Source organism: Mesorhizobium sp. WSM4848, assembly GCF_055811375.1.
The window spans coordinates 57,672-113,247 of record NZ_JBVVPX010000015.1 but is presented as its reverse complement, the minus strand read 5'-3'; the positions used below and the strand labels follow the sequence as shown (position 1 = coordinate 113,247).

At 63.1% G+C, this 55,576-nt stretch carries 55 protein-coding genes and 1 riboswitch (2 of these 56 only partly in view); of the genes, 26 read left to right on the top strand and 29 right to left on the bottom strand.

Annotated elements, in window-relative coordinates; genetic code table 11:
• On the top strand, nt 1-595 hold the 3' portion of the coding sequence (locus tag AC0L16_RS16160; RefSeq protein ID WP_473621888.1) for an esterase-like activity of phytase family protein. Its footprint begins 437 nt before the window's first position; the window shows 595 of its 1,032 coding nt (coding positions 438-1,032); its start codon lies off the left edge, out of view; the stop codon is at nt 593-595.
• Between the two features lie 33 nt (nt 596-628).
• Here AC0L16_RS16160 and AC0L16_RS16155 read toward each other — a convergent pair whose 3' ends face one another.
• From AC0L16_RS16155 to rpmB, 3 genes are all read right to left on the bottom strand, one after another.
• Nucleotides 629-1,330: a polyamine aminopropyltransferase gene (locus AC0L16_RS16155; RefSeq protein WP_473621887.1), complete on the bottom strand. Its 702-nt coding sequence runs from the start codon at nt 1,328-1,330 to the stop codon at nt 629-631.
• Nucleotides 1,331-1,413: 83 nt separating this feature from the next.
• Nucleotides 1,414-2,094 (bottom strand): queuosine precursor transporter, encoded by a 681-nt coding sequence (locus tag AC0L16_RS16150; RefSeq protein WP_473621885.1) that lies wholly within the window; start codon nt 2,092-2,094, stop codon nt 1,414-1,416.
• Nucleotides 2,095-2,174: 80 nt separating this feature from the next.
• Complete coding sequence (rpmB, locus tag AC0L16_RS16145) at nt 2,175-2,471, bottom strand: 50S ribosomal protein L28 (RefSeq protein ID WP_473621884.1); 297 nt, start codon at nt 2,469-2,471, stop codon at nt 2,175-2,177.
• Between the two features lie 256 nt (nt 2,472-2,727).
• Between rpmB and AC0L16_RS16140 the strand changes: the two genes are divergently transcribed.
• From AC0L16_RS16140 to AC0L16_RS16130, 3 genes are read left to right on the top strand one after another with little or no spacing between them, the layout of a single operon-like run.
• Nucleotides 2,728-3,516 (top strand): DUF3108 domain-containing protein, encoded by a 789-nt coding sequence (locus AC0L16_RS16140; protein ID WP_473621883.1) that lies wholly within the window; start codon nt 2,728-2,730, stop codon nt 3,514-3,516.
• A 28-nt stretch (nt 3,517-3,544) separates the two neighbouring features.
• Nucleotides 3,545-4,432: an aromatic amino acid exporter YddG gene (gene yddG, locus AC0L16_RS16135; protein WP_473621881.1), complete on the top strand. Its 888-nt coding sequence runs from the start codon at nt 3,545-3,547 to the stop codon at nt 4,430-4,432.
• Nucleotides 4,432-5,100: a lysoplasmalogenase family protein gene (locus AC0L16_RS16130; protein ID WP_473621880.1), complete on the top strand. Its 669-nt coding sequence runs from the start codon at nt 4,432-4,434 to the stop codon at nt 5,098-5,100. The genes yddG and AC0L16_RS16130 overlap by 1 nt, the downstream gene beginning before the upstream one ends.
• Nucleotides 5,101-5,244: 144 nt before the next feature.
• Here the strand turns inward: AC0L16_RS16130 and AC0L16_RS16125 are convergent, their stop codons facing one another.
• The gene (locus AC0L16_RS16125; RefSeq protein ID WP_473621879.1) at nt 5,245-5,673 is read right to left on the bottom strand and encodes a cupin domain-containing protein; all 429 of its coding nucleotides are present in this window, start codon (nt 5,671-5,673) and stop codon (nt 5,245-5,247) included.
• A gap of 22 nt (nt 5,674-5,695) precedes the next feature.
• Nucleotides 5,696-6,463 (bottom strand): hydroxyacylglutathione hydrolase, encoded by a 768-nt coding sequence (gene gloB, locus AC0L16_RS16120; RefSeq protein WP_077372950.1) that lies wholly within the window; start codon nt 6,461-6,463, stop codon nt 5,696-5,698.
• 302 nt (nt 6,464-6,765) lie between these two features.
• Here gloB and AC0L16_RS16115 point away from each other — a divergent pair, with 302 nt between their 5' ends.
• The 3 genes from AC0L16_RS16115 to AC0L16_RS16105 all read left to right on the top strand — a co-directional run bounded on the left by AC0L16_RS16115 (nt 6,766) and on the right by AC0L16_RS16105 (nt 10,495).
• Complete coding sequence (locus AC0L16_RS16115) at nt 6,766-7,542, top strand: class I SAM-dependent methyltransferase (protein WP_473621927.1); 777 nt, start codon at nt 6,766-6,768, stop codon at nt 7,540-7,542.
• 115 nt (nt 7,543-7,657) lie between these two features.
• A complete protein-coding gene (locus tag AC0L16_RS16110) occupies nt 7,658-9,484 on the top strand; it encodes an ABC transporter ATP-binding protein/permease (RefSeq protein WP_473621878.1) in 1,827 nt (608 codons plus the stop codon).
• Nucleotides 9,485-9,607: 123 nt separating this feature from the next.
• The gene (locus AC0L16_RS16105) at nt 9,608-10,495 is read left to right on the top strand and encodes a DUF1194 domain-containing protein (RefSeq protein WP_473621877.1); all 888 of its coding nucleotides are present in this window, start codon (nt 9,608-9,610) and stop codon (nt 10,493-10,495) included.
• Between the two features lie 82 nt (nt 10,496-10,577).
• Here AC0L16_RS16105 and metW read toward each other — a convergent pair whose 3' ends face one another.
• Together metW and metX are read right to left on the bottom strand one after the other, a co-directional pair.
• Nucleotides 10,578-11,192, bottom strand: a complete 615-nt coding sequence (gene metW / locus AC0L16_RS16100) for a methionine biosynthesis protein MetW (protein WP_292403596.1) — start codon at nt 11,190-11,192, stop codon at nt 10,578-10,580.
• 58 nt (nt 11,193-11,250) lie between these two features.
• Entirely contained in the window at nt 11,251-12,420 is a 1,170-nt protein-coding gene (gene metX, locus AC0L16_RS16095) for a homoserine O-acetyltransferase MetX (protein WP_473621875.1), read from the bottom strand.
• Nucleotides 12,421-12,539: 119 nt separating this feature from the next.
• Nucleotides 12,540-12,617: riboswitch (SAM riboswitch) on the bottom strand.
• A 171-nt stretch (nt 12,618-12,788) separates the two neighbouring features.
• Here metX and hisC point away from each other — a divergent pair.
• Both hisC and AC0L16_RS16085 read left to right on the top strand, forming a co-directional pair.
• Nucleotides 12,789-13,898: a histidinol-phosphate transaminase gene (gene hisC, locus AC0L16_RS16090; RefSeq protein ID WP_473621874.1), complete on the top strand. Its 1,110-nt coding sequence runs from the start codon at nt 12,789-12,791 to the stop codon at nt 13,896-13,898.
• 6 nt (nt 13,899-13,904) lie between these two features.
• Nucleotides 13,905-14,840, top strand: coding sequence for a prephenate/arogenate dehydrogenase family protein (locus AC0L16_RS16085; RefSeq protein WP_473621872.1), 936 nt, complete (start codon nt 13,905-13,907; stop codon nt 14,838-14,840).
• A 45-nt stretch (nt 14,841-14,885) separates the two neighbouring features.
• On the opposite strand, the gene AC0L16_RS16080 is transcribed toward AC0L16_RS16085, so the two are convergent.
• On the bottom strand, nt 14,886-15,809 hold the full coding sequence (locus AC0L16_RS16080) for a sugar kinase (protein ID WP_473621871.1): 924 nt from the start codon (nt 15,807-15,809) through the stop codon (nt 14,886-14,888).
• 53 nt (nt 15,810-15,862) lie between these two features.
• Nucleotides 15,863-16,861, bottom strand: coding sequence for a DUF2125 domain-containing protein (locus AC0L16_RS16075; RefSeq protein ID WP_473621870.1), 999 nt, complete (start codon nt 16,859-16,861; stop codon nt 15,863-15,865).
• 117 nt (nt 16,862-16,978) lie between these two features.
• On the opposite strand from AC0L16_RS16075, the gene AC0L16_RS16070 reads away from it, so the two are divergent.
• The 3 genes from AC0L16_RS16070 (at nt 16,979) to AC0L16_RS16060 (ending at nt 19,340) form a co-directional block, all read left to right on the top strand.
• Nucleotides 16,979-17,512: a gamma-glutamylcyclotransferase gene (locus AC0L16_RS16070; protein WP_473621869.1), complete on the top strand. Its 534-nt coding sequence runs from the start codon at nt 16,979-16,981 to the stop codon at nt 17,510-17,512.
• Nucleotides 17,513-17,626: 114 nt separating this feature from the next.
• Nucleotides 17,627-18,574: an aldo/keto reductase gene (locus AC0L16_RS16065; RefSeq protein WP_473621868.1), complete on the top strand. Its 948-nt coding sequence runs from the start codon at nt 17,627-17,629 to the stop codon at nt 18,572-18,574.
• 148 nt (nt 18,575-18,722) lie between these two features.
• Nucleotides 18,723-19,340, top strand: coding sequence for a LysE family translocator (locus AC0L16_RS16060; protein WP_473621867.1), 618 nt, complete (start codon nt 18,723-18,725; stop codon nt 19,338-19,340).
• A 26-nt stretch (nt 19,341-19,366) separates the two neighbouring features.
• Here AC0L16_RS16060 and AC0L16_RS16055 read toward each other — a convergent pair whose 3' ends face one another.
• Both AC0L16_RS16055 and AC0L16_RS16050 read right to left on the bottom strand, forming a co-directional pair.
• Nucleotides 19,367-20,161 (bottom strand): lysophospholipid acyltransferase family protein, encoded by a 795-nt coding sequence (locus AC0L16_RS16055; RefSeq protein ID WP_473621866.1) that lies wholly within the window; start codon nt 20,159-20,161, stop codon nt 19,367-19,369.
• 80 nt (nt 20,162-20,241) lie between these two features.
• Nucleotides 20,242-21,153, bottom strand: a complete 912-nt coding sequence (locus AC0L16_RS16050) for a LysR family transcriptional regulator (protein WP_473621864.1) — start codon at nt 21,151-21,153, stop codon at nt 20,242-20,244.
• Between the two features lie 118 nt (nt 21,154-21,271).
• Between AC0L16_RS16050 and AC0L16_RS16045 the strand changes: the two genes are divergently transcribed.
• On the top strand, nt 21,272-21,904 hold the full coding sequence (locus tag AC0L16_RS16045) for a pyridoxamine 5'-phosphate oxidase family protein (RefSeq protein ID WP_473621862.1): 633 nt from the start codon (nt 21,272-21,274) through the stop codon (nt 21,902-21,904).
• Nucleotides 21,905-21,928: 24 nt separating this feature from the next.
• Here AC0L16_RS16045 and AC0L16_RS16040 read toward each other — a convergent pair whose 3' ends face one another.
• From AC0L16_RS16040 to ftsE, 3 genes are all read right to left on the bottom strand, one after another.
• Nucleotides 21,929-22,648, bottom strand: a complete 720-nt coding sequence (locus AC0L16_RS16040; RefSeq protein WP_473621860.1) for a YdcF family protein — start codon at nt 22,646-22,648, stop codon at nt 21,929-21,931.
• 81 nt (nt 22,649-22,729) lie between these two features.
• Nucleotides 22,730-23,716, bottom strand: coding sequence for a cell division protein FtsX (locus AC0L16_RS16035; RefSeq protein ID WP_473621859.1), 987 nt, complete (start codon nt 23,714-23,716; stop codon nt 22,730-22,732).
• Entirely contained in the window at nt 23,709-24,368 is a 660-nt protein-coding gene (gene ftsE, locus AC0L16_RS16030; protein WP_473621858.1) for a cell division ATP-binding protein FtsE, read from the bottom strand. The genes AC0L16_RS16035 and ftsE overlap by 8 nt, the downstream gene beginning before the upstream one ends.
• A gap of 195 nt (nt 24,369-24,563) precedes the next feature.
• Between ftsE and AC0L16_RS16025 the strand changes: the two genes are divergently transcribed.
• The 3 genes from AC0L16_RS16025 to AC0L16_RS16015 all read left to right on the top strand — a co-directional run bounded on the left by AC0L16_RS16025 (nt 24,564) and on the right by AC0L16_RS16015 (nt 26,210).
• On the top strand, nt 24,564-25,205 hold the full coding sequence (locus AC0L16_RS16025) for a hypothetical protein (protein ID WP_473621856.1): 642 nt from the start codon (nt 24,564-24,566) through the stop codon (nt 25,203-25,205).
• A gap of 27 nt (nt 25,206-25,232) precedes the next feature.
• Nucleotides 25,233-25,775, top strand: coding sequence for a hypoxanthine phosphoribosyltransferase (hpt, locus tag AC0L16_RS16020; RefSeq protein ID WP_128181711.1), 543 nt, complete (start codon nt 25,233-25,235; stop codon nt 25,773-25,775).
• A gap of 63 nt (nt 25,776-25,838) precedes the next feature.
• Nucleotides 25,839-26,210 (top strand): response regulator, encoded by a 372-nt coding sequence (locus AC0L16_RS16015; protein ID WP_236385137.1) that lies wholly within the window; start codon nt 25,839-25,841, stop codon nt 26,208-26,210.
• Nucleotides 26,211-26,222: 12 nt separating this feature from the next.
• On the opposite strand, the gene AC0L16_RS16010 is transcribed toward AC0L16_RS16015, so the two are convergent.
• Nucleotides 26,223-27,173, bottom strand: coding sequence for a DMT family transporter (locus AC0L16_RS16010; protein WP_473621855.1), 951 nt, complete (start codon nt 27,171-27,173; stop codon nt 26,223-26,225).
• A 274-nt stretch (nt 27,174-27,447) separates the two neighbouring features.
• On the opposite strand from AC0L16_RS16010, the gene AC0L16_RS16005 reads away from it, so the two are divergent.
• Nucleotides 27,448-28,305 (top strand): LysR family transcriptional regulator, encoded by an 858-nt coding sequence (locus AC0L16_RS16005; protein ID WP_473621854.1) that lies wholly within the window; start codon nt 27,448-27,450, stop codon nt 28,303-28,305.
• Between the two features lie 12 nt (nt 28,306-28,317).
• Here the strand turns inward: AC0L16_RS16005 and AC0L16_RS16000 are convergent, their stop codons facing one another.
• Nucleotides 28,318-31,011 (bottom strand): TIGR02302 family protein, encoded by a 2,694-nt coding sequence (locus tag AC0L16_RS16000; RefSeq protein WP_473621852.1) that lies wholly within the window; start codon nt 31,009-31,011, stop codon nt 28,318-28,320.
• Between the two features lie 191 nt (nt 31,012-31,202).
• Nucleotides 31,203-32,144 (bottom strand): threonine/serine dehydratase, encoded by a 942-nt coding sequence (locus tag AC0L16_RS15995; RefSeq protein WP_473621851.1) that lies wholly within the window; start codon nt 32,142-32,144, stop codon nt 31,203-31,205.
• Between the two features lie 49 nt (nt 32,145-32,193).
• Here AC0L16_RS15995 and AC0L16_RS15990 point away from each other — a divergent pair, with 49 nt between their 5' ends.
• Nucleotides 32,194-32,496, top strand: coding sequence for an ArsR/SmtB family transcription factor (locus AC0L16_RS15990; RefSeq protein WP_077372890.1), 303 nt, complete (start codon nt 32,194-32,196; stop codon nt 32,494-32,496).
• Between the two features lie 32 nt (nt 32,497-32,528).
• Here the strand turns inward: AC0L16_RS15990 and lysA are convergent, their stop codons facing one another.
• The 3 genes from lysA to argH form a co-directional block, all read right to left on the bottom strand.
• Nucleotides 32,529-33,797: a diaminopimelate decarboxylase gene (gene lysA, locus AC0L16_RS15985; protein WP_473621850.1), complete on the bottom strand. Its 1,269-nt coding sequence runs from the start codon at nt 33,795-33,797 to the stop codon at nt 32,529-32,531.
• Nucleotides 33,798-33,849: 52 nt separating this feature from the next.
• Nucleotides 33,850-34,056, bottom strand: a complete 207-nt coding sequence (locus AC0L16_RS15980; RefSeq protein WP_192356009.1) for a lipoprotein — start codon at nt 34,054-34,056, stop codon at nt 33,850-33,852.
• 228 nt (nt 34,057-34,284) lie between these two features.
• On the bottom strand, nt 34,285-35,685 hold the full coding sequence (gene argH / locus AC0L16_RS15975) for an argininosuccinate lyase (RefSeq protein ID WP_473621849.1): 1,401 nt from the start codon (nt 35,683-35,685) through the stop codon (nt 34,285-34,287).
• A 34-nt stretch (nt 35,686-35,719) separates the two neighbouring features.
• Here argH and tlpA point away from each other — a divergent pair, with 34 nt between their 5' ends.
• The 5 genes from tlpA (at nt 35,720) to AC0L16_RS15950 (ending at nt 40,930) form a co-directional block, all read left to right on the top strand.
• Nucleotides 35,720-36,406 carry a thiol:disulfide interchange protein TlpA gene (gene tlpA, locus AC0L16_RS15970; protein ID WP_473621848.1) on the top strand — a complete coding sequence of 229 codons (687 nt, stop codon included), beginning with the start codon at nt 35,720-35,722 and terminating at the stop codon, nt 36,404-36,406.
• A gap of 316 nt (nt 36,407-36,722) precedes the next feature.
• Entirely contained in the window at nt 36,723-38,033 is a 1,311-nt protein-coding gene (ugpB, locus tag AC0L16_RS15965; protein ID WP_473621847.1) for a sn-glycerol-3-phosphate ABC transporter substrate-binding protein UgpB, read from the top strand.
• Between the two features lie 81 nt (nt 38,034-38,114).
• Nucleotides 38,115-38,999 carry a sn-glycerol-3-phosphate ABC transporter permease UgpA gene (ugpA, locus tag AC0L16_RS15960; RefSeq protein ID WP_473621925.1) on the top strand — a complete coding sequence of 295 codons (885 nt, stop codon included), beginning with the start codon at nt 38,115-38,117 and terminating at the stop codon, nt 38,997-38,999.
• Nucleotides 39,000-39,006: 7 nt separating this feature from the next.
• Nucleotides 39,007-39,855, top strand: coding sequence for a sn-glycerol-3-phosphate ABC transporter permease UgpE (ugpE, locus tag AC0L16_RS15955; RefSeq protein ID WP_023797226.1), 849 nt, complete (start codon nt 39,007-39,009; stop codon nt 39,853-39,855).
• 7 nt (nt 39,856-39,862) lie between these two features.
• Nucleotides 39,863-40,930, top strand: coding sequence for a sn-glycerol-3-phosphate import ATP-binding protein UgpC (locus tag AC0L16_RS15950; protein ID WP_473621846.1), 1,068 nt, complete (start codon nt 39,863-39,865; stop codon nt 40,928-40,930).
• A 47-nt stretch (nt 40,931-40,977) separates the two neighbouring features.
• On the opposite strand, the gene AC0L16_RS15945 is transcribed toward AC0L16_RS15950, so the two are convergent.
• From AC0L16_RS15945 to AC0L16_RS15935, 3 genes are all read right to left on the bottom strand, one after another.
• A complete protein-coding gene (locus AC0L16_RS15945; protein ID WP_473621844.1) occupies nt 40,978-42,060 on the bottom strand; it encodes an ABC transporter ATP-binding protein in 1,083 nt (360 codons plus the stop codon).
• Nucleotides 42,057-43,634 (bottom strand): ABC transporter permease, encoded by a 1,578-nt coding sequence (locus tag AC0L16_RS15940; RefSeq protein WP_473621843.1) that lies wholly within the window; start codon nt 43,632-43,634, stop codon nt 42,057-42,059. The genes AC0L16_RS15945 and AC0L16_RS15940 overlap by 4 nt, the downstream gene beginning before the upstream one ends.
• A gap of 176 nt (nt 43,635-43,810) precedes the next feature.
• Nucleotides 43,811-44,818: an iron ABC transporter substrate-binding protein gene (locus AC0L16_RS15935; protein WP_473621841.1), complete on the bottom strand. Its 1,008-nt coding sequence runs from the start codon at nt 44,816-44,818 to the stop codon at nt 43,811-43,813.
• A 206-nt stretch (nt 44,819-45,024) separates the two neighbouring features.
• Between AC0L16_RS15935 and AC0L16_RS15930 the strand changes: the two genes are divergently transcribed.
• Nucleotides 45,025-45,576 carry a sigma-70 family RNA polymerase sigma factor gene (locus AC0L16_RS15930; RefSeq protein ID WP_473621840.1) on the top strand — a complete coding sequence of 184 codons (552 nt, stop codon included), beginning with the start codon at nt 45,025-45,027 and terminating at the stop codon, nt 45,574-45,576.
• Nucleotide 45,577: 1 nt separating this feature from the next.
• Nucleotides 45,578-46,216, top strand: a complete 639-nt coding sequence (locus tag AC0L16_RS15925) for an NrsF family protein (RefSeq protein ID WP_473621838.1) — start codon at nt 45,578-45,580, stop codon at nt 46,214-46,216.
• 283 nt (nt 46,217-46,499) lie between these two features.
• Here AC0L16_RS15925 and AC0L16_RS15920 read toward each other — a convergent pair whose 3' ends face one another.
• The 4 genes from AC0L16_RS15920 to AC0L16_RS15905 all read right to left on the bottom strand — a co-directional run bounded on the left by AC0L16_RS15920 (nt 46,500) and on the right by AC0L16_RS15905 (nt 50,632).
• Nucleotides 46,500-47,276 carry a transporter substrate-binding domain-containing protein gene (locus AC0L16_RS15920; protein ID WP_473621837.1) on the bottom strand — a complete coding sequence of 259 codons (777 nt, stop codon included), beginning with the start codon at nt 47,274-47,276 and terminating at the stop codon, nt 46,500-46,502.
• An 80-nt stretch (nt 47,277-47,356) separates the two neighbouring features.
• A complete protein-coding gene (locus AC0L16_RS15915) occupies nt 47,357-48,445 on the bottom strand; it encodes a YcaO-like family protein (protein WP_473621835.1) in 1,089 nt (362 codons plus the stop codon).
• A gap of 239 nt (nt 48,446-48,684) precedes the next feature.
• Nucleotides 48,685-49,104, bottom strand: a complete 420-nt coding sequence (locus AC0L16_RS15910) for a hypothetical protein (protein WP_473621834.1) — start codon at nt 49,102-49,104, stop codon at nt 48,685-48,687.
• Nucleotides 49,091-50,632 carry a peroxidase family protein gene (locus AC0L16_RS15905; protein WP_473621833.1) on the bottom strand — a complete coding sequence of 514 codons (1,542 nt, stop codon included), beginning with the start codon at nt 50,630-50,632 and terminating at the stop codon, nt 49,091-49,093. Before AC0L16_RS15905 ends, AC0L16_RS15910 begins: the two co-directional genes overlap by 14 nt.
• A 272-nt stretch (nt 50,633-50,904) precedes the next feature.
• Between AC0L16_RS15905 and AC0L16_RS15900 the strand changes: the two genes are divergently transcribed.
• Complete coding sequence (locus AC0L16_RS15900) at nt 50,905-53,433, top strand: adenylate/guanylate cyclase domain-containing protein (protein ID WP_473621831.1); 2,529 nt, start codon at nt 50,905-50,907, stop codon at nt 53,431-53,433.
• Nucleotides 53,434-53,716: 283 nt separating this feature from the next.
• Here the strand turns inward: AC0L16_RS15900 and AC0L16_RS15895 are convergent, their stop codons facing one another.
• The gene (locus AC0L16_RS15895; protein ID WP_473621830.1) at nt 53,717-54,595 is read right to left on the bottom strand and encodes a 3-hydroxybutyryl-CoA dehydrogenase; all 879 of its coding nucleotides are present in this window, start codon (nt 54,593-54,595) and stop codon (nt 53,717-53,719) included.
• A 117-nt stretch (nt 54,596-54,712) separates the two neighbouring features.
• A protein-coding gene (locus AC0L16_RS15890; RefSeq protein WP_473621828.1) for an electron transfer flavoprotein subunit alpha/FixB family protein crosses the window boundary here: on the bottom strand, nt 54,713-55,576 show its 3' portion. Its footprint extends 66 nt past the window's final position; the window shows 864 of its 930 coding nt (coding positions 67-930); its start codon lies beyond the right edge, outside the window; the stop codon is at nt 54,713-54,715.

Below are 55,576 nucleotides of genomic sequence, written 5' to 3'. Positions count from 1 at the left end.
GGACGGCATTGCCACAGTCGGCTTCGAGCGCGATCACCGCATTGCACAGTTCAAGATCGAACCGGGCGACATGAAGCCGCCGTTCAAGCAATTGGATTTCCTGATTCCAGCCTGGGAGCTCCGCCAAAATCGCGGCTTGGAGACCATCACCCACGCCAATCCTCACGGGCAGCACGAAGGCGGGCTGGTCGTGGTCTCGGAAAAGAGCCTCGACAAATCAGGCAACATCTATGCGGCTGTTATCGAAGGGCCGCACAAAGGCGTTTTCACCGTTAAGCGCAACGGCGATTTCGATATCACCGACGGCGCCTTCCTGCCGGACGGCGACCTCTTGCTTTTGGAGCGCAGCTATTCGATGGCCCGTGGCGTCAAGATCCGGCTGCGGCGCATCTATGGCGAGAGCGTCGAGAAGGGCGCCGTTGCCGACGGGCCGCTGCTGATCGAAGCCGACATGAGCTACCAGATCGACAACATGGAAGGGCTAGACGTCTGGACCCGCGACGACGGCGCGCTGATGGTGTCGCTGATCTCCGACGACAACCACTCGGTGCTACAGCGTAATCTCTATCTGGAATTTATGCTGCACGAGGATTGAGAGGCGGTCGGCAAGGGACGGCCGATAACAAGTCTACGGCTTCGCACCGGTTGCCGCAGGCTGGGGTCCGTTGGTCGCAATCCAGATGACGTGGCGCGCGCCGCGCTTGCCATTGGCGCGGACTTTGACTTCCTCGACCGCGAAGCCCGCCTGCTTGAGCCTGCGGGTAAAACCGCTGTCGGGTCCCTGTGACCAGACCGCCAGAACGCCGCCGAGCGTGAGCGCTGCTCTCGCGCTGATCAGCCCAGCTATACTGTAGAGAGCATCGTTGGCCTGGTGGACGATCGCTTCCGGGCCATTGTCGACGTCGAGCAGGATGACATCCCAGGCCGAGGCTTCCGATCGTATGATCTGCCCGACGTCCGCCTCGCGAACAGTCACGCGTGGATCGTCGAGACAGCCGCCGAACAGCGAGGCCATCGGGCCGCGCGCCCACGCCACCACGGCGGGCACCAACTCGGCGACAACGATACGGGCATCGGCGCCAAGCCCGGCTAGGGCGGCACGCAGCGTGAAACCCATGCCCAGCCCGCCAATCAGGATTTTCGGCTGGCTACGGCCGGCAATCCTTTGGCAGGACAGCCGGGCCAGCGCTTCCTCGGAGCCGCTGAGGCGGCTGTTCATCAGCTCGTTCGAGCCGAGCATGATCGAGAATTCGGCACCGCGTTGTTTCAGGCGCAACTCGTGGTCGCCGGCAGGCGTTTTCGCGGTATCGAGCTGGACCCATGGGATCATGCTCGAGAACCTGTAAGCATGATCTTTTCCGAACCGAAGGTCAGCGATAGCAAAAACCGGTTCCCACCTTCAGGGATCATGCTCTATGCCGCCAGTGCCGGCTGGCTCCAGCGGGCGGCAAGCAGCCGGTAGGGGATCAGCGCCACCACGGCGATGATCAGCTTCACGCCGAGGTCGCCGAGCGCCCATGACACCCAGCGCATGGTCTCGACCGGCAGCACGCCCATCAGCGGCGCGGTTTCGAGCGCAAAGCCATCGTTCGGGCCAGCGAAGGCGAAAGCCGCTGAAAAGGCGATCGTGAAGAACACGGCGGTGTCGAACACCGATCCGACCAGCGTGCCGACGATCGGCGCCCGCCACCAGCTCTGCCGGCGCAACCGGTTGAATACGGTCACGTCGAGCAGCTGCGCGATCAGGAACGCGGTGCCGGAAGCCGCCGCAATGCGCACCAGCCGGTCGGCAGCCGTTTCGAATTCGATCAGGCCGTAGCGGAACAGCAAGGGCGGGATGACGACCGAGCAGATCACTGCTGCCGTGAAGCCGACAAACACGATCCGGCGCGCCACAGCCGGGCCGTAGCGGCGATTGGCAAGGTCGGTGACCAGGAAGGAGAACGGGTAGGTGAAGGCGCCCCAGGTCAGAATGTCGGCCAGCGACAGGCCGCCGACTGCACCCTGCAGCGGGAACTGCACGAGGATGTTCGACGCCACCACGACAAGCGCCATGGCCGCAACAAAGGGCAGGTATCGGGAGAAAAAGCTCATTTTTTTATCCTGGGTAATGGAACCAGCGGGGTGTCATGCCGAGTTCGGACGACACTCCTTGGAAGGCGGCTGCCTGAGAATCAAGCGGCCGGCTGTTCGGTGAGCTTCTTGGCGATCTGCTTCTTCAGCAGCCTCGCGCGCTGCGACAGCTCCTTGGCGTCGGCCTTGGCCAGGAACGCATCAAGGCCGCCGCGATGCTCGACCGAACGCAGCGCGTTGGCCGAAATGCGCAGGCGCACATTCTGGTTCAGCGCTTCCGAGATCAGCGTCACATTGACGAGATTGGGCAGGAAGCGACGCTTGGTCTTGTTGTTGGCGTGGCTCACATTGTTGCCGGACATGACTGCCTTGGCAGTGAGTTCGCAGGTGCGGGACATGGTTCTAAACCTTCAGTTCTCGGTCTGGCCAAACATTCGACCCGCGCCGGGTGGCGCGCGGTTTTCGGTCAGGCGGCCTTATGGAAAAAGTTGGCGTTCCATAGTTGCATTTCGGCGATGCGTCAAGCTCCGGCTTGCGCGCGGGTGTGACGACGCCTTTCACATAAAGGCCGAAATTCAGTCTATAAGCGGTCGCACAAGGAGATGCCAGGCTGGAGTTGCGCGCTTCTGCTGAAAATCGAGGTTCGATCCCGCCATGCTTCGTTCGTCTCATGCTCTCCTTGCCTCGCTCGCCGTGGCGCTGCCGACGGCAATTTCTGCCGCCACGCAACAATCCTTCAAGGGCGAGTATACGGTTTCGATCCACGGCTTATCGGTGGCCAAAGCAAGCTTTTCCAGCAGTTACGAAGGCGATACCTATTCGATCGAAGGCAGCGTCTCCAGCGCCGGCCTCGCCACAATATTCGACGACACACGTGGCACGGTCTCGTCGAAGGGCAAGATTTCGGGCAAGCAATTGCAGCCGCAGGCGTTCCGCGCCGACTACAAATCGGGCGACAAGGCATCGATGATCGATATCCGGTTCGCCAACGGTACTGTTGCCGCGACGAAGGTCGTGCCTGCGCCGAAGAAGCGCAATCCCAAGAACTGGATACCGCTGGCCGCCAGCCATCTCGCCTCGGTGCTCGATCCGATGGCCGCCACCGTCATCCACGCCGATGGTCTCGACAAGGTCTGCGGGCGCACGGTGAAGCTCTATGATGGCGAGATGCGCGCCAATCTGACGCTGACCTATGAGTCAAAAGGCTCGACCTCGGTGCGCGGCTACAAGGGCGATACCGTCACCTGCCGGCTGGATTTTGAGCCGGTGGCGGGTTATCGCAAGAACCGCAAATCCTTGGATTACCTGAGAAAGCGCAGCCGTATCACGGTGACGTTTGCACCGGTCGGCCAAACCGGCGTATATGCGCCGATCCACGCCACGGTCGGCACGAAAATCGGCACTCTCACCGTCAGCGCGGAGCGGTTCGAAGCGATAGAATAGGCGCAATCGCGCGCCGCCGGAGACGGACATGGGGCGCGCAACACTGATCGGCTTCTCCGCGGTCGCCATGTGGGCGCTGCTGGCGCTGCTTACGGACGCTTCCGGCAAGGTGCCACCATTCCTGCTTTCGGCGATCACCTTCACCATCGGCACCGGCGTCGGGCTCGTCGCGCGGCTGTTCACGCCGGCCACCGCCGGGAGCGAGAAAATACCGCCGCAAGTGTGGGTGATCGGCATTGCCGGCCTGTTCGGCTATCACTTCTTCTATTTCACCGCGCTGCGCAACGCGCCGGCGGTGGAGGCGAGCCTCATCGCCTATCTGTGGCCGCTGCTGATCGTGCTCGGATCGGCGCTGATGCCGGGCGAGCGGCTGGCCTGGAACCATGTGGTCGGCGCACTGCTCGGCCTTGCCGGCACTTTCCTGATCGTCACCAAGGGCGGCGGGCTTGCCTTCGACGCGCGCTATGCATTCGGCTATGCGATGGCCGGCGTCTGCGCCGTGCTGTGGGCGTCCTATTCGCTGTTGTCGCGCCGCTTTCCGTCGGTGCCGACCAGCATTGTCACTTGGTTCTGTGCGGCCACGGCAGCGCTTTCGCTTGTCTGCCATCTCATGCTGGAAGAAACGGTGCTGCCTGTCGGCGCCGGCCAGTGGCTGGCCGTGCTCGGCCTCGGCCTGATGCCGGTGGGCGCTGCCTTCTATGCCTGGGATATCGGCGTCAAGCGCGGCAACATCCAGGTGCTGGGCGCGGCAAGCTATGCCGCGCCGCTGCTGTCGACGCTGGTGCTGATATCAGCCGGTTTCGCCGAGCCGTCCCTGCGCATCCTCGCCGCCTGCGTGCTGATCACCGGCGGCGCAGCCCTTGCGGCGAAATCACTGTTCTTGCGCAAGAGGGCTGCGAGCGAGGCAGGGGCGTGATGCCGTTTGCCGGCGGCATCGACGCCAACGCCAATGCGACGCTGCTGTTTTCGCTGGCGGCGGCGGTGGTCTACGCCTTCACCATCGACATGCCACAGACACTTGCGCGTTCCGCGATCAAGTCGCTGGCCGTGGCGATGCTTGCCGTGCTCGCATCGCTGCAGGGCGGTCCGTGGCTGCTCATAGCTGCGCTGGCGCTCAGTGCTATGGGCGATGCGTTGCTGTCACGCGACGGCGAAAAGGCTTTTGTCGGAGGGCTGGCCAGTTTTCTCGTGGTGCATGGGCTTTACATCGCGCTGTTCCTGCGCTCCGGCGAGGGGGTCGGGCTGCTCTCGGCCGAGCCGTGGCGCGCGGCGATTGCCGGGGCAATGGCCGTGTTCGCGCTCACCAGGCTTTTTGCGCTGTGGCGCCGCGTCGGCCCTGCCCTGCGCCTGCCGATCAGCGTCTATATCGCGACAATTTTTGCCATGGGCATTTCGGCCCTCACTCTGAGCAATCTCTGGATCATCGGCGGCGCCATGCTGTTCATGGCGTCCGACGGGCTGCTCGCCTCGGAAAAGTTCCTGCTGAGCGCCATCTCGCCGCACCGCGACTGGATGCGCCACGCGGTCTGGATGCTGTATTATGCCGCCCAGCTGGGGATCACGATGGGTTTCCTGCTAGGCTAGGTTAGGTATGTCGATATTCAGGTGATGCCGGCCTGCAAACGGCGGTTTCCTGCGCTTCCGGTACTCACGTACCCAAACGTACGCTCCGTTCCGGTTCTCGGAATCCACCATTTTCGGCTCGGCCTGACCTGAATCTCGATATACCTAAGGCGTTCCCGGTTGCCAGCCCGGTTCGGCCAGCTCGAAGGCGGCGAAATCGAAGCCCGGCGCCACGGTGCAGCCGACCAGCGTCCACTCGCCGATGCTGCGCGCCGATTGCCACCAGCCTGCCGGCACGACGATCTGCGGCCGCTCGCCCGCCGCCAGTCCCGTGCCGAGCACCTGCTCGATCACCGGCCCGTTTTCCCGATGCATCGACAGTGCCAACGGGGCGCCGGCATAGAAATGCCAGACCTCGGCGGCGTCCTTGACGCGGTGCCAGGCCGACACTTGCTCCTGCTCCAAAAGGAAATAGATCGCGGTCGAATGGCCGCGCGCGCCCTCCGCGCCATCGCGGAAGGTCTCGGCATACCAGCCGCCTTCCGGATGCGGTTTCAGGCCGAGCGTTGCGATGATTTCGGCGGAACTGGTCATGATTTCCAGCACGTCATGGTGCTCAGAAGTTATCCTTGCGCTTGCGAATTTCGGCGAACACTTCGGCGTCGGAGGCGTTCTCCATGCCGAGATGCTTGCGGATTGCCGGATCGTGCCAGCGCAGGAACGGATTGGTCGACAGTTCCTCACCGATGGTGGTCGGCAGCGTCGGCTTGCCGTCGGCGCGCAGCGCCTCGATTTTCGCGGCGCGCTCCTTCAATGCCGAATTGGTCGGATCGACGGTCAGCGCGAAGCGGGCGTTGGAAAGCGTGTATTCATGGCCGCAATAGACGACCGTCTCGGCCGGAAGTGCCGCGAGCTTCTTCAACGAATCGTACATCACCGGCGGCTTGCATTCGAACAGCCGGCCGCAGCCGAGCGCGAACAGCGTGTCGGCGGTGAACGCCACTTTCGACGCCGGCAGATGATAGGAGACATGGCCCGCCGTGTGGCCGGGCGTGGCGATCACGTCGATCCTCTCCTCGCCGAGGTGGATGACCGAACCCTGCTCGACGGTTTCGTCGATGCCGGGAATCTTGGCCTGTTCCGCCTCCGGTCCGACGATGCGCAGCTTGAACCGTTCCTTCAACGCCAGATTGGCCTCGACATGGTCGACATGGTGGTGCGTGGTCAGGATCGTCGTCGGCGCCCAGCCGGTGCGCTCGATCGCGGCCAGGATCGGCGCCTCCTCGGGCGCGTCGATGATCGCGGTCTGGCCGCTTTTCGGGTCATGCACCAGCACTCCGAAATTGTCGCTGCGGCACATGAATTGTTCGATTTCAACCGGCATCGCATCTCTCCACGAGAGCGGTTCATCGTTTCACGGAAACGCCGAACCGCTCTCTCTCCTTGTTTTTGCGCAATTCCGGACGGAAAACCGTTTCACACTTTTCCTGGAATTGCTCTAGTGCGCCGCGCGTCCAGTTGGACGCACAAAGGACGCTCTAACACTTTTTATCTGCTGCATCGTGCTTTCCGAAATCGAAACCGATTTCTGGCCGATGCAGCAGTCGCCGCAGACATAGGGCGCTTGCCCGCGGGTGTCATCCGCCTTTGTTGAACTTGGACAGCATCGAAGATAGCGTGCCGCGCATGTATTCCGATATCGTCGACCTTCGCTCCTTTTATTCGACCACGCTCGGGCGATTGGCCGAACGCTCGATCACCATGGCGTTGTCCTCGATATGGGCTGTTGTGCCCAATGAGCGGCTGGTCGGCCTCGGCTACACTTTGCCGTGGCTGGAGCGGTTCGGCACCGATGCCGAACGTGTCTTTGCCTTCATGCCGGCGACGCAAGGCGCGGTGGTCTGGCCGGCCGCCGGGCCGACCGCGACCGCGCTGGTCTTCGATGAGGAATTGCCGCTGGTCGATGCCTCCATCGACCGCATGCTGCTCGTCCATTCACTCGAACATGCCGAGAACCCGCGCGAGACGCTGAACGAAATCTGGCGGGTGCTGTCGCCCGCCGGCCGCGTCGTCATCGTCGTGCCCAACCGGCGCGGTGTCTGGGCCCGTTTCGAGCATACGCCGTTCGGCAGCGGCCGGCCTTTCTCGCGCGGCCAGCTCACCGAATTGCTGCGCGAAGCGAATTTCACGCCCGCGGCATGGTCCGACGCCCTGTTCTTCCCGCCATCGCGGCGACGCTTCATGATGCGGTTCCACAATGTGCTGGAGCGCGCCGGCCGCAGGTTCTGGCCGATCTTTTCCGGCGTCATCGTCGTCGAGGCGCAGAAGCGGCTCTATCAGGGTGTGCCGGTCGTCCAGCGCGCCTCTCGCCGCGTCTTCGTGCCGGTTTTCTCGCCGCATGGCGCCACAAGGCTCGGCCGGATATCGCCGACCGGGAACGCGCCGTCGCCGGGCCGTCGATGACGTTTTCGTGATCGGGTCCACGCTTTTTCCCACCTATCTGTCGTGGGCGGGTTTGCTACCCGATTGAGTTGACTTGTTCACCGGTTTCAGCACCGCTTGCGAAGGGTCTTCATCAATGGCTGATCATCCGGATTTCGAGGCCAGCGCCACGCCGATTGCCGCGTCGGTCGAGGCCAGCAGCCTGCGCGACCAGCTGGCGACAATCAGGCTGGCGCTGGCGAAGTCGCCGATCCGCAAACAAATGCTCTGGGCCTGCCTCGGCATAGTCGCCGTCATTGTGGCAACCTCGATCGGGCAGGTTCTGCTCAATCGCTGGAACGAGCCTTTTTACGACGCGCTGGCTCGGCGCGACATGCAGAGTTTCCTGCACCAGCTTCTGGTGTTTGCCGCCATCGCCGGCGGGCTTGTGGTGCTCAATGTCGGCCAGACCTGGCTCGACCAGACGATCCGGCTGAAGCTGCGTGAGGGGTTGACCGTCGATCTGATCGGTGAATGGATGCGGCCGGCGCGGGCTTTCCGCCTTGCCAACGCCGGCGCCATCGGCGTCAACCCCGACCAGCGCCTGCAGCAGGATGCCGGGCATCTCTCCGATCTTTCGACCGGTCTCGGCATAGGGCTGTTGCAGTCGTTCATTCTGCTTGTTTCGTTCGTCGGCGTCCTATGGTCGCTGTCTTCCGGCTTCGTCTTCCATGTCGGCGGCTATTCGCTGGCGATTCCGGGCTACATGGTGTGGGCCGCGATTCTCTATGCCGGCACCGCCTCCTGGCTGAGCTGGCTGGTCGGACGGCCGCTCATCCGCTTCAACAGCGACCGTTATACGCGCGAGGCGGAGCTGCGCTCCTCGGTGGTCCGCGTCAACGAGAATGTCGATGCCATCGCGCTTGCACACGGCGAGACCGACGCGCGACGACGGCTTGAGCTCGACCTCGGCACGGTGCTGGGCGCGATGCGGCGCATCTACAGCGCCCAGATCAATCTTTCCTGGGTGACCGATACCTATGGCTGGATCACTGTCGTCGCGCCGATCCTCGTCGCCTCACCGGTCTATTTCGCCGGTGATATCAGCTTCGGCGGGCTGATGATGGCTGTCGGCGCCTTCAACCAGGTGCATTCCTCGTTGCGCTGGTTCATCAACAATATCGGCGGCATCGCCGATTGGCGCGCCACGCTGATGCGCGTCGCCGATTTCCGCATCGCGCTTGCTGAAACGGATGTGCTCCACCACACCGAGAGGCGCATCGAGTTCGGCGAAAATCCGGACGGCAGGCTGACATTCGAGAACCTTGAGGTTGCGTCGCGGGATGGATGCACCAAGCTCGCCGAGCCGCATGTCGAAATCCGTGCCGGCGAGCGCGTCATGATCACCGGAGATCCGCGCGCCGGCAAGACGCTGTTCTTCCGCGCCATTGCCGGTCTGTGGCCGTGGGGAAGCGGGCGGATCGGCATGCCGGCCGGAGAGGTGCCCGCCTTCGTTCCCCGAAAACCCTATTTCCCGCTCGGCACGCTGCGCGAGGTGCTCAATCACGCCGATGCGGCGGTCAGCGACGCCGAGATCTCGGCGGTGCTTGCCGAGGTCGGCCTCGGGCGGCTGTCGTCCTCGCTCGACCGGTCGGCGCGCTGGGAGCGCGAATTGAGCGATGACGAGCAGCGCCTGCTTGCCTTTGCCCGGCTGGTCTTGCGGCAGCCGAAATGGGTGATCATCGATGAGGCTTTGGACACCTTCGACGGCGCGACGCTGCGGCGGGTGCTGTCGATGCTGGAGGCGCGTCTTGCCGACGCCGCGATCCTCAATATCGGGCGTGGCCAGCACAATGTTGAATTCTTCCCGCGCTCATTGGCGATCGTGAAAGACGTCGAGCGACCGGCTCTCAAGCCAGTTCGCGTCAGGGCCGGCGCGATCGAACCACCCCCGGCCGTCGCCAAAGCCCACCAACAGGCATAGCCGGCCGTACAGCCAAGCTTTATTTTGCCGTGATCGCGGCGAAAGATTGCCGGCATCGTTCGGAAGCCTGCAGCGTTGGACCCATGCTTGACGCGCTGAAAGCGCGTCCCGGTGAAGAGATTCATGCGACACGCTTTGAGTTTTTGTTTCGATGCTTGTCGATACCCCAAGACCGCTGCGCGCTTTTGGGCGACCTGCGTCAGCCTGCTTGCCTGCCTTGCCCGTGCCCAGGCAGCACCTTTGGCCGCGCCTGCCGACACCATTGCCGTGGACGTCGAACTGGTGCTGGCGGTCGACATCTCGCACTCGATGGACGAAAAGGAATTCGCCCTGCAGCGCGCCGGCTATGTCGAGGCGCTGCGCCACCCCGACTTCATCAATGCGGTGCGTTCGGGTGTGACCGGACGCATTGCGCTGGCCTATTTCGAATGGGCAGGCACCGTCCGCGACGATGCGGTCATTGCCTGGCAGGTCATCGACAATGCCGAGAGCGCCGAGGCATTCGCCGACAAGATCGAGGCGCGCCCGTTCAGGAGCTTTCGCGGCACCTCGATTTCCAGTGCGCTCGCCTTCGGCGCCAAGCTTTTGGATGGAGCCGCCTTCGACGCGACGCGCAGCGTCATCGACATTTCAGGCGATGGCCCCAACAATATCGGGATTCCGGTCACCACGACACGCGACGCCGCCGTGGCAAGAGGCATCGTCATCAATGGCCTGCCGATCCTGATCAGCCCGTCGCCCAGCTACAGCCATCTCGACCAATACTATGCCGAGTGCGTCACAGGCGGGCCAGGCTCCTTCGTGCTGCCGGTCTATGCCGCTTCGGAATTCGTGACCGCCATACGCCGCAAGCTGGTCCTCGAGGTCAGCGGTGTTGCCGATCCCAATGCCGGTCCCAATGCCGATTCCGGATCCGTCCCGGTCGATACGGCAGCACCGGTCGACTGTTTGCAAGGCGAGCGCGGTCGGCGGTTTTTCTCGGATCCGTATTTCCCGGAACTTGATCGCTAAACCTTGATGAATGGCGATCAGTCCTGGATGGTCTCCGGACTGAGGCAGGCGAGCGCCATATTGGCCGAAGAAGCGACGGCCGTTATCGCCTCAACAAAAACACCGCCTGCTGGCCAAAGAAATTCCAGAACCACCATGGCATCGAGAGGCCGATTTTCTGGCCATTGGCGTCGAGCGCGGTTGCCTTTTCCACCGTTGCGCCAAGCTCCTCGCAGAGATTGACGAAGTCGCGGATGGTGCAGAAATGGATGTTGGGCGTGTCGTACCAGGAATAGGGCAGGTCCTTGGTCACCGGCATCCGCCCTTCGACGAACAGCGAAAGACGCACCCGCCAATGGCCGAAATTGGGGAACGAGACGATGGCGTGCTTGCCGATCCTGAGCAATTCGTCGAGCACCAGCTTCGGGTTGCGGGTCGCCTGCAAGGTCTGCGACAGGACGACGAAATCAAAACCCTTGTCGGGATAGAATTTGAGGTCCTTGTCGGCGTCGCCCTGGATGACGGACAGGCCGCGCGCCACGCATTCGTTGACGCCGCGCTGCGACAGCTCCATCCCGCGGCCATCGACCTGCTTCGTCGCCTGCAGCAATTCGAGCAGCAGACCATCGCCGGAGCCGACGTCCAGCACCCGCGACTGCGGCGGGATGAGATCGGCGACGACTTCGAGGTCGACGCGCTGGGCGTGGTTGACACTCATGATCTTGGCTTTTGATTGGCGCATGATGCCAGTCCGGAAAGCCTGCAATCTTTCGGGGTCATGCGCTGAGCCCCCTGGCGCGGGCCGCCGAGGCGATGAAGCCGTTGATGGCGGCGAACAACTCCGGTTCGTCGAGCAGGAAGGCGTCGTGGCCGCGATCGGTCTCGATCTCGACGAAGGACACCGAGGCGCCGGCGGCGTTCAGCGCATGAACGACCGAGCGGCTCTCCTCGGTCGGGAACAGCCAGTCGCTGGTGAATGAGACCAGGCAGAAACGGGTCTTGGTGCTGGCAAAGGCGTCGGCGAGCCGGCCGCCATGGTCGGCGGCGAGGTCGAAATAGTCCATCGCCCTGGTCATGTAGAGATAGGAGTTGGCGTCGAAGCGGTCGACGAAGGTCATGCCCTGATGGCGCAGATAGCTCTCGATCTGGAAGTCTGCGTCGAAACCGAAGGTGAGCGCTTCACGGTCCTGCAGGTTGCGGCCAAATTTCCGGTGCAGGGCCGCCTCCGACAGATAGGTGATGTGAGCGGCCATGCGCGCCACGGCCAGTCCCTTTTCCGGGCGCTTGCCCTGCTCGAAATATTTGCCGCCATGCCAGTCGGGATCGGCCATCACCGCTTGCCGGCCGACCTCATGGAAGGCGATGTTCTGCGAGGAATGGCGCGCGCCGGTGGCGATCGGCAGCGCCGAGAAAACGCGCTCCGGATAGCTCGACGCCCATTGCAGCACCTGCATGCCGCCCATCGAGCCGCCGAGCACCGAGAACAGCTTTTCGATGCCGAAATGGTCGACCAGCATCAGCTGCGCCCGCACCATGTCGCGGATGGTGATGATCGGCAGGTCGAGCCCGTAGGGCTTGCCGGTGGCGGGATTGGTAGAGGCGGGGCCGGTCGAGCCGAGGCAGCCGCCGATGACGTTCGAGCAGATGACGAAGAAGCGGCTGGTGTCGATAATCTTGCCGGGGCCGATCAGCACTTCCCACCAGCCCGGCTTGCCGGTCACCGGATTGGTGCTGGCGACATGCTGGTCGCCGGTCAGCGCATGGCAGACAAGGATGGCGTTGGAGCGGGCGTCGTTGAGCGTGCCGTATGTCTTGTAGGCGATCTGGAACGGCGACAGCAGTGTGCCGGCATCGAGCTTGAGCGGCTTGTCGGCGCCGAAACGCAACACCGGGCTCGACGGCTCGACGGCCTCGTTGTTGGTTCTTTTCGTGTGCAGCGCGACCATCGCATCCTCTTACATCAACCCATCGCGTTTTCCGAAAGTCGATTGCGATTTTCGGATCGATGCGACTGTCCGGCCGGCTGCGGACAACTAAAAACCGGCATTGCCTTCGCAAAGCCGGTTACTGGATGCAAACGGCCCTTTAGCGAGTTGTTTAACGTGGCTGCAAGCCGACCGGCCAAATCACCACGGGATTTCGCCTTTCTTTAGGACCGGCGCGCCGCGGCGTCAACGGCCAGTCACGCACGATCATTGCCGCCTCTCGACATTCCGGGCCACGGCTTGTATTTCCGCGGCGGCTTCCAGTGTGGCGGATTCGAAATTCGCATCGCGTTGGAGCAGCGGAAGCGTTCTCGACGGATTTTTGCAATATGAACCAGGCATCGGATCAGGCACGTCCAACGCCCCGCGCGGGGATCATGGACATCGAAGCCTATGTGCCGGGCAAAAGCACGGCGCCAGCCGGCGTTGCCAAGGTCCACAAACTGTCGTCGAACGAGAACCCGCTCGGCCCCTCGCCGAAGGCGATAGAAGCCGCGCGCGACGTCGCGGCCAAGCTCGACATCTATCCCGACGGCACCGCAAGGCGCCTGCGGGAGGCAATCGCCGAGGTGCATGGCCTCAACCCGGCGAACATCGTCTGTTCCAATGGTTCCGACGAGATTCTTGGCCTGCTTGCGCAGACCTATCTCGCGCCCGGCGACGAGGCTGTGATCACCGAGCACGGCTTCATGGTCTATAAGATCTACATCCAGTCGGCAGGTGCTGTCCCGGTCTCGGTCAAGGAAACCAATGAACGCGCCGACGTCGATGCGATCCTCGCTGCGGTGACGCCGCGTACCAGGATCATCTTCCTCGCCAATCCCAACAACCCGACCGGCACCTATTTGCCGTTCCAGGAGGTGCGCCGCCTGCATGCCGGCCTGCCTCGAAACGTGCTTCTGGTGCTGGATGCAGCCTATGCCGAATATGTCCGCCGCAACGACTATGAAGCCGGCGTCGAACTGGTGGCTGGTGCGGAAAACGTGGTCATGACCCGCACCTTCTCCAAGCTTGGCCTCGGTGGCGCGCGGATCGGCTGGATGTACGCACCGATGCATGTCATCGACGCGATCAACCGCGTGCGGGGTCCCTTCAACGTCAACGCGACGGCGATCGAGGCCGGCATTGCCGCGATCCGCGACCGCGCCCATGTCGAGCGCAGCGTGGCGCATAACGAGACCTGGCTGACCTGGGTGAGTGAGGAGTTGACCAGGCTCGGACTGCGGGTGACGCCGAGCGTCGGCAATTTCGTCCTCATCCACTTTCCCGAGGACCAAAAGCGTTCGGCGGCGGCTGCGGACGATTACCTCTGCGCGCGCGGCTACATATTGCGGCGCGTTTCCGGTTACGGCTTCCCGAATGCGCTGCGCATGAGCATCGGCACCGAAGAGGCCAATCGCGGCGTTGTCGCCGCCCTCGCGACATTTCTGAAAAGCTAGAACACCATGACATCACCGATGTTCGAAAAGATCGCGCTGGTCGGCATCGGCCTGATCGGCTCGTCGCTGGCCCGCGTCATCCATCGCGACGGCCTCGCCGGTCACGTCGCCATCGCGACGCGCAGCGAAACGACACTGGCGCGGGCGCGCGAACTCGGCCTCGGCTCCTCTTACACGACTGACGCGAAACAGGCGGTCGGCGATGCCGACCTGGTCATCGTTTCGGTGCCGGTCGGCTCTTCGGGCGAGGTCGCCGAGGAAATCGCACCGGCGCTGAAGCAGGGCGCCATCCTCACCGATGTCGGCTCGACCAAGGCGTCGGTCATTGCGCAGATGCAGCCGCATGTGCCTGCCGGCGTGCATTTCATTCCCGGCCATCCGCTGGCCGGCACTGAAAAATCGGGTCCGGACGCCGGCTTTGCCGAATTGTTCGAAAACCGCTGGTGCATCTTCACGCCGCTACCCGGCACCGATCCCGAGGCGCTGGCAAGGCTCTCGGAATTCTGGCGCCGCTGCGGCTCCAACATCGACACGATGGATCCCCAGCATCACGACATGACGCTGGCCATCGTCTCGCACCTGCCGCACATCATCGCCTATAACATCGTCGGCACCGCCGACGATCTGGAGTCGGTGACCAAGTCCGAGGTCATCAAATATTCGGCCTCTGGCTTTCGCGACTTCACGCGCCTTGCCGCTTCCGACCCGACGATGTGGCGGGATGTCTGCCTGCACAACAAGGATGCCATCCTCGAAATGCTGGCGCGGTTCTCGGAGGATCTGGCCTCGCTGCAGCGGGCGATCCGCTGGGGCGACGGCGAAAAGCTGTTCGACCTGTTCACCCGCACCCGCGCCGTGCGCCGCTCGATCATCGAGGCTGGCCAGGACATCGACGTGCCGGACTTTGGCCGACAGGCGGTGGAACATCCGGCCAAGGGATAGAGCATCGGACCCGTGCCGGTTTCGCTTTGAAAGCTCGCCGCGCGCTCAGTCCGGCCAGTGAGCCGCCATCATCGCCAGTGTCTCGGCCCTGTCCGGCGCGCCCAGCCTGCCGCCGAAGCGCAGGCATTTGAGCGCGGCGGCGGCGCTGGCAAAGCGCAATGTCCGTTCGATCGGCATGGCCTCGGCCAGCCCGACGGCAAAGGCGCCGTGAAACACGTCGCCGGCGGCAAGCGTATCCACTGCCTTGATGCTTGGCGCCGCGACATGGCGCACCGACGCCAACGAGCGGTCGAACCACCAGCTTCCCGCTGCGCCGCCAGTCACCGCGACGAATGCATCGGTGCGTCTGGCCAGCGCTTCACAGGCCTCCTGCGGGCCTTGCTCCTCACCGCAGAGGATGAACGCCGCCGGCTCCGACGCGACGATATGCGTGGCGAGCGGAAACAGCCGTTCCAGCACGGCCCGTGGCGCGGTGTCGGCGTCGAGTATGGCTGGACGGCCGATTGCGCGCGCCGCCATCAGGGCCAGAGCTGCCGCGCCCGGCCAGCGCACGTCGACCAGGACGGCGTCGAATGCGGTGAGATCCTGAATGGGGAGCGCTTCGGGGTCGGCCTGGGCGAGCTTGTCATAGAACGGAACGATGATGCGCTCGCCATGCGTGTCGACCAGGATGGCCGACAGTGCCGACCGCGCGCCGGCGACGCGCCGGACAAAGTTGCAATCGACGCCTTCGGCCTCGATGCCGGCGACCAGCTGATCGCCGACGAGGTCGTCTCCCGCGCTCGCCCACAGCGATACGTGCGCGCCGAGGCGGCGTGCGGCGCAGGCAGCGCTCGAAGCCATGCCGGAGGCGATCTGGACGCCGTCGGCCGCGATGAACTTGCCCTGACGCGCCGGAAGCGTGTCGACGCGAAGGATCGTATCGAGCGTCAGCGCGCCAACACTCAGGAGCTTCACCGGGCGGTTCATCTATCTTCCTGTTTGGCCATGGTCTTTCCGAGCTGGAGGTTCGCAATCATCGCCTAATCGACCGGCTCGATGCTGCCCAGCGGGATAAAACCGAGCGAGGCCTTGCCCTTGACGATCTTCAGCGGCATCGACGGTTCGTTGCCAAGCAGCGCCAGCCCGGCAAAGCCTGTTTTGATCTGGCTCTTCTGCTCAGGAATGGCTTTGCCGAGGATTGCCGCCACCGCCTTCGGATCGCTGAGCCTGATCATCAGGTCGGCGTCGATCAGCCCGTCGGCATCGACCAAAACCGGTCCTGAAACGGTGACGCGCGCGCTCCCAGACGACAGATCGAGCTTGCCGATATCCACTGCCTGGCCGCGCAGGCTCTCTGTTTGTGTCTTGATCAGCGCCACGCCGTTCTTCAGCGTCACCTCGCCGCCGCCGTCAAGCGGCGGCAGCACGCGGCCATCGATCGCCCCCGGATCGATTTCGAGATCGGTAAAACTCCCGGCATAGTCGATGTCCTGGCCGTTCGGACGCAATTCTCCGGCCGCTGTCCCAGCGCTGAACAGCTCGACCGGGTCTGAGCCATCGGCCGGATCGGTCTGGGCGGACAGAGCCTCTGCCTCCAGTGAAACGCGGCGGGGCAGGGGCCAGGACAGTTTGACGTTCGCTCGCAGATTGTCCCAATCGATCCACAGCGGCGCCATCCCTGGCACGGCGGTCCTGAGCGGCCCGCGCAGGTCGGCGCCAGGCGCCAGGATCTGGGTAATGTGCGCGACTGCTTTGAGGCTGCCGAGCGAAGCGGCGACGTTCCTGGTGTCGTCCTGATAAGCCAGACTGTCGCAGGAAACGGCGAAGCTCAAGGGATAGCCGTTGACCGTGAGATTGGCGCAGTCCGCCTCGATGCCATTGCCGTTGAGCTCGGCCACCGCCTTGCCGGCTTCGCTCTTGACCTTGTCTGCCAGGTAAAACCAGCCGGCGCTGTAGAGGCCGAACAGCACGACGATGAAAACGCCGAGCCAGAACAGCCGGCGGAGAAAATTCGGCGGGCGTTCGTCATTTGACGTCATGCTGCGGCTCTCGTTGGCGCGTGTTGCACAGGTGTCGTTTCCGGCAAGATCGGGTAGACGGAGACGGATTCTAAAAAACACCGATTCCAGTGCGGTGCTGCAACCAGGCTTGGCGATATGGGCGATTTTTGGGTTTTTGGCTACGGCTCGCTGATCTGGCGGCCGGGATTTGCGCATGTCGAGACGCGACGCGCCCGCCTTCATGGCTACCGCCGCTCGCTGTGCGTCTACTCCTTCGTGCATCGCGGCACGCGCGAACGGCCCGGCCTGGTGCTCGGCCTCGACCGTGGCGGCTCCTGCATCGGGCTGGCTTTCCGCGTCCCCGGCGATCTGCGCAACGAGGTCATCACTTATCTGCGCGAGCGCGAGCTGGTCACCAATGTCTATCTAGAGCGCATGCTTAGCATTCGCCTCGACAATGACGCTACGAACGGCGAGAGGGTCTCGGCGGTCGCCTATGTCGTCGATCGCGCCCACGAGCAATATGCCGGCGCGCTCGATGCTGCCGATGCGGCGAGCGTCGTTCGCGGCGCCGTCGGGCAGTCGGGAAAGAATGAGGACTACGTGCTCAGCACGCTGGAGCACCTCGAAGCGCTGGGCATCCGCGACCATTGGCTGGAAGAGGTAGCGAAACGGATCGCGCCTTTGTGAAGCGCTGGTCGGTGGAAAAGTCGGCCGGCCCTTTGACGCCGGTACGGCCCGCCATAGGTTAAGCCGGTCACGGGGCTTTCGCCCGCCTCTTTCCATTCCCCACGGAGATCAGTCTTGCAGAAACGTCGTCTCAGTCAAACCGACCTGTCCATCGCACCACTGGTTCTGGGCGGCAACGTCTTCGGCTGGACCGCCGACGAGAAAACCTCTTTCGACCTGCTCGACCGGTTCGTCGGCACCGGCCTCAACGCCATCGACACCGCCGATTCCTATTCGCGCTGGCTCCCCGGCAACAAGGGCGGCGAATCCGAAACGATCATCGGCAAATGGATGAAAAGCCGCGGCAATCGCGACAAGGTCGTGGTGATAACCAAGGTCGGGTCGGACATGGGACAGGGCAGGAAAGACCTCTCCGCCGGCTATATCGAAAAGGCTATCGATGCGTCGCTGAAGCGGCTGCAGACCGATGTCGTCGATCTCTATCTGTCGCACTGGCCGGACCCGGCCACCCCTTACGAGGAAACGCTCGGCGCCTACCAAAAGCTGCTCGACAAGGGCAAGATCCGCCATGTCGGCGCCTCCAATCTCGATGCCGGCCAGTTGCGCGCCGCGCTCGACGTGGCAAGCCTGCGCGGCCTGCCGCGCTATGCGGTGCTGCAGCCGGAGTACAATCTCTACGATCGCGCCTCTTTCGATGGGCCGCTGCGCGATCTGTGCATGGCCGAGGATGTCGGCGTCATCACCTATTTCAGCCTCGCCAAGGGGTTTTTGAGCGGCAAGTACCGCAGCCAAGCCGATCTCGGCAAAAGCGCGCGTGGCGACGACGTGAAGGGCTATCTCAACGCGCGCGGCATGCGCATCCTGGTGGCACTCGACGCCGTGTCGGCGCGTCACTCGGCCAAGCCGGCGGAAGTGGCGCTCGCCTGGGTGATCGCGCGGCCCGGAGTCACCGCGCCGATCGCCAGCGCCACGACGCTGGACCAAGTCGACAGCCTCGTCCACGCCGCATCATTGGAGCTTAGTCCGGACGATATTGCCGAGCTCGACAGCGCGAGCGCATAGACGCCAGCGCGAAGCGGCGGCTTGATCAAACAGCAGCCAAGAACCGTGAGCGGCCTGCGCCGGAAAGGCTCCCTGCACGATCGTTCAAGACGCCCTGGTGTGCCCTGCCATACCGTTGCCGGCATCGCGCTTGGATACTGGTATACAGATGTCCGAACAGGTCTTTTCCCATCCGGAACTATGGCAGCAATTGCTCGCGCTTGTGCTGGCATCGGCGGTCGTAATGGGCAGTCCGGGGCCGGCGACGATAAGCGTCACCGCCGTTGGCGCCGCCTTCGGCCTGCGCGATTCGCTCCGCTACGCCTCGGGCATCATTCTTGGTACGGTCGCCGTGCTTTTGGTCGTGGCGACGGGCATTACGGCCATGCTCGCCTCTGTGCCGACGCTCACACCGCTCCTGGCGGTGGCATCCGCAGCCTACATCCTCTACCTCGCCTTCAAGATAGCAACGGCCCCGCCTCTGGCAGCGCGTACCGGCGGGGCGGCACGTCCCACATTCCTCGGCGGGTTTCTTCTGGCCGTCGCCAACCCGAAAGCCTATGTGGCGATTGCCGCCGTATTCGCCGGCACGTCGTCCGCCGGTGAGCTCGATGCAGGTCTCAAGCTGGCGGTCCTCGCTTCGATGATCGTCGCCATCCATGTCCTGTGGCTTCTCGCCGGGGCAGCATTTGCGCGCTTCCTGCGCAAACCGCTGGCCTCGCGGATCATCAATCTGACGTTCGCGGCGACACTGGTTTTGACCACGGCGCTGGCTGTGATTCCCTAGGGGATACTGCCGACCAAGCAGATGGTTCAGGCCAGGGTATCGGAGCCAAGTTCCCTCAGCCGCTTTACCGCCGTCGGCGGCATTGGCGGCGGCTTGGGCGCCTGGGACGCCTCGATGAGCAGCTGGTCGCAGGCGGCTTCCGTCTCGCCGATCAGCCGTTCCATGAATTCCTCCTTGCCCAACCCCCCCGGGATCGGCGGCAGGAAGCGCGCCTTGATCGTGCCGGGATAGCGGAGGAATTTCCGCCGCGGCCAATAGAGGCCGGCGACATGGGCGACCGGCACCACCGGAATGCCAAGCTGGGTATAGAGCTCGACGATGCCGTATTTATAGGCCGGCTCGTCGCCCGGCGCCCGGCGCGTGCCCTCGGGATAGATGATCAGCTGGCGGGGATTGCGCGCCAGCTCCTGCCTGGTCGCGGCGACCACCGCTTTCAGCGCCTTCGAGCGGCTGCCGCGGTCGACCGGGATCATCCGCATTTTCAGGATGTACCAGCCGAAGAACGGGATCCAGGTCAGTTCCCGCTTGAGGATATAGATCGGATCTTGCAGGAACGGGAAGAAGGCGATCGCGTCCCAGAAGGACTGGTGCTTCGGCGCCAGGATGAATGAACCCTCGGGCAGGTTTTCCTGGCCGGTGATCTCGCTTTTGGTGCCGGCGATCTTGTCATAGAGCCACATGCTGGTGTGTGACCAGAATTTCGGCACGAACCAGGCGCGGTGGCGCGGCGACAGGAAATAATACGGGGTCCAGAGAATCATCTGGACGATCAGATTGACGTAGAAGACGAGGTTGAACGCCAGCGAGCGGACATAAAGCATGCAGGAAAGAGCCCGGTGAGGAGGTGTGCGTTGGTTACACCAAGCGCGGGCAAAAAGGAAACGGTGCGATGGCGCGTTCTTCAGGCCTGCGACGTCGCTTGCAGCAGCCGTTTCTTCAGGCGTGGGGCGGCGAAATCGAGGAACGCGCGCAGTTTCACCGGCAGCAGGCCCTGGCCGGCATGCACGAGATTGACCGGCCATGGCTGCGGCTCGAATGCCTCCAGCACGGTGCGGAGGGTGCCCGACTGCACTGCAGCTGCGATCTGGTAGGAAAGCACGCTCGTCAACCCGGTGCCGGCAATCGCGGCATCGATCGCCGCTTCCGCGGTGTTGACCCGAAGCCGTGAGCGGATCGGAACGGTGAGGTCGGTCTTGCCCGTAGCAAACGTCCATGCGCCTGGAGCGGTGAGCCCCTCGAAGGTGACGCAGTTGTGTGCTGCGAGGTCTTTCGGCGTCTTCGGCGTGCCGTGGTCGGCCAGATAGGCCGGGCTCGCGCAAACAACGCGCCGAATCGAGCCGATGCGGATGGCCACCAGGCTGGAGTCGGGAAGCTGGCCGATGCGGACGGCGAGATCGATGTGCTCCTCGGTCAACTGGGTTATCCGGTCCGCAAGCATCAGCCGAATAGCCACGTCGGGGTAGGCGGCGAGAAAGCCGGTGACGACCGGCAGCACATGCAGGCGGCCAAAGACGATCGGTGCGGTGATGATCAGTTCGCCTGTCGGGGCGCTGTATTCGCCGGCGGCGGTCCGCTCGGCCTCGCCGACCTCGTCGAGAATGCGATGGCAGGCGGCGAGGTAGGCGTGACCTGCGTCGGTCAGCGTCAGCTGCCGCGTCGAGCGGTTCAGAAGACGCGTCTTCAGATGCCGCTCCAGGTCGGAGACCTTGCGGCTGACCGTTGCAAGAGGGATGCCGAAACGGCGCCCAACGGCCGAAAGGCTGCCGGCCTCCACCGCGGCGACGAAAAGCGACATGGCCTCGAGGCGATCCATACTTCTCCCAGAAAATGGAAGGATTCTTTCCATTTATGCCATCTGCATCCGGAACATGGAAGGCATTATCTCTTCGCGGGCTATGGCTCGCAGTTCTGCTTCAAAGGAGGCCTTTTCCATGAATGCTCACGTCTTCACCAGCGATGTCGCCTTTACGCCAACCGTCAAGGCGATTCAGGCCCGCAAAGGCTCACGCGAGGCCTATGCCCGCGTCGAGGAGCGCGGCGGCTGGCAAGCTGATATCACGCCCGATCTCGCCACCTTCATCGAGGCGCAGACCAGCGTCTTGCTGTCGACGGCCAATGGTGAGGGCCAGCCCTACATCCAGCATCGCGGCGGGCCGGCCGGCTTCCTCAAGGTGCTCGACGAGCGGACGATCGGCTTCGCCGATTTCTCCGGCAACAGGCAATTCATCACCCAGGGCAATCTGGACGACAACCCGCGGGCTTTCCTGTTCCTGATCGACTATGCGCATCGGCAGCGCATCAAGATCTGGGGCAGCGCGCGGGTCGTCGAACAGGACGCCGAACTGATGGCGAAGCTGATGCCTGAAGGCTACAAGGCGCGCCCGGAGCAGATCATCCTGTTCACGGTTTCGGCCTGGGATTCCAATTGCCCGCAGCACATTCCACAGCGTTTCGAAGCGGCCGATGTGGCGGCGGCGCTGGCCGAGCGGGACAAGCGTATCGAACGTCTCGAACGCGAAATCGCGCAACTGCGTAGCGCCTCAAGCGCCACGCTCAAGGAATGATACCGCTGCCGGTTCCTGATCGGCTTAGTTCGGCGCAACAGCCTCGGCCAGCGCGATGCCGGTTGGCGTTGGCTTGACCGGCACGATGCCGCGCGCCAGCGCCAGCAGATATTTGTTGTATTCGGTGAACAGCACGCGCAAGGCTCTAGGCTTGGTCAGCCAGCCGCCATTGCCAAGATTGCTGTTGACCACCGGATAGGGCTCGAGCTTGGCCTTGTGCAGCAGCCGGCCCATTTCCAACAGGCTGCGCGGCATGTGATAGTTGTTGGTGACGAGGATCACGGTGCCATAGGCGTGGTCTTCCACCCACTTGGCACTTTCCTCGGCATTGCCGATCGTGTCGAGCGCGGCGCGGTCGATGTCGACGCAGCAGGAAAACAATTTCTTGTCGCCGCGGGTCGCGACCTGAAGCTGGCGGCGGCTGGCGGAAGGATGCACGCCGCTGATCAGCAGCCGCTCGCCCTTGCCGGACGCAAGCAGACCCATGGCCGCGTCGAGACGCGAATGACCGCCGGTCAGCACGATGATGGCATCGGCCCTTGCCGGATTGGCGGGCGTTGCCAGACGGCTGACGGTGTTGGCGAACCAGCCGAAGCCAACGGCAAACAACGTTGCCAGCACGAGCAGAAAGAAAGCTGAGATGCGTAGCGCGCTCGCCAATCGGCTGGGCTTGACGCGCTCGCTTGAACGCGTAATCACCAAGGGCAACTGTCCAGCCATTCCGGTCGAGTCGCGCGCGTCCATCGTCCTTATCGTTAACTCCGAAATGCGGCGTTTAGTAGGTCGAAAGGCACAAATTTCGTTACGCTAATTCTCTATCCGTGATCACCCGGCGTCCGGCTGGCGGACATCGATGTCGCTGAGATAGGTGACGACGGTGACATGAGAGGTTGCCGCCGTCAGCGCACCGATGACCAGCACCATGAGAACAACGCCGAGATAGCCCGCCGACCCGATGGCGAAATTGCCGAACAGGGCGGTCGCCTGATCGGCCTGCGGCGTCGCCATGTTTCGCGACGACCACCACGAGAAGACGATGAAGACGAACACCGCCGCCGCCCCCCCGGCGGCGGCGCCCTTCATGCCAGTGACCAGAAAGTGGTGGCGGAATTCGCGCGCGATAAAGCGCGCTTCGGCGCCGACGAAATGCAGCACCTCGATGATGTGGCCGTTGCCGGCCATGGCGCCGCGCGTCGCGAACACCACGGTCAGCACGGTTGCCGCCAACATCAGCGCCAGCACGGCGACGCCGATGGTCACCGTGGTGCGGGCCATGGCGACCAGCCGGTCGACCCAGGTGCGATGGTCGTCGAGCGAGGCACTGGGCAGTTTCGGCGTGATCGCGGCGCGCATTGCGGCGAAATCGGGCGGGTTGGTCTCGTCTATGGTGACGATGATCAGACGTGGCACTGGCAGCTCGTCGATGTTGAGACCCGAACCCAGCCAGGGTTCCAAAAGCCGCGCCGTGGCATCGCGGTCGACGATCCTGGCGCTCTTCACGCCAGGAAATTCGCCGGCGATCTGCGAGGCCTGGGCAAGTGCTGCCTCGATGTCGAGGCCGTCCATCGGCTTGATCTGGATCGTCGCCTCGCGTGAGATCTGGTTCTCCCACACCGAGGCGGTGTCGCGCACCAGCGTCACTGCGCCGAAGGTCAGGCAGGAGAGGAACGTCATGATGGCAATGACCAGGACCAGCGCCCGGCCGGCGATGTTCTGCGCCGGCACGATCGGCGCCATCTTGCGCTGAACGCGCTGCGTCCCAGCCCTCTCAGCGTGTTGGTCTTCGACATGGCGAGCGGACGGGTCAGTCATAGATTTCCAGCCTTCCGCCGGACAGGATCATGCGGCGTGCGTCGACCTGTTCCATCAGGCCGAGGTCGTGCGTTGCGATCACCACGGCGGTGCCCAGCCGGTTGAGTTCGATGAACAGCCGCAACAGGCGTCGCGCCAGCGGCGGATCGACATTGCCGGTCGGCTCGTCGGCAAGCAGGATTTCGGGCTGCTCGATCAGCGCCCTGGCGATTGCGGCGCGCTGCTTCTCGCCACCCGACAGCACCGGCGGCAGCACATGCATGCGCTCGCCAAGGCCGACCCATTTCAAGAGCTCGGTCACGTCGGTGCGGTAGCTAGCCTCCTCGCGCCCGCGCACGCGCAGCGGCAAGGCCACATTCTCATAGGTCGTCATGTGGTCGAGCAGGCGAAAGTCTTGGAACACCACGCCGATGCGCCGCCGCAGATGCGGCAGTTCGGTGCGCGAGATGCGCGAGCGGTCCTTGCCGAAGATGGTGATCAGCCCGCGCGTCGGCTTGAGCGACATGAACAAAAGCCGCAGCAGCGTCGTCTTGCCGGCGCCCGAAGGGCCGCTCAGGAACTGGAAGGAGCGCTCCGGTATGTGCAAGGAAATGTCGCGGAGGATTTCCGGACCCATGCCATAGCGGAGGCCGACATTTTCGAAGCGGATCACGTTCGACGACCTGAAACTTGCGGCGGCGACGAGCCAACCTTCTCTGCGAAATGACCATCGGCCGGCATGGTTAACCGGCGGTTAATTTTGGGGTTTTTTGGGCGCGTCACAAGGGTTTCCGGTGGGGAAGCGTTAACCATTTCCGTTTACGCAAAAGAAACGAAGAGCGAACAAGTGCGAAGTGCTGGGGCCGCGATGGCTGACGATCGAACCGCGCGCCCGGTTTCCGGCGAAATCATGACCGACACGGCCGCCGCGCCGGAACGCGTCATGCGTGATCCAGCCGGTGACGTCGTCGACGCCGACTACGAGGTGCTGCCGCGCTTAACCGACAGCACGGGCCTTTCACCGCCGCTTTTGCGCGTGATCACCACGCCATCGATCAAAGGCATGGACATGCTGCGCAAGCCGGTAGCGGCGATGGAACGGCTGCGGGCCTCACGCGGCGGGCCGATCTTCTGGATCGCCGGCCTTAGTGCCGCGTTTGCAGCCTTCTGGGTCTCGGGCGGCCACGCGCTGTTGCGCCAGACGCCGCTTCTTCTGGCGGCGCAGCACGCGGGCGCTGCCCTGACCATTTCAGGCGTCAAGTCGCATATCGATGCGTCCGGGCCGCAACCTGTCCTGTTCGTCGGTGGCGAGGCCTCGAATGACGGCGCCAGCCCGTCGCCATTGCCACCGCTGGAAGTCCGGGTCACCGGCAATGACAGGCGCACAACCCGCTATAGGCTGGCGACATTTAACCGTTCGCTGGCGCCCGGCGAAAGATTTGGCTTTTCCAGCCGGCTCGACGTGCCTAGAAACGGGGTCAAGACCGTCTCGGTCACCTTCGCCAATTAGCGGCGATCATTTCTGGAAAGGCAGCCAATGCCAATCGTGCGCGGCAAGGATATTGAGGTCCTGTTTTCGGCGTCGGCGATCGCCCGCCGCAATCTGGAGCTCGCCAAGGAGATCGCCGGGCACGATTATCACGACCTTCTGGTGATTTCGGTGCTGAAGGGATCGTTCATCTTCGCCGCCGACCTCATCCGCGCCATGCACGATGTCGGCCTGTCGCCCGAGGTCGAGTTCATCTTCATCTCCAGCTACGGCGCCGGCACCACCAGCGGCGAGGTGAGGGTGCTGCGCGATATCGACAATGAAGTCGCTGGCCGAGACGTGCTGTTAATCGACGACATCCTCGAATCCGGCAAGACGCTGTCCTTCACCCGCGACCTGATGCTGTCGCGCGGCGCCAAAAGCTGTGCCATCGCCGTGCTGCTCGACAAGCGCATGCGCCGCCAGACCGCGCTCAACGCCGACTATGTCGGCTTCGACTGCCCCGACTATTTCGTCGTCGGCTACGGCATGGATGTCGCCCACGCCTTTCGCGAACTGCCGTTTGTGGGCGTCGTCAAGGGCGACGCCTAGGTTTATCGTCGATGCCGTCTGCGGTTCAGGAAAAGTCAACTTTTCCCGGCGAAACTTTCCGCTATGGCAAAGCTCCTGATCGTTGAGGACGATGAGTCCGTCCGCACCCTCGCCGCTCGCGCGCTCGAACGCGCCGGGCATATGATTGACATCGCCGCCGACGGCGCGCAGGGGCTTGCCCTGATCCGCGCAGCACGTGGCGGCTACGACCTTGTCGTCTCGGATATCCGGATGCCGGGGATGGACGGCATCCAAATGGCCAAGGCGGCTGCATCGCTTTTCCCGGCGATGAAGATTTTGCTGATGACCGGCTATGCCGACCAGCGCGAGCGCGCCGAGGAATTGAACGGCGTCATTGTGGACGTCGTGCAGAAGCCGTTCACGCTGGCCGAAATCCGCGCGCGCGTCGAACAGGCGCTCGCCTGTTTCGCTTAAGATCCAGCGCGGTCAGGCCGGATCGCAGGTCGCTGCGATTGCCGGCGCGCTGCTCCGGCGCCGGCTGGTGTTGAGCGCGAACAGACCGGCGCCGATGATGAGGGCGGCGCCGATGACGGTGGTCGATCGCGGCACTTCGGCAAAGAACAGGAAGCCCCACAGCGGCGACCAGATGATGCCGGTGTATTCGAAGGTGGCGACGCCGTTGGCGGGCGCCAGCCGGTAGGCTTGCGACAACAGGATCATCCCGGCCGAAGCCACGAAGCCGCAGGCGGCCATCGTCAGGAAGTCGATTGACGTCGGCCAGATCCATGGCCTGACCAGGAACTCGAGGCTCGGATGCGTGGCATGAACTATTCCTGCCAGCCGGAACAGTCCGGCGACTGCTGCAGCGCCCAGGAGATAGACGCCGTTTTGATAGAACGCCATGACCGTGGATGATTCGGTGTCGCCGATCTTGCGGGCCATCAACTGCGAAAAACCGTACAGCACCGCCGAGGCCAGCGACAGCAGCGCCGCCCAGTCGAACAGCCCAGCACCGGGTCGCAGCATCACCAGCACGCCGAGCATCCCGACCATGACGGTGACCAGCGTCTGCCACGCCACCCGTTCGCCGAGATAGGGGCCGGCAAGCGCCATGATGAACAGCGGTGCCATGAAATAGAGCGCCACCGCGTCGGCAAGCGGCAAGGCGGCGATCGCGAGGTAGTAGAGCGTGTAGGAGGTGAACAGGATCAAGGCGCGCATCGTCAACATGCGAAACCGCTTCGAAAAGATCGCCCTAAGCCCGACATCGGCATGAACCAGCACGAGAAGAATGGGCAGGGCGACGATCGAGCGGATCGCCATCACCTCGGTCACCGGATAGGTGCCCGATACGGCCTTGATCAGCGGATCCTGGAGCGAGAACACCAGAACGCCGAGGCAAAGGCTTGCCATGCCGAGGACGGTCCGGTTCTGCATGGCGTTTCGACGGCTCCTTGCGTGCGCGGCCCGAGAGCCGGGCCTGCGTAATTTTTGGTTTATGCATGTCGTCGTCGCAAAACCGCTGCGCACGTCATGCATCAAAAAGAACCCGCCACCGTTTCGGGCAGCGGGTACGAGTGAGGACTTTTGTTGGTCCGCAGCCGATTTCGCAGCCGCATATCCAATGGGTGAAGCGACTATTATCCGCCGTTTGACATGTTGCAAACGAATTGGGATGATGCCAGCAATCAGATTTTCTTATGGCGGACAAATGAAGCCCACGCTCGACAGCGATCTGCTGCGCACCTTCGTCGCGGTCGCCGACGCCGGCAATTTCACCAAGGCTGCGGTGCAGGCCGGCCGTACCCAGTCGGCGGTTTCGATGCAGATGAAGAAGCTCGAAGATATGGTGGGCGACAGCCTGTTCGAGCGCGGTTCGCGGGGTGTGGCGCTGACGCGCCGCGGCGGCGAACTCATCGTCAACGCCCGCCGCATCGTGTCCCTGCTGGACGAGACGGCGGCATCGATGGTCGCGGCGCCGCTTGGCGGACCGGTGCGCATCGGCATTCCGGAGGAATATGGCCACGCGATCCTGTCGCGCGCGCTCGGTGCCTTTGCCAAGCGCCATCCTCAGGTCGACATCACCGTCCGTTACGCGCATTCCGGTGCGCAGATCGCGGCGCTCGCCGCCGGCGAGCTCGATCTGGCGGTGGTGTTCGAATGGCAGGACCTCTCCGGGGGTGAGGTGCTGATGCATGACCCCACCGTGTGGGTAACGTCGGAGCTGCATCACATGCATGAGGAGCGGCCGGTGCCGATCGCGCTCTACAACCGCGCCGGCTGGTGCAAGGATTTCGCGATAAAGTCGCTGGAACAGCGTGGTCTCGCCTATCGTGTCGCCTATACCAGCGATACCAATGGCGGCCTGCGGCTCGCCGTCACCTCCGGGTTGGCGATCGCGCCGATCTCGCGCAGCAACATCCCGGCCGGCTGCCGCGAACTTACGGCCGCCGATGGGTTCGGCGACATCGATTCCTCAAACGTGGTGCTGCGTCGCAATCCGAACGCTTCCGGCGAGGCCATCGCCAGCATGGAAGAGGCGATCCGCGAGGCGTTTTTCAACCGGTAGAGCAGGACGGCTTTATTTCAGCTCCAGCAGCCGCTCCAGATAGCTGCGCTCGATGTCGGGGCTGAGCGCGTTGCCGAGCCGCTTGCGAATCGCTTCGAGGATCTGGCGGGCGCGCTGCACGTCGATCTCGTCCGGCACCTTCACCGAATCGCCGAAATCGGGACCCTCGGTGGCGCGTGGCCGGCCGAGCGGATCGCGGTCGGCATTCTGCTGGCGGCCGCCGCGCTGGCCCTCGCCTTCGTCGCCCTGCATCGCCTGCAATTGCTTCATCATGTCCTTGGCGCCCTTGCGCAACGCCTCCAGCGCGCGGCCCTGGTGACCGACCGCCTGATCGCCATCGCTGTCGCCAAGCGCCTGCTCGGCATCGCCCATGGATTTGCCGGCCTCGCCAAATCCCTCATTGGGCTCGAGCCCCATGCCTTCGAGCCCCTTTCTCAGCTGGTCGAGCTCGCTTTGCAGTTTGCCCTGGCCTTCTTGCAACTGCCTCAGCGCGTCGGCGAATTCCTCCGGCGTCATCGGCTTCGGCCGGCCGAGCGGATCGCGGTCTTCGCCTGGGCCGGGCTGCTCGCCCTGTTCGCCCATTTGGCCCTGCTCGCCGTTCTCGCCGAGCTGCTCGTCGCGGTTCTGCCCGCGCTGTTGCTGGCCGCGCTGCATCTGGTCCATGCGGAAGGTCTCGTTCATCATCTCCTGCTGGCGCCGCATGATCTCGCCGAGCTTGTCCATCTGCTGGCGCATTTCGCTGTTCTGCTGGCCGCCCTGCTGCTGACGTCCGGCCTGCAGGTTGTTCATCATGTCCTGCAGTTGCGAAAGCAATTGCTGCGCGCTGTCGCGATCGCCGGACTTCGCCAGATTCTCGATCTGGTCCATCATCCGTTCGATATCACTCTGGCGCAGTTCCTGGCCGTTCTGCTGCATCTGCGGCGCGTTCGGATTCTGCTGCGCACGTTGGGCGAATTCCTGCAGGAACTGGTTCATCGCCTCGCGCAGTTCCTTCATCGCCTTGTCGATCTCCTCGTCGCTGGCGCCGTTCTTGATCGCGTCCTGCAACGCCTGCTGCGCCTGGCGCAGCCGCCTCTCGGCGTCCGAAAGGTTGCCTTCCTCGATGCCGAGCGCGATCTCCCAGAGATAGGCGACCTGATCGCGCAATTTGTCGTCGTTGTCGGCCATCTTCAACCGGGTGCGGGCGCTCATGATGGCGAGGTAGTGCGCCATATTGTCGAACGTATCTTCGGGCCTGAGCGTGATCGCATCCATCAGCTCGAGCACGCGGCTCTTGGCGTTGGCGTCGAGTGCCAGCACCCGGCGCTGCTCGATCACGGCCCTGGCCAGCGGATTGGAGAAAGTCCGCTCCGGCATCACCAGGGTCTTGGTTTCGCTGGTTGCCGTATGTCCGGCATCGTCGGTGGCGACAAGCCTGAGCTTGATGTCGCCGCCGGCCCAGACGTGCTCGGTCAGGTCCTTCGTGGTCTTGGCGGCATTGCCCTTGACGCCGCGGCGCGGCAGCGTCAGCGGCATTTCGGGCGGCCCATAGAGCGGATGCGCATTCGGCGCCGGTGGGTCGGCCAATACGAAATCCGCCTTGGCGGAGGCCGCGCCATAGTCGTCGTCGATCTGGTAGTTGAGCTCGAAGGAGCCGTTGACGGCGCGTTTCGGCTCGCCGACGAAGCGGATCTGTGGCGGCTTGTCCGGGATCACCGCGAAGGCCCAGCTGCCGAGTTCGTCGCCGCCCGAGTTCAGCGTCAGCGTGCCGTTGGCGGTCAGCTTTCCGGTGAACTGGCGCACCGTGGAGAGGGTTGCCGCCACCGGCTTGGCCGCAGCCGACTTGCCCGCAGCCGAATTGCCCGCAGCCGAATTGGCCGCAGCCGACTGGGCTGCGTCGGCCTGCTGCCCGGCCGGCTCGATGGTGCGGGCGTTGCCGTCAGCGTCGGCAAAGCTCAGCGTTTCCTCGCCCGAACCGCCGGTGACGCGCAGCGACACATCGCTGCCCTCCGGAACGGTGAAGGTGGACGGCGCCTGATTGCCATTGCTGGCGAGGGCCGGGTTGGCGAGGGCTGGGGCGGTGAGGAAGACCGGTGCCCTGCCGGTGTAGGCCGGCGGCGTCACCCAGGCGTCAATGCGCGGCGGGACAGAGTCGCGCGCCGCGTGGGCACTGAACCCGTCTGCTATGCGGCCGCCCGACGGCCCGAAGGAGAAGGCGAAAGCGGTGACCAACACAAGCGCCGCCACGGCGCGCAGCCCCCATGGGTCGCGCTCCGGCACGCGGGTGCGCGGCAGATCGCCACCGAGGTTGCCGAGTTTTTCGGCCATGCGTTTCTGGTGCTCGCGCCACAGCGCTTGCGAAAAAATGCTTTCCCTGCCGCTCGGCCGGTCGGTCTGAACCAGCACCGGGCTGTGCAGCAAGAGGTTGGCGGCCTCGATGCGCCGGTCGATCTCGGCACGGGACGGCACCCGGAAGAAACGCAGGGGATAGAGCGCGACAAGGGCTGCGATGGCGAACACAGCCACAAGACCGATGCGCGCCATGTCGGGCAGCAGAAGGAAGAGGCCGAGCCACGAGGCGCTGAGGAACAGGCTGGCGATGATGACGAGCGGAAGCAGCAACGGCCAGCCACGCTCGACCGTCATCGAGACCCGCGTCGCCAGCCGGCTCACGGCAAGGCGCCCGGCCAGGCTGCGATCGCTGGTGAAGGTGGATCGTTGCGTCATCGGCCCTTCCTGTTCGGGCGGGATAACCCGAACCTCACAAATCTATCGCACCGGCCCGAAAATCGGATGCGCCCCGAAAATCGGATGCGAAGGACTCAAAGTCTTAGATGCACGTCGCTCCAAACATACCAAGAAACACGGCGAAGGCGAGGCAGTTCCCTAAAACGTGAACAGGACTGCCCCCGCTATCGTCAGAATCCAGCCGGATTGGCGTTTGCACCGCAGACCAGCACGGCTACACGCTCGCCCGCAGCCGGCGCGTAGCGGCCGGACAGGATCGCCGCGAAGGCGGCGGCGCCACCCGGCTCGGAGATGATTCGCACCCGGTCCCAAAGCGCCGCCTGCGCGGCGATGATCTCGTTGTCGCTGACCAGTATGGAACGCTCGACGAAGGCTTCGGCGATTGGAAACATCATTTCGCCGACGCGCTTCGGCGCCAGCGAATCGGCGGCGATGCCCTCGGTCGGCGCATCTACGGGCCGGCCGGCCTCGAAGGCGCGATGAAGCGTCGGCGCACCCTCGGGCTCGACGGCGATGATCCTGATGCGGCCGGCAAACCAGGCGGCGATGCCGCCAATCAGGCCGCCGCCGCCGACGGCGACCAGCAGCGTGTCGAGCTCAGGCAGGTCGGCCTCGATCTCGAGGCCAAGCGTGCCTTGCCCGACCAGCGTCTCCTCCTGGTTGAAGGCGTGGATCTGCAGGGCGCTGGACTTTTCGGCGAAGCTTTCGCTGGCGGCCAGCGCTTCGGCATAGCGCGCGCCACCGACGACCAGCTCGGCGCCGTAGCCGCGGATACGTTCCAGCTTGGCCGGCGGGCTCACTTCGGGAACGAAGATCGTCGCCTTGTGGCCGAGCCGCATGGCGGCGTAGGCGACCGCGGCACCATGATTGCCGCCCGATGCCGCGACGACGCCAGCCTCGGGGACAGGCCGCTCGAGAAGATTGGTGAACGCGCCGCGCGCCTTGAACGAGCCGGAATGCTGCAGGCATTCGAGCTTCAGGTCGACGCCAAGAGGCGGACGGCCGAAGTCGGCCATGTCGACGCGCAGCACCGGCGTGTGGCGCACGAAGGGCCGGATGCGCGGTTCCATTGCAGCGATGCGTTCGCGGGTGATGCTATTGCCGTTCAGCATGGTCTGCTCCCAAGGTTGACATCTCTTAGTAACTTAGCAAAATGGCTAAATGCAAGAGGTCGATGTCTTCAAGGCGATCGCCAACGAGCGCAGGCTGCAAATCCTCGATTGGCTGAAGGATCCGCGCGCGCATTTTTCGCCGCAGACCGATGGCGATCTGGTCGAGGACGGCGTCTGCGCGCTGCTGATTGCGGAAAAGCTTGGCATCACCCAGGCGACGCTTAGCGAGCACATGCGGGTGCTGACCCAGGCCGGCCTTCTGCGCAGCAAACGCATCAAGCAATGGACGTTCTATCGCCGCGACGAAGGCAGGATCGCCGAGACCAGGGCGCTGATTCAGCACCGGCTGTAGCTTCAACACCGGCAGTGACGCTGCGAGCCCCTCTACGTCAGCCAGTCAGGCAGCGAATCCAGCCCGATCAACTCGTCATAGGTCTGGCGCCGGCGCACGACATGAAAACGGTCGCCGTCGACCAGCACTTCAGGCACCAACAGTCGGGTGTTGTAGGTGCCGGCCTGCACCGCGCCATAGGCGCCGGCGGTGGCGACGGCGATCAGGTCGCCGGCCTTGAGCCGGGGCAGGTCGCGGTCGAGGCCGAGATAATCGCCGGTCTCGCAGACCGGGCCGACGACGTCGACCGTCATGCGCGGCGCTGCGGCCGGCTGCTGCACCACCGGCTTGATGTCATGGAAGGCGTCATAGAGTGTCGGCCGGATCAGATCGTTCATCGCGGCGTCGACGACCAGGAAGTTCTTGGCGTCGCCCTCCTTCACGAAGATCACTTGCGAGACCAGGACACCGGCATTGCCTGATATCAGCCGGCCCGGCTCAAACATCACCTTCAGCCCGAGCTTGGCGACGTGCTTCCTGACGATCTGGGCATAAGCGTCCGGCAACGGAGGCGGGCTGTTGTCGACACGGTAGGGAATGCCGAGGCCGCCGCCGAGATCGATATGCTCGATGGCGTGCCCATCGGCACGCAGCACGCCGACCAGTTCCACCAGCAGCGCGAAGGCGTCGTCGAAGGGCTGCAATTCGGTGATCTGGCTGCCGATATGGGTGTCGATGCCGGTGACCTTGATGCCAGGCAATTCAGCCGCGCGGGCATAGACCTGGCGCGACTTCTGCCAGGGAATGCCGAACTTGTTCTCGGCCCTGCCGGTGGAGATCTTCTTGTGGGTCTTGGCATCGACATCCGGGTTGATGCGCAGCGAGATCGACGCGACCTTGCCTAGCGCCGTGGCGCGGGCTGACAGCAGTTCAAGTTCCGGCTCGGATTCGACGTTGAAACAGAGAATGCCGGCAGAGAGCGCAAAATCCATTTCGCGCGCGGTCTTGCCGACGCCGGAAAACAGGATCTTGTTGGCCGGAATGCCGGCGGCCAGTGCGCGACGCAATTCGCCTTCCGAGACCACGTCGGCGCCGGCGCCGAGCCTGGCCAGGATTTTTAGCACAGCCTGGTTGGAATTCGCCTTCATGGCGTAGCAGACCAGCGAGTCGAGGCCGGCAAAGGCCTGCGCAAACACGCGAAAATGCCTGGTCAGTGTCGCCGTCGAATAGCAATAGAACGGCGTGCCGACGCTTGCGGCGATCTCTGATATCGCCACGTCCTCGGCATGCAGCACGCCGTCGCGGTAGTCGAAATGGTTCACGAGAGCGGTTCCGGAAGTTGGAGCACGATGAGATCGGCCGATCTCATCGGCTCTAGATCAACGGGTCGAGAATGAACTTCTTGTCCTTGACCGGTTTTTCCGGCTCCGGCGGCACGGGCTGCTCGGCCTTTTGTGCGTCCTTGCGCGCCTGCACGGCCGCCTCATAGGGCGTCTCGAGCCCGGACTTCCTGCCGCAGGCCGTTACGGTTGCCAGCGCCGCCAGCAGCGTCAGCGTCACCAAAATCCTGCTTGCGGTCATCGATCCATCCGTCCGAAACTTTTGCCCGCCGCTTTTAGCCGAGTTTTTCCGGCATTGCACCTAGTGTGGTGGATTTGAAGTTCCTGTCATTGATGGCATTCGCGTTAAGGGACTTCAAATCCAAAACCACACTAGAATTCATTGATTAACTCGTGCGGCTTTTGAATCCGAAATTCGCTCGCCGCGCTGCTCCAACGTGATGCGAATTTCGGATTCGCCGCACGAGCATCACGCCCTGCCAATGTGCTTTTTCCAGTACCGAATCTGCTTCCTCACTTCCGACGGCGCGGTGCCACCGAAGCTCGTGCGGCTCTTCACCGAGTTCTGCACGGCAAGCACCGAAAACACGTCCGCCGTGATGCCGGGGTGAATGGACTGCAGGTCTTCCAGCGGCAGCCTGTCGAGCCCGATCTTCCTCTCTTCGGCCAGCGCCACGGCGCGGCCGGTGACGTGGTGCGCCTCGCGAAACGGCAGACCGAGGGTGCGCACCAGCCAGTCGGCGAGATCGGTCGCGGTCGCATAGCCTGACCCGGCGGCCTTCTTCATGGCGGCGGCGTTCACCGTCATGTCGCGCACCATGCCGGTCATCGCCGCCAGCATCAGGTCGAGCGTCTCGGCGGCGTCGAACACGGATTCCTTGTCTTCCTGCATGTCCTTGCCATAGGTCAGCGGCATGCCCTTCATCACCGTCAGCAGGCCAACCAGATGGCCGTTGATGCGGCCGGTCTTGCCGCGCACCAGCTCGGCGGCGTCGGGGTTCTTCTTCTGCGGCATGATCGAGGAGCCGGTGGAGAATGAGTCCGACAGCCTGACGAAGCCGAATTGCGGCGTCGACCAGATAATGATCTCTTCGGCCAGACGCGACAGATGCGTCGCGCAGATCGCCGCCAGCCCCAAGAATTCGAGCGCGAAATCGCGGTCCGAAACGCTGTCGAGGGAATTGCGCATCGGCTCGCGGAAGCCGAGCGCCCTGGCCGTCTGGTGCCGATCGATCGGAAAGCTGGTGCCGGCAAGGGCGGCCGCACCGAGCGGGCTTTCGTCCATCCGTTCGATGGCGTCACGAACACGCGACAGGTCGCGCGAAAACATCTCGACATAGGCCATGCAGTGATGGCCGAAGGTCACCGGCTGCGCCGCCTGCATATGGGTGAAGCCAGGCATCACAGTTGCCGCATGCTCCTCGGCCCGTTCCAGGAACGCCGTGATCAGGCCCTTCAGCGCCTCGGCGACGCGAAAGCACTCGTCCTTGACCCATAGCCTGAGATCGACCGCCACCTGGTCGTTGCGCGAACGGGCGGTATGCAGGCGGCCGGCAGCCGGGCCGATCAGCTCGGCAAGGCGGGCCTCGACATTCATGTGGATGTCTTCCAGCCTGGTCGAGAACTCGAACGTGCCGGCTTCGATCTCTGCCAGGATCGTGTTCAGCCCGTGAGCGATTTTTTCTTGATCGGCCGCCGAAATAATGCCGGTTTGCGCCAGCATCTCGCTGTGGGCGATCGAGCCGCGGATATCCTGCGGGTAGAGTTTGCGGTCGAACGAGATCGACGCGTTGATCGCTTCCATGATCGCGGCCGGACCCGAGGCAAAACGTCCGCCCCACATCTGGTTGCTGGCCTTCTTGTCGCTCATCGCTATAACCCGTGCTCCGGAGCAGTTTTAAAAAATGGCAGACGGCAATCGATTTTTCCCGGCCCCGCGCCTCATCCTCGCCGCTTCGGTGGCAGGCGTGCTTGCCGGCGCGGTCGCGGTATATGTCAGCGAAAGCGGTTCTGGCAACAACGCCCCCGCTCAAGTCGCGGTTGGCGACAGCAAGGACGATGTCGCCTGCGCCGCCAAGGCCGACCGCGCCAAGACGGTCGCGGCAGCTGCCACCGGCCAGGTTGCAGCACTTTTGCCGGCTGATCCGCCGCAATCGCTGAAGGGCCTTGCCTTCAACAGCCCCGACGGCAAGCCGATGACGCTCGCCGACCATGCCGGCAAGACGGTGCTGCTCAATCTGTGGGCGACATGGTGCGCGCCGTGCCGCGCCGAAATGCCGGCGCTCGACGCGCTCCAGAAAGAAATGGGCAGCGACGCCTTCGAGGTCGTTGCGGTCAATGTCGATGCGGGCGACGACACCAAGCCAAAAAAGTTCCTCGAGGAAACCGGCGTCGAGGCGCTCGGCTATTACCGTGATTCGACGATGGCGCTGTTCAATGATCTCAAGACGCGCGGCCTGGCGCTTGGCCTGCCGGTCACCATGTTGATCGACGGTGAAGGCTGCCTGATCGCTCACATGAACGGCCCGGCCGAATGGTCCGGACCGGATGCCAAGCGGCTGGTCGAGACGGCGCTCGGCAAGTCGGACTAATGCATGTCGCGCAAGGTGCGTAGCGGTTTTGCGATAACGACATGCATCAAAACAAGAACCTAAACCGCGTCGCAGGAATCCATTCAAACGCGACGCGCTTTAGGCGCCGGCGATCGCGCCGATCTCCGTCGCTTGTTCGAACCGTAAGCCGGCTTTGCAATTCCTTTCCGTCAGCTCTCATTTCGAAACGTGCACCATTTTGAGGCCGAGATCGAGTTCATCGATCCGCAACAAAACCGTTGTCCAATTGTCACGAGCGGCACATATTGCCTTTGCGAGAGTGCCCTTTCGCCAATGACAAAACGGGAGATGAAACATGAAGTTCTTCGGCTTCGCGGCCGGTGTCGCCGCTACCTTGACCCTGCTTTCCACCACCTCCGCCTTCGCCGTCACGCAGATCAGCTGGTGGCACGCCATGACCGGCGCCAACGCCGAGGTCGTCGACAAGATCTCCAAGGATTTCAACGCCAGCCAGAGCGACTATGAGCTGGTTCCGGTGTTCAAGGGTACCTATCCCGAGACGCTGAATGCCGGCATCGCCGCCTTCCGCGCCGGACAGGCGCCCGACATCCTCCAGGTGTTCGATGTCGGCACCGGCGTGATGATGGCGGCCGAGGGTGCGATCAAGCCGGTGGCCGAGGTGATGACCGGTGCCGGTATGACCTTCGACAAGAGCCAGTATCTGCCCGGCATCGTCGGCTATTATTCGAAGCCGGACGGCACCATGCTGTCCTTCCCCTACAACTCCTCCTCGCCGATCCTCTACTACAACAAGGAGATCTTCCAGAAGGCGGGCCTCGACGTGAACAACCCGCCCAAGATCTGGAACGAGGTGTGGGAAGCTGCCAAGAAGATCAAGACGAGCGGCGCCGCCTCATGCGGCTACACCTCGACCTGGCTGACCTGGATCCATCTGGAGAATTTCGCGGCATGGAATGACGTGTCATGGGCCACCCAGCAGAACGGTCTGGCCGGCGGTGATGTCGAACTCAAGATCAACGCGCCGATTTTCGTCAACCACTTCCAGGCGCTCGCAGACCTGGCCAAGGACGGCACCTTCAAATATGGCGGGCGCACTTCCGAAGCCAAGCAGATCTTCCTTGCCGGCGAATGCGGCATCTTCACGGAATCGTCGGGCGGCCTCGGCGACATCGTCAAGTCCGGCATGAACTATGGCATCGGCCAGCTTCCCTACGATACCGACGCCAAGGGCGCACCGCAGAACACCACGCCAGGCGGCGCCAGCCTGTGGGTGTTCGGCAACAAGTCGGACGAGCAATATAAGGGCGTCGCGGCCTTCTTTGCCTATCTGTCCAAGACCGATGTGCAGGAGTATCTGCACCAGAAGTCGGGATACCTGCCGGTGACGCTCGCCGCCTACGAGGTGACCAAGAAATCGGGCTTCTATCAAAAGAACCCCGGCCGCGAGACACCCATCCTGCAGATGACGGGCAAGGCGCCGACCGACAACTCGAAGGGCGTGCGCCTGCCGAATCTGCCGCAGGTTCGCGATATCCAGAACGAGGAGTTGGAGAAGATGCTGGCAGGCCAGCAAACCGCTCAGCAGGCGCTTGACAACGCGGTCACGCGCGGCAACGCCGCAATCAAGGAAGCGCTAGAGAACTGACGAGATTATCTCGGTTGGTCGATTGGAATATCGCCCACGCGAGTTCGCGTGGGCGACCCCTGAATAGCGAGGGAAATCAGCCTGTCTCCACGCATCGTCTTTCCCAACAAGATCCTGCCCTACCTGCTGGTGGCGCCACAACTCGCCATTACACTGGTTTTCTTCTACTGGCCGGCCGGTCAGGCGCTTTACCAGTCGATGCTCAGACAGGACCCGTTCGGGCTGAGGACCAAGTTCGTCTGGTTCGCCAATTTCCGGAAAGTGCTGGCCGATCCGGCCTACCTCAATTCGATCAAGGTCACCGTGGTGTTCTCGCTTGCGACCGCGATCGTTGCCATGGGTGTGGCCCTCCTGCTTGCGGTCATGGCCGAGAAGGCAGTGCGCGGCAAAGGCCTCTACCGCACACTGTTGATATGGCCTTATGCCGTGGCGCCGGCGATTGCCGGGATGCTGTGGCTTTTTCTGTTCAATCCTTCGATCGGCTCGTTGGCCTATTTGCTGAGAAGCCTCGACATCGCATGGGACCCGCTGCTCAACGGCACCCACGCCATGATCCTGCTGGTGTCGGCGGCTGCCTGGAAGCAGATCAGCTACAATTTCCTGTTCTTCGTCGCCGGCCTGCAGGCGGTGCCGAAAACGCTGATCGAGGCGGCGGCCATGGATGGCGCCGGTGACACCAAGCGCTTCTGGACCATCGTCTTCCCGCTGCTTGCACCGACGACCTTTTTCCTGCTGGTCGTCAACACCGTCTATGCCCTGTTCGACACTTTCGGCATTGTCCATGCCGTCACCGGCGGCGGGCCGGGCAAGACGACCGAGACGCTGGTCTACAAGGTATATAATGACGGCTTCGTCAATCTGATCCTGGGCGACTCGGCGGCGCAATCGGTCATCCTGATGGCCATCGTCATTGCGCTTACCGCTTTTCAGTTCCGCTACGTGGAACGCAAAGTCCATTACGGTTGAGGCAGCGATGATCGGTCAGTCCCCGCTCCGCACCTTCATCGCCCATGCCGTGCTTATCCTCGGCATATTGATCGTGGCTTTCCCGATCTACTACACCTTCGTTGCCTCGACACACACGCTGCAAACGATCCTCAGGCCGCCGCTGCCGCTCTTGCCCGGCGGCCAGCTGTGGAACAATTACAGCGAGGCGCTGTTCGGCGGCATTGGCCGCATCGGCGGTGTCAGCGTCGGCCAGCTGCTCCTCAACACCACGATCATGGCGCTTGGCGTTGCGGTGGGAAAGATCTGCATCTCGATCCTGTCGGCCTATGCGATCGTGTTCTTCCGCTTTCCGCTGCGCATGACCTTCTTCTGGCTGATCTTCATCACCTTGATGCTTCCCGTCGAGGTGCGCATCCTGCCGACCTACAAGGTGATGGTCGATCTCGGCATGATCGACACCTATGCCGGCCTGATCATCCCGCTGATCGCCTCGGCCACCGCGACGCTGCTGTTCCGCCAGTTCTTCATGACCATACCGGGCGAATTGGTCGAGGCGGCGCGCGTCGACGGCGCCGGGCCATGGCGCTTCTTCTTCGATATCCTCTTGCCACTGTCGCGCACCAACATCGCGGCGCTGTTCGTGATCCTCTTCATCTATGGCTGGACGCAGTATCTTTGGCCGCTGCTGGTCACCAACAGCAACGATATGAACACCATCGTCATCGCACTGAGAAAGATGGTTTCCTTCGCCGATGCCGATACCGAATGGCACCTGGTCATGGTCACGGCGATGCTGGCCATTGTGCCGCCGATCCTGGTGGTTGTGCTGATGCAACGCTGGTTCGTGCGCGGCCTGGTCGAATCCGAAAAGTGAGAAGCTGATGGCGACCGTCGATCTGAAGGACGTGAAGAAGGTCTATCCCAGCGGGGTCGAAGCCGTGAAGGGCGTCTCCATCGCCATTCCCGACAAGGAGCTTTGCGTTCTGGTCGGCCCCTCCGGCTGCGGCAAGTCCACGCTGCTGAGGATGATCGCCGGGTTGGAGACTATTTCTGCCGGTACGGTTGCCATCGACGGCAAGGTGGTCAACGCCATTGGCCCGACCGAGCGCGACATCGCCATGGTGTTCCAGAACTACGCGCTCTACCCGCATATGAAGGTCTATGACAACATGGCCTATGGCCTGCGCAATCGCGGCACGCCGAAGGACGAGATCGACAGCAGGGTGCGCTCGACCGCCAAGGTGCTGGAACTCTCGGCGCTGCTCGACCGGCGACCGCGCGAGCTTTCCGGCGGCCAGCGCCAGCGTGTCGCCATGGGCCGCGCCATCGTGCGCAACCCGAAAGTCTTCCTGTTCGACGAGCCGCTTAGCAATCTCGATGCCAAATTGCGCGGCCAGATGCGGGTCGAGATCAAGAATTTGCAGCGCAAGCTTGGCGTCACCTCGGTTTATGTCACCCACGACCAGCTCGAGGCGATGACGCTGGCCGACATCCTTGTCGTCATGAACGCCGGACTGGTCGAGCAAACGGGCGCGCCGCTCGACGTCTACGAAAAGCCGGCCTCGATCTTCGTCGCTTCCTTCATCGGCGCGCCGCCGATGAATCTTCTGGCGTTATCCGGAACTTCCTCAGGCCCGATACTGGCTGACGGCACGGCGATCGACTTCGTGGCCCCCGAAACACCAGCCGTGACACTGGGTTTTCGCCCGGAAGATGCCGACGTCACCTTCAATGCGGAGGCGCTGCCCGGTGCGCTCGTCCTGCCGGCGACAGTCGAGGCGGTCGAGCCGGTCGGTGCCGAAAGCTTTCTGCATTGTGCAGCAGCTGGCAGCCGTATCGTCGTGCGCGTCTCAGGGCGCGCCACCGCAAAGCCCGGTGACCAGTTGCGCGTCGTGGCCAGGGCCGAAAAGCTGCACTGGTTCGATCAGGCCGGTAAGCGGGTCGATTGAAGCCAGCCTGTCGTCCTGACCAGCGCGCTGTGATGGCGCAAGAGCGTTCAGGCAAACACATGCGCCTTGCCCAACACCGTCAGCCGGACGATCTCGCCAACCACCGGTGTGTCCATGCCCGGCTTGCGCAGGATCAACGGCGTGTTGCCGATCGCGGCTGCGTCCGGCGGATCGGGACTGTTCAACAGCCGCACCGCGATGGTGCACATCGAGCCGGCGAATTCAGACTCCGTCACTTCGCCGAACAGCATGTCCGGGGTGCCCGACATGCCTTCGCGCGACGTCCGTTTCAGCAGCACCTGTTCCGGCCGCAGCATGATGCGGACGACATCGCGCCGTTCGGTGCTGTCGACGGCGATGCGGCCGAGCGGCGAGCTGGCGAAACCGTCCGCGATCTTGGCCGGCAGGATGATGGCATCGCCGAGGAATTCGGCGACCATCCTGTCCTTCGGTTTGAGATAGAGCTCGCGCGGCGTGCCGACCTGCGAAAATATGCCGTCGCGCATCACCGCGACCTGGCTGGCAAAGGACAGCGCCTCGGCCTGGTCGTGGGTGACCAGGATCGTGGTGATGCCGGCGGTCTCCAGAAGTTCGGCCACCGCCTTGCGCATCGAGGCGCGCAGACCGGTGTCGAGCGCCGAGAACGGTTCGTCGAGCAGCATCAGCCGCGGCTTCATGGCCATGGCGCGGGCCAGCGCCACACGCTGCTGCTGACCGCCGGAGAGCTCGTGCGGTCGGCGTTTCAGGATCGCCTTGTCGAGCCCGACGATATAGGCGAGCTCGGCGATGCGCTCGGTGCGCTTGTCCTCGTGGCGTCCCATGCCGAAGCCGATATTGGCGGCGATGCTCAGATGCGGGAACAGGGCGCCGTCCTGCGCCACCACGCCAATGCCCCGCCGATATGCCGGCACGGCGGCGCCGCCATTGACCAGCACCTCGCCGTCGAGCACGATGCGGCCCTGGTCCGGCGCCTCGAAGCCGGCGATCAGGCGCAGCAAGGTCGTCTTGCCACAGCCGGACGGCCCGACGATCGCCGTGCGGCTGCCGCTGGCCACGCTGAGGTCGACACCGGCCAGTGCGGCCACCGGGCCGTAGTGCTTGTGCACATCGGTGAGTTCGAGGAAGCTCATCGTCCGGCCATCCGCTTCGACTGGACATAGAGCAGCCACGTCAGGGGCAGCGACATCGCCACCATGATCAGGGCGTAAGGTGCGGCGGACGCATAGTCGATCTCGCCGCTGTGGGCCCAGAACGCCATCGCCAGCGTCCGGGTGCCGTTGGGCGCCAGCATCTGCGTGGCGGTCAATTCGTTCATGATGCCGAGCGCCACCAGCGCCATGCCTGCCGCGGCACCTGACGCCGACAGGCGGATCGTCGTCGACCACAGCGCCTTGAGCGGTGACCGGCCGAGACTGGCGGCGGCGCGTTCGAGCTCGACCGGCGCCTGCGCGATCGACGCCCGCAGGCTGATCAGGGCGCGCGGCAGGAACATCAGCGCATAGGCAACGAGGATCGTGAACAGGGTCTGATAGAGCGGCAAGGCAATGCGCACAGTGATGGTGACCAGCGCCAGCGCCACGACGACGCCGGGCAGCGAGCCGACGATGTAGTTGCAGCCCTCCAGAAGGCGCTGCAGCGGTCCCGGCGCGCGGATCGAGATCCAGGCCATCGGCATGGCGGCGACCGTGGCGAGCAGGGCGCCGGCGAGCGCCAGGAACAGGGTCTGGCCGAGCGCCAGGCCGATCTCGTCGAGGCGCCAGACATCGGCACCGCCGGCCACAAGCCAGCGGCTGATGGTGACGAACGGCACGCCCAGCGCCAGCAGGGTGGTGATGGCCGGCAGAGCCAAGCACGGGATCGTGGCGCGGCCGAGCCTTGTGCGTTGCTGCTGCCGTGCGGCGCCCGAGCCGACGCGGGCATAGCGCTCCTCGCCGCGCACCAGCACTTCGATCCCCAGCAGCACGAAACAGCATGTCACCAGCACTGCTGCCAGCATGTTGGCGGCGGGGCCGTTGAACGTCGACTGGAACTGGTCGACGATCGCCGTGGTGAAGGTGTCGAAGCGGATGAACACGTAGAGGCCGTATTCGGCCAGGAGATGCAGGCCGACCAGCAGCGAGCCGCCGCAGATGGCGAGCCTGAGCTGCGGCAGCACGACCCGCCGGAACACGCGCCACGGCCCGAGTCCGACGGCTGCCGCGGCATCTTCGAGAGCGGGATCGAGCCGGCGCAAGGCTGCCGCCACCGGCAGATAGAGGAACGGGAAATAGGCGACGACGGAAACCAGGACGCCGGCCCACAGCCCGTGCAGTCCCGGCGCCAGGGTGATCCAGGCGTAGCTGTGGACGAAGGCGGGGATGGCGAGCGGCGCCACCGACAGCCAGGCCCACAGCCGGGCACCGGGAAGGCTGCTGCGTTCGGTCAGCCAGGCCAGCGCCACCGAGAGCACTATGCAGATCGGTACTGCCAGCACCACCAAAAGCAGGGTGTTGGCCAGCAGCTCGCCGACGCGCGGCCGGAACACCAGTGCCGATACGGTTTCCCAGCCGGTCTGCACGGCAATCCAGATGATGAAGGCGAGCGGCAGCAGCGAGAAAAGTGACACCAGGATGGCGGCGAGCGAAATCCAGGATATCCGCCGGCGCGTCCATTCCCCAGCCGCCATGCCGGTCGGTGAACGTGCAAGGTCGGCCGCAGACTGCATCAGCTCAGGCGCCGAGCCGTTGCCGCCCGGTGGCGGAAACGATCGAAGGGCCGCAAACAGGGCCAAGAATGTAGCTTGTCGTCATCGACAAATGCCACCTCGAAAAACAGAGCGCTCCTGCGGAAAGCGAATTCCCGCAGGAGCGCAGTCGGTTGCCCTTTTAGGACGAACGCTAACTAAAGCAAGCCGGCTGGCGTCATCAGATCGGTCACCTTCTTGGAGTTCAGCGTCGTCGCGTCGACCTTCGGCGCCTGCAGATCGGCAAGCGGCACCAGCGCCGGATTGGAATCCGCGCCCTTGCCGACGGCGTATTCGAAGGAATTGCCGGTCTTCAGCACGTCCTGACCACCCTTGCCGGTCACCCATTTCAGGAAGGCCTGGGCCTCCTTCGGGTGCTTGCTGGAGGCCAGCACGCCACCGCCGGAAACCGAGACGAACGCGCCCGGATCCTGGTTCTTGAAATAGTGCAGCCCGACATTCTTGCTGTTCTCGCCGGTCTTGGCCTGGTCGCCGTAGTAATAATAGTGATAGATCACGCCGCCTTCGACCTCGCCGGCATTGACCGCCTTCATCACCGTGCTGTTGCCTTTATAGGCGGTGAAGTTCTCCTTCATCGCCTTCAGCCAGTCGGCCGTCGCGGCCTCACCCTTGAGCTGCAAAAGCGCGCTGACGATCGCTTGGAAATCGGCGCCGGAGGGCGAAGCGGCCCAGCGTCCCTTCCAGCTCGGATCGGCGAGTTCAAGCAGCGACTTGGGCAACTGCTCGGCGGTCAGCTTGGTCTTGTCGTAAACAAAGACGGTGCTGCGCGCGGCGATGCCCACCCATTTGCCGCTGGACGGCTGGTACTCCTTGGGAATCTGCGCCTGCGTGTCGGCGTCGACCGGCGCGAACAGGCCCGCGGATTCTACCAGCACCATGGCGGGAGAGTTTTCCGTCAGGAACACATCAGCCGGCGAGGCGGCGCCTTCGGCGACGATCTGGTTGGAGAAATCGCTGTCGCCGCCGTGACGAACGGTGACCTTGATGCCGGTTTCCTTGGTGAAACCTTCCACCCAGGCATTGGTCAGGCTCTCGTGCTGGGCATTGTAAACGACGATGCCGCCGTCCTGGGCCATCGCCGGGCCGGCGATCAGGCTGATTGCAAGTGCCGTGGCACCGGCCAGGGCGGAAAGAGCATATTTCATGGACGTCATCCCTCTCGATCTCGATGGTCTTGATTTAGCAAGGCTGCACCTATCAATTCATGACCGGTGTAGTCAACATTGATGAGCTGCGTAATTGGGCGCCGGAGGTGAAACCTTCGTGATGTTCCCAAATTTTGGCTTGGACATTATTTCGCCAGCACGTAACAAATCAGCGCCGTGGCGCGAATATCGTGGAGTGAACTCTTGTGACCGGCAAGGACGAGGCCGAGCTTTCCCGGCTGATGCGGGCCGCGATCGCGGGAGATGAAAAGGCTTACGCCGACTTTCTGCGCCGGACGGCTGCTCTCGTTCGCGGCTTTATCAGGCGCAAGATCGTTCAGGGCGGGGTCGATCCCGAGGATGTCGTGCAGGAAACCTTGCTGGCCATTCATGTGAAACGGCATACCTGGCGCCAGGATTTACCTGTGCTGCCCTGGGTCTACGCCATAGCGCGTTTCAAGCTGATCGACGCCTTTCGACGGCGCGGGCGGCGCATCGAGATCGAGATCGACGAGATCGCCGAGACCTTTGCCGAACCGGAGGCCGAGACGGTCAGCGAGCGCGACATCAATCGGGCGTTGGACGGCCTGCCGCCGGCGCAGCGTTCCGTGGTTTCGTCGGTGTCGGTCGAAGGCCGTTCCATCGGCGAGACGGCGGTGAAGTTCGGCATCAGCGAGACGGCGGTGCGCGTGTCGCTTCATCGTGGGCTCGCAGCTATTGCTAAACGGTTCGCGGCCAAACAATTCGGGCGAGAATGACATGAGGACCGACGATCTCATCAAGGCGCTCGACGCCGATGCCCGCAGCACGGCGATGCCGCTTGGCTCGGCCTGGTGGATAGGAGCCGGTGCGGCCATCGCGATCGCGGCGGTGGTTTTCTGGCTGGCGATCGGCCCACGCACCGACATCGCCACCGCCATGCATACGATGCGCTTCCTCGCCAAGTTCGTCTTCACGATGGCTCTGGCCGTCAGCGCCTTCGCCTTGATCCGCGCCCTGTCGACACCCGGTGCATCGACGAGCAGGGCAGCGGCCTGGATGATCGTCGCACCGCTGCTGGTGGCCGTGGCGGTGGTTCTGGAACTCCTTTCCGTGCCTGCGGCCGACTGGGGCAGGCGGCTGATCGGCAGCAACATGGTTATCTGCCTGACGTTCATTCCACTGATCGGCGTAGGTCCGCTTGCCGTGTTTCTAGCGGTGCTGCGCTATGGCGCGCCGACGCGGCCGGTGCTTGCCGGAACGGTGGCGGGCCTGCTCGCCGGTGGGCTGGCGGCAACTTTCTATGCCGCCCACTGCTTCGACGACTCGCCGCTTTTCGTCGCCACCTGGTACACGATCGCGATTGCCATCCTTGCCGCGCTCGGCGCGCTCGGCGGGCGGATTTTTGTGCGCTGGTAGCGACGGCCCGCGATCGGAGACCGTGATGCTCCAAACGTCGAAACATTCATTTCTGAACGTGGTTCGACCCGTTGCGGAAGTTCGTTCGCCCGTGCGGAATTCACGCCCTGGCCCTAGTCGGACATGCCCGGCTCAAATTTGCACCCGGAAGCGGACCTTCACCGGAACCAGCGGATTGACCCACTGCCGACTACCGAGCGGTCAAATTGAGATGTCCAGATCCAGCGGTTTCTGGACATTCCGATGGAACGCAAAATGCCAGATACCACAGCTTTAACGTTCCTCACTCGCCGTAGATGTCGAAGGTGAAGTATTTCTTTGAGATCTCGCCGTACCTGCCGTTTTCGCGGATGCCCTTGATAGCGGCGTTGACCTTTTCCCTGAGCGCGTCGTCTTCCTTCCGGAAGCCGAAGCCCGCTCCCAGCCCGAGCAACTCCGGATCGTCCGCGACGTTGCCCTTCACCTCACAGCAGGCCTTTCCGGGGTCCGAACCGAGAAACCCCTCCGCGGCTATCGCTTCGACCTGAACGGCGTCAACCCGCCCCGCCACGAGGTCCTGGAAAGCCTCGTCCTGCGTCTGGTAGCCCTTGATCTCGGCCACGGCCGTGGCGAAGTGCTTCCGCGCGTAGGCTTCGTGGGTGCTGGACACCTGGACGCCGAGGATCTTGCCCCTGAGGGTTTCCGCCGTCGCTCTGATGTCCGTCCCCTTGGCTGCCACCACGACAACTGGGCTCTTGTAGTAGCGGTCGGAGAAATCGATCGTTTTCATCCGCTCCTCGGTGATCGACATGGACGCGGCGATCATGTCGATCTTCCCGACCGTCAGGGCGAGTATGATGCCATCCCACGCGGTCGGAGTGAGAACACAGTCGAGCCTGGCCTCCACGCAGAGCGCGTCGACGATCTCGAGTTCCCATCCGCCCCATTTGCCTGTCGCCTCGGGGGTGAAAAAGGGCGGGTAAGGTTCCGGAGTGAAACCCACCCGGACGGTGTCGGCATGTGCCGCGCCGCCGAACGCGAGAACCAAGGCTAGAACTGCTGCCGCGCCGGTCTCCTTCATTTCACTCTCCACTTGTTTAGCGGATGCGAATACTCTCCCAGTCTGGTAGATTTTGCGAGAGTTTTTTTTACCGTCTTTCCTTATGCGGTCATCGGGACCAGATTCATTTCTGCGGCTGACATCCGCCTCTCCTGCCAGCCCAACCTCACTGGGACGTCGAACAGCCGTCCAGCCGCGAGGCGGCGGCGCAGCGGCCGCATACCGGGCACGATGGCGCGGACGACGGGAACGCCGATCTCCGGCCGCGTAAGGTCTACGGCAAGGAACCGCAGGCCCGCCTCGCGGCAAACTTGGATGCACCCGGAGACAGTTGCCGGGCCGGCAGGACGGGCGGGCGGGCGACTTTCGCCCGACGGCATAAGGTGCGGCATCGAGCGGAGCGACACGCGCCTGAGCCAGAAGCCGAACGCGTCGCTGTCATCCAGCGGCGCCGCTCTGCACCGCACTGCGATCGAGAACTCGACCTGCAGCATTTCGGTCAGCGCGGCAACGGCGGCCCGGCCTACATCGAAATGCGCGGCGGTGCCGACGGCGACAGCGCCGCCTTCCGGTTCGGCCGAGACGGCCGCGCATACGGGAATGCCGAGATCAGTCGTCAGGTCCACAAGGTGGAAGCGGCGGGGGCGCGCTTCGAGCGATGCAACAAGGTCCTCCGCTCCTTCGATGGCGCCAAGATTGAACGCTGGGCGCGCATGGCGGCCGTACCACCAGGTAGCGGTCGCGTCGCGCTCGACCAGTTCGAGGAAGGCCGAGACCATCGCCTGTTCGAGAGTAGCGCCTGCGGCGCATCCGTTGCTATCAGCCACAGCAAAGGCCCGCTCGTCTCCCGGTTCGAAGTATCCGATGTAGACGCACGCTGCCGGAACCAGAGATGGGTCCGACCCGTCGGGCGACCATGCCTCGACCCAGTCGGCAGGACGGGATTCGTCAAACCGAACAGGCAGCCAGTCGAACGCCCCGTGCGCGGCGTTCCACCTATCCCGCTCCCGATACTGGACTTCGCTGGCCAGGATCAGTGAAGCAGGGTGGACCGCCCGGCCCGCTAAATCGCGCCATGAGGCGCTCACGAAAGTCTCTCTACCCCATAAGCAGGCGCTTGCGAGCTCAGCCGCCTCGCCAAAGCAGGTTGCCTGGGCTTGCTCCCGCGTCAGTCCACGGCCGGAAGCCATCCTGCCTGCCTCAAGTCGCGCGGCGGCCGGAAAGAGCGTATTGAGAGACCCAGTCTGGACGGTAGGAATGGCAACGGCCAAATGAACCGGGGAGGACGAAGATGGCAAGACGTGCGTTTCAAACCAATCTGCTACTCCCATCTGCGATCGACCACATTGCTGTGTAGCTCTAGCACTGATCCTGCTTCAGCCACAGCAATTCACGTTTACCTTGGCGCCACCGAATGTTCGCATGGCAGTCACCTGCATTTGGTGATCATCATTAGTGCGAAAAGGAATTTCCTGGCGTTCGCACCTGAAAGGCTCTTTATTATGCCGATATAGTCATCAAGATAGGCTAGTTGAGCTGCAGTCGCTACCCGCGCTGATGGGATAGATACATGAGTACGAGTCTTTGCATCCTCGTCTACATCTTTGTCACGCATGAACTTTATTTTGTTAGTTTCCTTCGCAATATTTCTGTTCAATTTGTCGATAACGCGGCGGCTCCCATTCCTCGTTAAGAAATTAATCGCAGATTCGTTATCATCCGCTATTTGAACTAGCTGCGCTTCGGTTAGCGCAATGAAATCATTAGTAAGGGCTATATATCCTGATTGGTTGATTGCCGTTCCAGATGCTGGAACAATCCTAAGACTTCCATTGCTAGCTTCGGCCATAAGCTTCCTCCTTTGATTCAATGACGGAATAGGGATCAATATTGCCGGCGAAAATCAGCAAATCGGTCATCGCATACCCTGTTTTGTCGCCTCTTGACGGCAACTGTGGCTTCCAATCCTTCTCGCGAAGGATGGAGTACTCGCTATTAGCAATGAGGTCGTAGAGCACTTCCATGACAATTCGACTTCCGAGCGGGCCAAGCCTCTCTCCGTGCCCACAGATCTGCGCTTCCTTCAGGATATAGAACCAAAGAGGTGTATTTCCGTGCATATTGGGATCTGCCAGAATGCGTCGCACATCCTCGCTTTCTTCCGCAGCAATCTCATCGTCGGAAAGAATATTGATCGGTTTGATCTCTCGATCGTCTGCCCCCGTCAGAAAGGTGTTCATCTGACGAGCGGCGTTCTCCCCAGAAGGCAAGCGCGCGGCCGCGCCGAACAACAGCGTGCGAATGGGCAAATTCGCCGAAGGCGCCGGTGCAGGCAACGCTCCATCGGGTAGGTTTTTGAGAGCCCCTGCAATCCTGGTGTTTATCCGACGCGCCAAGAGCGGTTTCTCGCCGCACGTCGTTCCAAGCCCTGTAAAATCAAACAATCGGCACCAGTTTGCAACCCAACCACTCTGCAACTGGTCGATGCCGCCCACATTGTTCGTTTGATGGAGCAGCATGTCCAAGCTTGGATAATGGTATTGGTTCCAAAGAGGGATGTAGTCGCTTCGGACCATGCTGTGTCCGAACCTGAAGGCGGCCATCGCGAATTCAATAGGCATCGCCGGATACAGGTTGCCGGGACCTCGCACTCGTCGATAGCAAGTTGGTCCATTCTCGAGGATGTGGTTATATATGTCGTCGTCGATAACTGTTTTCAAAAAGTCATGCAGTACGATCGATTGAAAATGCTGGATAACCGTTTTTCTAATCTGCTCGTTTGAAACTGATCCGCCCTTTGCCAGGCGGAGGGCTACGGCATTATGAAATCTAATAAGTGCTACGTGAATCTGAGCGAGATTGAGACTATTGTCATTGCGCTTTTCAGGTATTGCCGGCTTGCCTTGCACTCGCGGCAGATCGTTTCGAAAGCGTGGCAGCTCGGAATGATCCTCATCAAATTTTGTCTGATCAACAGGCAGCAATTGAAGTTCATCGGCTTCAGGTAACAGCAATATCTCACCGTACAGGCTTCCGAGGTTCAGGCTAGGAGAAGTTAACTGCTCAATATCTTCGAGTTTTTGTTTATATTTTGTTCCATTGTGTGTTATCTCGTGTGCAATGAATTGGCCGAGATAGGTGTACCCCGCCGGTATTGAACTATCGAATTGCGGTTCGTTCGCATCATTCATCATGCGTGAGCCAAGAGCCACAAGGATTTCGTCAGGCGGCTGCTCCTGTTGCTCCTTGAGCATGCGAGTGAATCGAAATGGCGATTCTTCCTCCTCGCCTGTGTCAGGGGGTGTGTCAACTACGTCCTTGTTGAGGATTGGCGTGCCATCCACGACGTAGAACAAACGTCCATGCTTTGTGACCAAGCTGTGCCCCTCCGTCTGCCTCCATCTGCAATGAGGCACAACAAACATCTACCAGCAATAGATCGCCGTACTGTTTTGCGCGAAGCTCAATTCTTTTATGATTGCACTTCGGTGATCAAACGACAAGTACTACGGAGTGCAAGAACGGCCGAAAGGCGAAACCTGAGGCGTCGTGCAAACGTGGAACCCGACCCCAGTGGTTGCTCGGGTACTTTGCGGTGGCGCTGAGGTGCGTGTAGTCTAGGATAGGTCAGATTGGAACAGTCCAGCGCATGCGTTCGAATGCCACTCGATCTACGCTCCGAGCGATCCTGTTCGCTGACGCCGCGCAGTACTCACGGCACATGCAGGCTAACGAGCAGGCGACGCTCGACTTCATCCAGCGCTGCTTCGAGGTTTTCCGCGATCTGGCGCCTGCCCACGGCGGCGAGGTGGTAAAGACCACAGGCGACGGCGTCATGGTTGAATTCGCGTCGGCGACCGAGGCGGTGCTCTATGCGCTCGCCGCGCAGGAGCAACTCGCTGACATGGCCGGCGGCGAACCCGACGGCCGCCGTATACTGTTCCGGATCGGCATACACCTTGGTGAAGTGAAGCACCGCGGCGGCGACGTTTACGGCCACATAGTCAACGTCGCTTCGCGTCTGGAACACCTGGCCGAACCCGGCGGTATTTGCATTTCCCAAGCCGTGTTCGAACAGGTACGGCAGGCGGTTCCCGCCACTTTCGGGAGCCTTGGACCGCGCAGCCTGAAAAACATCCCGCAGCCCGTCGTCGCTTACCGGGTCCGCCGCAGCAACGGGCCTCCATCGGAAGGGCAGGCGCCCGAGCCAGGAGAGGTTTCCGTCTCCCTGATCGAAAGGCTGTCGCTGTCCGATGCCGAAGGCAACGAGATCGCCCTGAGATCGATGAAGGCGCAGGCGCTTGTCGGCTACCTCGTGCTCAGCCAGCACAACCAGGAAGCGAAGGACCGCATCCTTGGCCTCCTGTGGAGCAGCCTGGACCTGCCGCACGCGCAGCAGGAGTACCGGTCCGTCGTCCGGCAGGTCCAGCAGGCGTTCCAGAAGGCGGGTTCGGACGCTTTCCACGCGACTCCCGGCCAGGTCCGTATGATAATGTCCGCTCTGCAGGTGGACCTCCTGACGGTCAGCGAACAGCTCGGGGAGGGATTCGTCACGCCCGATCTCATCGAAGGGCGGGTTTCTCCGGACCAGATCTTGGCAGGCCTCGAGCGGACCGACCAGGTTTTCGAATCCTGGCTCAGGGTGACGCGCCACCGCTGGCGAGACCGGCTAATCGGGCAGCTGGAGGCCTGCCTCGACCGCGAATCCGGCGGTCTGTCCGGCAAGCACGCCGCAATCGCGCTCCTCGCCATCGATTCCACGCATGAGCCTGCCGCGCGGGCGCTCATGAACGCCTACGCGGCGGGGGGCAATACAGCTGCCGCGATCCGCGTCTACCAGTCGCTGCGGGAGGTCCTGGCGAAGGACTTCAGCGTCGAGCCTTCGGCGGAAACCCAGAAAGTGATCCAGCGGATTCGGGCGGGCGGGTCAACGCCGGCCGATGAGAGGGAGGCGAAAGAAGCAGGCGCGCCCCGATACGAAGGGCGGCTCCCGGTCATCGCAGTCGGCCCGTTTGCTCCGCCAGGGCATCGGGGCAAGGAGCATCTGCTTGCCGGATTTCGCGCGGAGGTTATTTCCTGCCTGGTCAAGTTCCGCGACTGGGTGATCGTCGAGGAGCAGGAAGGCCAGCGCCTGCCGGACGTAGGTTCCGGAGCTGCCGTCGACTACCGCCTCGAGTCCCGCATGCAGCCGTCCACTTCGGAAGAGGCCGTGCGGTTCACGCTCGTCGACGCCGCCAGCGAACGCATCGTCTGGAGTGAACGGTTTCCGCTCCAGCTGCAGGAATGGGCGACAGTCTCCAGCGGAATCGCGCGCAAGACCGCAGCCGTTCTGGACATTTATCTCTCCGCGGAGCGCGTATCAGGACATCCGGGCAGGCGCGACCTTTCGCTCTCGGCATATGACGACTGGCTGCGCGGAGAGAACCTGCTCACCCTCTGGCAGCCAGATGCGGAACTCGAGGCCGAGCGTCTCTTCAAGTCGGTCATCCAGCAGATGCCGCGGTTCGCTCCCGCCTACTCCAGCCTCGCCAGCATCTACAACGTTCGCCATCTGATAGTCGCGGGGTTCCGGCGCGACCCCGCGCTCGAGGCCGAAGCGCTCAGGCTGGCGAAGGAGGCTGTGCAGATCGATCCGCTCGAGACCCGTGCCCACCTGACCCTGGCGTGGTCGTGCCTTATGGCGGGGAAGTACGACCAGGCGGACATCCACTACGACCTCGCCTTCGACCTCAATCCGAACAACCCTAAGACGCTGCTGTCCTGCGCGCATGGCCTCGCTTTCACGGGCAGGATCGAACGGGCAAGGGAGCTTGCGCGCCTCGCGCTCAGCCTGACTCCCTTCGTTACTCCCTTCCAGTGGGAGTACCTCACGGGAATCCGGTTCATTATCGGCGACTGCTCGGGTGCCGTCGCCGCGGCAAACATGGGCGCCGGAAGCATGCATGATACGCTCATGTGGAAAGCGGCCGCGCTGGCGCTTATGGGCAGGGAGGATGAAGCGCGCCGTGCGGCAGAGGAGTTTCTCGCCGGAGCGCGTGCGCAGTGGACAGGAGAACCTCCCGGCGACCGCGAGATCGTCGAGTGGGTCCGGCGCGGTCCTCCGATCAAGGAAACGGAGACGCGCCGGCGGCTGGAGGATGGATTAAAGCAGGCTGGACTTCCAGAAGGCGAGGAGTAACCACGACGCTAAGCGACATGGCCGACGGCCTACTGATTGCACCGCGCCAAGGAATGCGGCTGTTCAGGTTCGTATCACAGGCACGTGTTCAAGGGACAGATGATTGCATCGGCGACACCTGCTACGCCGCCCGATCTCCTTCGGTGCCCATTTACCTCGACGAGCATCCGCGGCTTGAGTTTTGACCTAAAGCGGAATGCGTTTGGATTGAACCTGCACTCCGATCTATCTCTTTAGCCGCATTTGTGCGACGCTAAGTGATTCCACTTGGCTGCAAAATGGTTCAGCGCGTCGGAACGGGATGCTCGCCGCGATAGTCGTAGAAGCCGCGTCCGGTCTTGCGGCCGAGCCAGCCGGCCTCGACATATTTCACCAGCAGCGGGCAGGGGCGGTATTTCGAATCCGACAGGCCGTCATGCAGCACCTGCATGATCGACAGGCAGGTGTCGAGGCCGATGAAATCGGCGAGCTGCAGCGGTCCCATCGGATGGTTGGCGCCGAGCCGCATGGCGGTGTCGATCGCGTCGACCGAGCCGACCCCCTCATAGAGCGTGTAGATCGCCTCGTTGATCATCGGCAGCAGGATGCGGTTGACGATGAAGGCCGGAAAATCCTCCGAGACGGTGATCGTCTTGTCGAGATGGTTCACATAGGCCTTTGCCGCTTCGAAGGTCTGGTCCTCGGTGGCGATGCCGCGCACCAGTTCGACCAGCTTCATCACCGGAACCGGATTCATGAAATGGATGCCGATGAAACGCTCCGGCCTGTCGGTCTGCGCGGCGAGACGGGTGATCGAGATCGACGAGGTGTTCGTCCCCAGGATGGCTTCCGGATTGAGCTGCGGGCAGAGCTGGGCGTAGATCTTGCGCTTGACCGTCTCGTCCTCGGTCGCTGCTTCGATCACCAGATCGGCACCGGCAAGGTCGGCCATGGTCGGTGCTGACGAAATGCGCGCCATCGCCTCGTTGCGCAGTTTTTCCTCGAGTTTGCCGGAGCCGACCTGGCGGGCCATGTTGCCGCTGATCGTGGCGATGCCCTTTTCGATGCGGTCGGGTGAGATGTCGTAGACCAGCACCTTGTAGCCCGCAAGCGCGGACACATGGGCGATGCCGCCGCCCATCTGGCCCGCGCCGATGATGCCGATCGTCTCGATCTTGTTCATTACACCGATCCCGTCAAAAGGCCTTTGCGGCCTGCTTTTTGTGCGGTGCAAACTAAAAGGGCGGGGCGACTTCGTCTACCCCGCCCTTCACAATTTAATACGCTTTGGCAGAAGGCGTCAAAGCGCCTTTTGCAGTTCCGGCAGAATGACGAAAAGGTCGCCGACGAGGCCGTAGTCGGCGACCTGGAAGATCGGCGCTTCCTCGTCCTTGTTGATGGCGACGATGACCTTCGAATCCTTCATGCCGGCAAGATGCTGGATGGCACCGGAGATGCCGACGGCGATGTAGAGATCGGGTGCCACCACCTTGCCGGTCTGGCCGACCTGCCAGTCGTTCGGCGCGTAGCCGGCATCGACTGCGGCACGCGAGGCGCCGACGGCGGCGCCGAGCTTGTCGGCGATCGGCAGGATGACTTCCTGGAATTTCTCCGAAGAGCCCAGCGCGCGGCCGCCCGAGATGATGATCTTGGCCGAAGTCAGCTCCGGACGATCGGTCTCGGAAAGCTTGTTCTCGACGAAGCTCGACAGGCCGGGATTGACAGCTGCCTGAACCGTCTCGACCGGGGCTGAACCGCCCTCGGGTGCAGCCTGGAAGGAGGCGGTGCGCACGGTGATCACCTTCTTGGCGTCGCTCGACTGCACCGTCTGGATAGCGTTGCCGGCATAGATCGGCCGCTTGAAGGTGTCGAGCGAGACAATCTCGATGATCTCCGACACCTGCGCGACATCGAGCAGGGCCGCCACGCGCGGCGCGACATTCTTGCCCGACGAGGTCGCCGGCGCGACGATCGTGTCATAGGCATCGGCCATGCCGACGACGAGCGCCGCCAGCGGTTCGGCGAGACGCTCGGTGAGTTCGTCGGCTTCGGCGAGCAGCACCTTGCTCACGCCCTTGAGCTTGGCGGCGGCGTCCGCTGCGGGCTTGGCGCCGTTGCCGGCGACCAGCACATGCACGTCGGAGCCGATCTGCAGTGCCGCGGA

Coding starts and splice junctions, on each gene's coding strand:
- AC0L16_RS16005 (WP_473621854.1), top strand. CDS start 27,448: ATGAAGCCCACGCTCGACAGCGATCTGCTGCGCACCTTCGTCGCGGTC.
- AC0L16_RS16155 (WP_473621887.1), bottom strand. CDS start 1,330: ATGATCCCATGGGTCCAGCTCGATACCGCGAAAACGCCTGCCGGCGAC.
- AC0L16_RS16150 (WP_473621885.1), bottom strand. CDS start 2,094: ATGAGCTTTTTCTCCCGATACCTGCCCTTTGTTGCGGCCATGGCGCTT.
- AC0L16_RS15980 (WP_192356009.1), bottom strand. CDS start 34,056: ATGACCGCAAGCAGGATTTTGGTGACGCTGACGCTGCTGGCGGCGCTG.
- AC0L16_RS16075 (WP_473621870.1), bottom strand. CDS start 16,861: ATGACGTCAAATGACGAACGCCCGCCGAATTTTCTCCGCCGGCTGTTC.
- AC0L16_RS16115 (WP_473621927.1), top strand. CDS start 6,766: ATGTATTCCGATATCGTCGACCTTCGCTCCTTTTATTCGACCACGCTC.
- AC0L16_RS16025 (WP_473621856.1), top strand. CDS start 24,564: ATGGCTGACGATCGAACCGCGCGCCCGGTTTCCGGCGAAATCATGACC.
- AC0L16_RS16060 (WP_473621867.1), top strand. CDS start 18,723: ATGTCCGAACAGGTCTTTTCCCATCCGGAACTATGGCAGCAATTGCTC.
- AC0L16_RS15935 (WP_473621841.1), bottom strand. CDS start 44,818: ATGAAATATGCTCTTTCCGCCCTGGCCGGTGCCACGGCACTTGCAATC.
- ugpE (WP_023797226.1), top strand. CDS start 39,007: ATGATCGGTCAGTCCCCGCTCCGCACCTTCATCGCCCATGCCGTGCTT.
- AC0L16_RS16000 (WP_473621852.1), bottom strand. CDS start 31,011: ATGACGCAACGATCCACCTTCACCAGCGATCGCAGCCTGGCCGGGCGC.
- AC0L16_RS15900 (WP_473621831.1), top strand. CDS start 50,905: ATGCGTTCGAATGCCACTCGATCTACGCTCCGAGCGATCCTGTTCGCT.
- AC0L16_RS16130 (WP_473621880.1), top strand. CDS start 4,432: ATGCCGTTTGCCGGCGGCATCGACGCCAACGCCAATGCGACGCTGCTG.
- AC0L16_RS16070 (WP_473621869.1), top strand. CDS start 16,979: ATGGGCGATTTTTGGGTTTTTGGCTACGGCTCGCTGATCTGGCGGCCG.
- AC0L16_RS16105 (WP_473621877.1), top strand. CDS start 9,608: ATGCGACACGCTTTGAGTTTTTGTTTCGATGCTTGTCGATACCCCAAG.
- AC0L16_RS16085 (WP_473621872.1), top strand. CDS start 13,905: ATGACATCACCGATGTTCGAAAAGATCGCGCTGGTCGGCATCGGCCTG.
- rpmB (WP_473621884.1), bottom strand. CDS start 2,471: ATGTCCCGCACCTGCGAACTCACTGCCAAGGCAGTCATGTCCGGCAAC.
- AC0L16_RS15910 (WP_473621834.1), bottom strand. CDS start 49,104: ATGGCCGAAGCTAGCAATGGAAGTCTTAGGATTGTTCCAGCATCTGGA.
- AC0L16_RS16010 (WP_473621855.1), bottom strand. CDS start 27,173: ATGCAGAACCGGACCGTCCTCGGCATGGCAAGCCTTTGCCTCGGCGTT.
- AC0L16_RS16050 (WP_473621864.1), bottom strand. CDS start 21,153: ATGGATCGCCTCGAGGCCATGTCGCTTTTCGTCGCCGCGGTGGAGGCC.
- AC0L16_RS15940 (WP_473621843.1), bottom strand. CDS start 43,634: ATGCAGTCTGCGGCCGACCTTGCACGTTCACCGACCGGCATGGCGGCT.
- AC0L16_RS15945 (WP_473621844.1), bottom strand. CDS start 42,060: ATGAGCTTCCTCGAACTCACCGATGTGCACAAGCACTACGGCCCGGTG.
- AC0L16_RS16035 (WP_473621859.1), bottom strand. CDS start 23,716: ATGACTGACCCGTCCGCTCGCCATGTCGAAGACCAACACGCTGAGAGG.
- AC0L16_RS15990 (WP_077372890.1), top strand. CDS start 32,194: ATGCAAGAGGTCGATGTCTTCAAGGCGATCGCCAACGAGCGCAGGCTG.
- AC0L16_RS16015 (WP_236385137.1), top strand. CDS start 25,839: ATGGCAAAGCTCCTGATCGTTGAGGACGATGAGTCCGTCCGCACCCTC.
- AC0L16_RS16110 (WP_473621878.1), top strand. CDS start 7,658: ATGGCTGATCATCCGGATTTCGAGGCCAGCGCCACGCCGATTGCCGCG.
- AC0L16_RS15995 (WP_473621851.1), bottom strand. CDS start 32,144: ATGCTGAACGGCAATAGCATCACCCGCGAACGCATCGCTGCAATGGAA.
- AC0L16_RS16055 (WP_473621866.1), bottom strand. CDS start 20,161: ATGCTTTATGTCCGCTCGCTGGCGTTCAACCTCGTCTTCTACGTCAAT.
- AC0L16_RS15950 (WP_473621846.1), top strand. CDS start 39,863: ATGGCGACCGTCGATCTGAAGGACGTGAAGAAGGTCTATCCCAGCGGG.
- AC0L16_RS15915 (WP_473621835.1), bottom strand. CDS start 48,445: ATGGCTTCCGGCCGTGGACTGACGCGGGAGCAAGCCCAGGCAACCTGC.
- hpt (WP_128181711.1), top strand. CDS start 25,233: ATGCCAATCGTGCGCGGCAAGGATATTGAGGTCCTGTTTTCGGCGTCG.
- gloB (WP_077372950.1), bottom strand. CDS start 6,463: ATGCCGGTTGAAATCGAACAATTCATGTGCCGCAGCGACAATTTCGGA.
- metW (WP_292403596.1), bottom strand. CDS start 11,192: ATGAGTGTCAACCACGCCCAGCGCGTCGACCTCGAAGTCGTCGCCGAT.
- AC0L16_RS15920 (WP_473621837.1), bottom strand. CDS start 47,276: ATGAAGGAGACCGGCGCGGCAGCAGTTCTAGCCTTGGTTCTCGCGTTC.
- AC0L16_RS16080 (WP_473621871.1), bottom strand. CDS start 15,809: ATGAACCGCCCGGTGAAGCTCCTGAGTGTTGGCGCGCTGACGCTCGAT.
- AC0L16_RS15925 (WP_473621838.1), top strand. CDS start 45,578: ATGAGGACCGACGATCTCATCAAGGCGCTCGACGCCGATGCCCGCAGC.
- AC0L16_RS16125 (WP_473621879.1), bottom strand. CDS start 5,673: ATGACCAGTTCCGCCGAAATCATCGCAACGCTCGGCCTGAAACCGCAT.
- AC0L16_RS16045 (WP_473621862.1), top strand. CDS start 21,272: ATGAATGCTCACGTCTTCACCAGCGATGTCGCCTTTACGCCAACCGTC.
- ugpB (WP_473621847.1), top strand. CDS start 36,723: ATGAAGTTCTTCGGCTTCGCGGCCGGTGTCGCCGCTACCTTGACCCTG.
- yddG (WP_473621881.1), top strand. CDS start 3,545: ATGGGGCGCGCAACACTGATCGGCTTCTCCGCGGTCGCCATGTGGGCG.
- metX (WP_473621875.1), bottom strand. CDS start 12,420: ATGGTCGCGCTGCACACGAAAAGAACCAACAACGAGGCCGTCGAGCCG.
- AC0L16_RS16140 (WP_473621883.1), top strand. CDS start 2,728: ATGCTTCGTTCGTCTCATGCTCTCCTTGCCTCGCTCGCCGTGGCGCTG.
- hisC (WP_473621874.1), top strand. CDS start 12,789: ATGAACCAGGCATCGGATCAGGCACGTCCAACGCCCCGCGCGGGGATC.
- argH (WP_473621849.1), bottom strand. CDS start 35,685: ATGAGCGACAAGAAGGCCAGCAACCAGATGTGGGGCGGACGTTTTGCC.
- AC0L16_RS16040 (WP_473621860.1), bottom strand. CDS start 22,648: ATGGACGCGCGCGACTCGACCGGAATGGCTGGACAGTTGCCCTTGGTG.
- tlpA (WP_473621848.1), top strand. CDS start 35,720: ATGGCAGACGGCAATCGATTTTTCCCGGCCCCGCGCCTCATCCTCGCC.
- AC0L16_RS15895 (WP_473621830.1), bottom strand. CDS start 54,595: ATGAACAAGATCGAGACGATCGGCATCATCGGCGCGGGCCAGATGGGC.